This is a genomic window from Roseiflexus sp., assembly GCF_057785375.1.
Genome location: NZ_JBYNRX010000003.1, coordinates 1 through 57,671, shown reverse-complemented (window position 1 = coordinate 57,671; position 57,671 = coordinate 1). Strand labels below are relative to the sequence as shown.

Below are 57,671 nucleotides of genomic sequence, written 5' to 3'. Positions count from 1 at the left end.
TTTCTTTCCCTCTATCTGGTCAATGTGCTGGGGGTGAGCGCAACCGCTGCTGGAACGACGCTCATCCCGCTTACGCTGAGTATGGTCGTCGGGGCGATGGTCTCGTCGCAGATCGTGCAGCGCACCGGTCGTTACAAGTGGGTGATTGTCAGCGGCATGGCGATCATCGTTGCGTCGCTCTGGTGGCTGACAACTCTTACCCCCGACACCTCGATCTGGATGGTGCGTCTGCGGATGATCACGTTGGGGTTGGGGCTTGGACCGGCGCTGCCGATTCTCAATCTGGCGATGCAGAACGCGGTACCGCGCACCGATCTGGGAGCGGCGACGTCCAGCCGCCAGTTCTTCCAGCAGATCGGGCAGGTGGCGGGGTCAGCCGTTTTCGGTGCGCTGCTCACCGGTGTGTTGACCACGACCTTGAGCGCTGATCTGGCGCCAATTCAGGCTCAATTGCCGCCTGCCCTGGCGGCGCGCTTCGACAGCAGCGCGTTGCGCAACGGCATGGGTGCAGGCGAGGGGGCAAGCGGCGCGGCAATCGATCCTGCGGTGCAGATCGATCAGGCGATTGCGGGGCAGTTCGCAAACCGTCGTGATTTGATCACGCGAGCATTGCGCGACGCTGATCCGGCTGCGATTGCCGCCCTGCAAGCCGATCCGCAACTGCTGGATCAGCAGAAGGCAATGTTGGACAGGATCGAGGCATTGCCAGCGACGGTGCGTGAACAGGCGCTGACGCAGGCGCTGAGTCAGCTCGACAAGGCTGAACAGGAAGCCCGCGCCAGCGGACGATCGCTTGGCGAGCAGATTGGCGCTGCGCTGAAGGATGCGTTCACAGCCAGCGTTACAACGATCTACCGGTACGCGATCTGGCTGGCCGTCATCGGGTTGATGCTGTCCCTGTTCATTCCCGAACTGCCGTTGCAACGCAGTTATAGCCAGAGCATAGCGCCGATGATCGAGTAGGACGACAGGCAGCGGAGGAGCAGGCGATGCCGCACTCCTCCGCTTTATCTTAACAACCCATTTGCAATTTCCTATTCCATATGCTATAATCACTCCTGCTAACGCGGGAGTGGCTCAGTCGGTAGAGCGATACCTTGCCAAGGTATAGGTCGCGGGTTCGAATCCCGTCTCCCGCTCCAAAAAGCCGTTCGAAAGAGCGGCTTTTCCATTTCAGCACCTCTGAACGATGAGCGATCTGACCCACCTCGACGAATCCGGCAAAGCGCGCATGGTCGATGTCGGCGCGAAGGACGAGACGCTGCGCGAGGCGGTGGCGCGCGGCGAGGTGCGTATGCGCCTCGAAACGTTGCAGCGCCTGGCGGCTGGCGATATGCCCAAGGGCGATGTACTCGCCGCAGCGCGGATTGCCGGCATCATGGCCGCCAAACGCGCTCCTGACCTGATCCCGCTCTGCCATCCGCTGCTGCTGACGCACGTGGCGGTGGATGTGCGCCTCGATGCAGCAACCTCAACTGTGCAGATCGAAGCGACCGTGCGCACCATTGGCAAAACCGGCGTCGAGATGGAGGCGCTCACCGCCGTGAGCGTTGCAGCGTTGACAATCTACGATATGTGTAAAGCCATCGACCGCGAGATGCAGATCGGCGCTATCCGCCTGGTGCGCAAGAGCGGCGGACGCAGCGGCGAGATCGTCAGTGAAGCGATCAGTGCAGGAGATACCCCCCATCCACCGGCAGCGTAACGCCGGTCACATACCCGGCCTGCGCCAGGTAGAGCACGGAGCCCGCAATGTCGTCCGGGCTGCCGACGCGCCGCAGCAGCGTCGTTCGTGCGACCTGTTCCTGATGTTCGGCGCTCCAGTCGTCGGGGAGGAGCACCGGACCCGGCGCCACGGCGTTGACCCGCACCTCGGGCGCCAGGTCTTTCGCCAGCGCCCTCGTCAGGGCAATAACCCCGCCTTTGCTGACCAGATAGGGCGTGTGGTTGCGCCAGGGACGCTCGACGCCAACATCCGCAATGTTGACGATTGAGCCGCGTGACGCGCGCAGGGCATCGACGGCACGTTGGGCGACGAAGAACATGCTGCGCAGATTGGTGTGGAGCAACTCGTCCCACTGCTCTTCGGTCACACTCCCAACCGGCGTCGGTCCCCAGATGCCCGCGTTGTTGACCAGTAAATCGAGGCCCCCCCACTGTGCCAGCGCTTCATCTACGACACGTTCACAGTCAGCGCTGCGGCTCAGGTCGCCAGGAATGGCGATAGCGGAAGCGCCAGTTGCGCGCAATTCCGCCAGGACCTGCTCAGCCGCCGATGCTGACGCATGGTAATGAATCGCAACGCGCATGCCCGCGCGACCGAGCGCCAGGGCAATTGCCCGCCCCAATCGTCGCGCCCCGCCGGTCACCAGCGCCGTTTTGTCGTGAAGACTCATAGTGTGCATCTCTGTCGTCATACTAACGTGCGGTCAGTCAGACAAGATGTTCGCGCGCCCGATTCGCACGGCGCACCGGTCAACGCGCAGCGGCAGTCGTAGACGTTGACCGCGCCCTGGCATCAGCAGCCCCAGCGGGGCTTTCACTTGCGGTGAGCGCAGTCGAACCGCGTGCAGTGAGCGCAGTCGAGCCGCGTCCTCAGCGAGGGCTTTCGCCCGCAGCGCCCCGGCGTCCCGCTGCGCGCTCCGTCAGTATGGTACGAATAACCGCGCATGAGTATCAGTAACGGGAGTTACGCAGTCGCCTCACGGGCAAGCCGCGTGGCGGCTCCTTTTTGCCGTCGGCAGAGCGGTCCTTATTTACATACGCGCACGTGCTGCGGCGACAAACCGTCGCACTCGTTCGGCGTCCACCGGGTTTTCGATGCGACCGTCCTGTTTAATGCTCGACCCGACAATCACACCATCCGCCACGTCCATAAAGGCGCCAATGTTCCGCTCATCGGCGCCGCTGCCGATCAGGAGCGGACGATCACCGCAAAGCGCTTTTGCCTGACGCACCTTCTCCAGATCAGGCGCATCGCCGGTCATGCGCCCGGAGACGATCAGCGCATCCGCGCCGAAGAAGCGCGTCCATTCGATATGGGTCGCCAGGTCGATGCCGGGGAAGCGCACCGAGTGTTTCTTATCGACATCAGCGAAGATCTTGATATGTTCGGCGTGCAATTCCTTGCGCCGGCGCATCAGATCGGCGGCGCACCCCTCATCCCAGGCGCCCGCGTCCCACACTCCTGCACCGGTGAACATGCAGACCCGAATGAAACTGGCGCCGGCTGCCAGGGCGACTCCCAGCAACGCAACCCCGCCGTTGTGCACCAGGTTGATCCCCAGCGGCAGATCGATCGCCCGGCGAACAGCGTGCGCTGCGACGGCATGGGCGGCGATGCTCTCCGGCTGCACGTGCGGACCGGCGCGGAATGGAATGTCCCACATGTTCTCGACAATCAGACCATCGACACCGCCTTCGGCGAGCGCGTGGGCATCGGCGACTGCCTGATCGATGATCGCCTGCATCCCATACCCGGTATACCCTGGCGCACCCGGCAAGGGCCAGAGGTGGACCATGCCGATGACCGGTTTTGGTGTGCGAAATATCGCGCTGAGATCGGCGATCCGCAGCGCATCGAGATGCTGCTTCCAGGGAGGAGCCATCAGGCATGCCGGGTATAGGTAAAGGGCTTTTTACGAACGCGGCAATGATAGCAGGCGGAGAGAGGGATGTCAATCCCACGATGATGGAGTTTGAATCAATATGCCGTTATGCGCCTGCCCGCCCGGTGACTGAAGTCGCGGGGTATGGAACGCGCCGCCCGCCGTCGCGGGTTGGAAAGGACGCCTCCGCCCGCTTGCCACGGAGCGAGCGGATGCTCGTCGCCAGCCCCGCACCAGCGGGGCTTGGTGGGATACGCCCGCCACCTCTGGCGGAGCGCTGCGGTCAGCCCCGCGCCAGCGGGGCTTCGTGGCGCGTAGGAGCAAATGCGCAGAAATAAATGCGGTCACCCCCGCGCCAGCGGGGCTTTGTGAGCTCAGCGCGGGCATGTATGCCCGCGCGCGTGGGCTTTGCGCGGGATGTATGCCCGCGCGCGTGGAATGACGTTCCGGGGCAAACTGGGAGGCGGCAAAACGCCGCGTTATGCCCGCGCGCGTGAACGGCGTTCTGATGCAGCGCGTGCCGGTCAGGAGTCAATCGATAACACAGCGCAGACATGAGGAAATGCGCCGCCGAGCGGGTCCTATGCCGCCTCGCGGAAGTACTCGCCGCTGATCAGTTCGAAGATCAACTGGTCGAGGGTGACTTCCGCCTCGTGGTATGTTCGCGCAAAACCGACGAGTTCGCCATCCAGATACATGGCATAGTCGTGAGTGTCGCGGTCGTAGACGATTTCTTTCTGGTACATGCTCTTCCCTCCTGAATGTCAGTTTGTTGCTGTATTGAGTATAGCACATGTGTTCTATTCTGTCAATCATAACTTGCAGTGCGTTCCACCCTCGGGTATGATGGCGCGTCGCTGGGGCATCTGCTGACGGAAATCTGGAACGTGCGCTGGCATCGCCTTCAATCGATTCGTATCGCCTCGCCTGTTGCACTCGATGGCAGCATCCTTCTGCTGTTGCTGGCGACTCTGCCGCTGCTCCTCGGCACGCGCCTGGCTTGGCCGGATCAGCGTCTATCGGTTGAAGACCCGGAGGCGCGTCGCACGCTGGCCGGCTTCTACGATGTCGAGCGCAATCTGACCGACGTCTTTCGCTGGTCGCGCCCGGAGGCGGCGTTGTTCCTCTTTGGCTTCGACGGACGACCGGCGCGGGTGATGATGCGTCTGGCTGCACCACGCGACTCTGCCGACTCCCCGGAGTTATCGATCAGCATGCGTGGTCGTTCCGCTGGCGTCTTTGTGGTTACTTCCGGGTGGCGGCGCTACTACCTGCTTACGCCGACCGATCCGGCGGGTGATACGCCGCTGTTGCTGCGTACTGCCGCCTACCGTCCGTCCGGCGATGGTCGTGATCTGGGCGTGGCGCTGTCGGAGTTCGCGGCACTGCCGGTTGCCGGGTCCGCCTGGTTGCCGCCGCCGGTGCGCGCACTCTTTCTCGCATCCTTTCCTCTGTTGGGCTGGTTGCTGCTCGTCGCTTCGACAGGCTCAGCGCACCGCCGGCGCATACCGCATCGCACATCTGCCGAAACGCTGCTGCGCTGGGGCTGCGTTGTGGCGCTGGCGCTGCTTATCGGCGTTGCAGCCGCGTTTCCGGTGGCAGCCGGCTACGTTCTGCCGACGCTCGGCTGGCCCTGGTGGCCTGCGCTGCCGCTGGCGCTGGCTGTCGCCTGGAGACCGGCGTATCCGCTGCTGGCGCGTGCTCGTGTGTCTTTGTGTCCTATCAGGCTGTCTGTTACATGGTGTGGCGTCGCTGTTGCGCTGCTATTGGTTGTGGCGTTGCGTCTGGGAGTGCCGCCGGTATTCGGAATGATCGGGCTTATTGCGACTGTGACTCTGATGGCTGCTGCGCTGCTTCCGCAATCAGGGTTGACGATCGAGAGCGCTCAGCAGCGTTTCGACAGGCTCAACGCATCGCCAACACGACACGCCGAAATGCTGGCGCTGGCGGTCATCACCGTCGTGGCGCTCGTTCTGCGCGTCTATCGCCTCGACGACCTGCCATCCGGCATGTGGCGCGACGAGGCGCGCCATGGTTTGCTGGCGCTACGCATCTGGAATGACCCTGCTTTCCGACCGGTCTACGTGGTGGCTGGCGCAGACCTGCCGGCGCTGTTGTTCTACCTGATGGCGCCGGTGCTGGCAATGACGGGGCCAGGCGTCGGTGCGGTGCGACTGGTCAGTGCGCTGGCAGGCGCATTCATGCCGTTGGCGCTCTGGTGGGCGGTGCGTCCGATCCTTGGAGCGCGGGCTGCGCTCTACGGCGCAGCGTTCCTCGCCTGGGCATCCTGGGGACTGAGTATGAGCCGCTGGGCATTTCCTGCGACGCTCGACCATCTGCTCGAATTGACCGCCATCGGGGTCATGTGGCGTGCGCTGGAGCACCCCGTGCGCTGGCGCGCTGTCGCCGGAATGGCGCTGGCGGGTGCGCTGGCGGCGCTGGCGGCATATGCCTACCATACCGGGCGCCTGGCGCCGCTGGTGTTTGCAGCGCTGACGGTGCTGCGTCTCGGGCGTGATATGGGCGCGTGGCGGCGGGCGTTGCCTGCGCTCGGGGCAGCGGCGATTGCAGGGATCATTGTCCTGCTGCCGCTCCTTGCGTTCATTGCCGGCGATTTCGAGGGGTACAACCGCCGCACCGGAGCAGTTGCGATCAGCAATGCACAGAACCTCGAAAAACGCACCGCCGCGCTGGTGCTGGACAACATCATGCGCTATCTGGGCATGTGGCATGTCGCCGGCGATCCCAACGGGCGTCACCACGCTCCGGGCGCGCCGATGCTCGACCCGCTCGCCGGAACGTGTTTCGCGATCGGCGTCGGGCTGGCAGTTGCGGGCTGGCGATCACGGGCGTTTCCGCTGTTGCTCTGGCTGGCGCTGGCGCTTATTCCAGGCGTCTTTAGCACGAATGCGCCCCATGCTATGCGATCCCTTGGCGCTCTCGCTCCATCCTGCATGCTGGCGGGCATGGCGCTCGATACACTCATCAGAGAGACGAAAAGCGCCGGGGGGCAACGGTGGCAACGCCTTGCGCCAGCAGTCGTCGCGGGAATGCTAATGGCGAGTCTGGCGTTCAATGTCTGGCTCTACTTCATCGCTATGCCGCGCAATCCGGCAGTCTACAACGAGTTTGATCAGACGGAGACGGCGGCAGGGCGAGTTGCACGAATGGCAGCAAAAGCGAACGATCCGCGCCTGCGCGCTGTTCAGGTTTTTCTTGATCGACGGTTGATCGAGCAGGATACGGTGCGCTTTCTGACGAGCGACCTCACAGTTGGCGTCTTCGACGGCGCCCGGCTGTCGGCGACGGTCACCGGCGACGTGCTGCTGATCCTGCCGCCGGATGCGTCCGGCGAGGAGCGCCAGGCGGCGCTAGCGGCGCCTGGTCCTGCGGCGCGCGAACTGAAGCCGCCGCTCCTCCCGGACGGCGAAACGCCGCTCTTTCTGGCGTATGGCAATAGCGACGCGGCGCAGCGGTTATTGGACGAGACCTTTTCCCTGGACTCCCTGCCCGGCGGCTGATGGTTTGTGAATCATTATTCCGCTATCCGCCTACTCGCCCGGCGACCGAAGTCGCGGGCTACGAAAAGCGAAGCCCGCCTGCGCGGGCTGAACGATGCAATACCAGATTATTTTCTCAAAAATCATAAGTAGTCTGTAAAGTACGTTTTCCGGTGAGGGTCCAGGCATGCATGGTCAGGCGGCAAGCAAGCGCATCTCTGTGGCGCTGCGCCTGGGCTGGCGACTGAAGTCGCGCCGGGCAGGCGTTCCGCCGGGCGTCCACCTGCGTGGACGCCGCCGTTCCCGTCCGCGCAGGCGGACGGGCGGCCGCAGGCCCGTCAGGGGCGATGTCAATCGCTGGCCGCCGGAGCGTCGTGTCCTGACCCATTATGCCGGCGCCCTTCCGGTGATTCATCGGTTGCGTGTGGCGAAGAATCCGCCGTGTCCTGATGCACGATGCCCTTCGTTGCGCTCAGAGCCAAAAAAGTAAGAAAACGTCGTTTACTGACTAATAAGTCGCGGGCTCCTGTTGCAAAGCCCGCCTGCGCGGGCTTCACGGGGCGATAACGGATGATGCGCTCAAACTCTGTACGCCGCGGGCTACGGGGGCGAAGCCCGCCTGCGCAGGCTCGACCCAATCCCTTTCAAAATCGCAGGACTTACGCGGCGGTGCGTTTTGTATCCCCGTAGCGCCACGCTGCCGCAGGCAAAAAGAGCCGTCACGCGGCGCGTCCGCGAGTGACCGCGTAACTCCTGTCAAAATTACGGCTTCGACAGCGCCGCAAGCGCCTGTGCTGCTTCCTGCTCTAACCGGTCGATGGCGGCGCGGGTTTCCTGCTCACGGGAAAGCAGGTCGTTCAGGCGATCTTCGAGTTGATTGAGCAGCGCGACATACCGTTCGCGCAGCGCCAGTTCGCTCCCCTCGCGCCCGAGCGGTCCCAGGTTTGCCTGGATCTGCTGCTGGCGCGCCAGGATTTTCTGCTGCTCTTGTTCGATCTCCTGAAGCGTCGTCCGGCGCGCGGCGATCTGCTCGTAGAGCGACAGAATGTGTTCGAGCGCCTGGTAGGTCGCTTGATCGAGGTAGCGGTCGTGCAGAAACGCCTGAAGCCGGTGCATATCGAGTTTGCGCACCTCCTCGTAGCGTGAGGTCTTGCGCCGCTCGCTGACCGTGAAGACCGTCTCGACGCCAGGCGGACAGCGCACGGACCAGCGCGCGACATTGTGCGCCTCTTCGTCCGGCGCCGGCGTGTCGAACAGGTCGTAGCCCGCCAGTCGCTCCTGTTCGATCACGATAGTCACAGCATCAGGCAGAGTGCTGGTGATGCGGTAGCGCCTCTGACGGACATCCCATTCCTCGAAGACCGCATACTCTTTGGAGATGCTCAACCCCGCCATGGTACGCTGTGAATGGCGCTCCTCCGTGATCGTCACTCCAAGTTCGACGGCATACGCGACGATCATTTCCGCCCCGGCGCGGGTAAAGGGGAGCACAGCTTCACCGGCATAATCGCCTTGCTCAACGACTGTCACCGGTCCGCGTTCGAGCGTCAAGCCGGTTTCGTTCAGCATACGCAGGCTTGCAACCGGATGACCGGGCAGTTTGCGACCGTTGTAGAGCAATTCCTTGCGTCCATCGAGACGTCGGCTCACAATCGGAACCATAGCGGAGCGGCCGCGCGCCACACTGACCGGATGCGCCACGCGGTACTGGAACAGCGCGCCACGCTCTTCACCGGTGCTCGCCGCTTCGGTCGAACGTTCGAGACTCTCCATGTTGAATGCTGGCGCTGCTGCTGCCAGCGACTCCGGTTCAGACTCCGGTATGCTCATGGCTTCGAGTGAAAAGGGGGCAGGTGCACCGGGCAGCGGCGGCATCGCCCGTTTGGCTCGAAACTCAACCGGCGCCGCCACCGTGCGCAGATCGTCCTGCACCAGCGGGCGTTCCGGCGTGTGGGGTTCGTACAGGCGATAGCGGAACGACACCGGCATACCGGCAACCAGGGTCAATTCGACATTCTCGAGGTCTTCATCGAGTTGATTGTCGAACAGGCCCCACCCCTGAAGCAGAACCGCTATCTGCGCACCCATATCACGCCTGTCGCCATTGGCGGAGTCGCTGCCATCGGGTTTCGGCTCCGCCAGCAGGCGATAGCTGACGCGCCAGGAGGGGGCAGGGGCGATATATCCCACCAATATCTCATGGTCGCCTTCCGACAGGCGCACGATGGCAGCGCGCCGGTCTTCTTCGCTCTGCGCCGTGCGCAGGAAGTAGGTCATATCGGCAGCCGCGCGGTCGTCCAGGATCGCCAGGTGCGCGATGCGTCGCACTGGCACGATGCGCACTTCGCGCTGTTCCGCCAGGTAGAGCGAGAGCAGCGGTTTGTCGAGCGGTTCCTTTTCATCCAGATCGACGCCGATGACGGCGCCTTCGAGAACCTCCTCGGCGGCAGGCTCGTGGCGGCGCTCCGCCTCGATCCACAGGCGCACCCCGCGCCCGCGCAGATCGCGCAGCAGATCGAGCAGACTGCGCGTATCGGAAAGGTGGATGGAGCCACGCTCGATTTGTTTTGCGCGATCCTCCGGCGTTTCGATATCGATGCCCAGCACCTGACCCTCGCTCAAATCGAGGACGATCAGGCTTTTCAGAATATCGTCCATAGCGTCGCGTGGGAACATCAGGTGCAGTTCGGCGCCGGCGACCGTCCCGCGGCGCTCGAAGTAGCCAACGCCGTGTCGGTACATGAGCATACGGCGAATAGGAAGATCAGGCACGACTTTCCTCCCTTTTCCAGCGTTCAGTGCGCCGGCGCGCTTTCTCCGGCATGGGTGAGTATAGCAGCAAAGCGCTCCATCTGCGACACGCAAACGCGCTATGAATATAACGGTTCACAGTTGGGGTCAACGATGCCGCCAGTCGCCCAAAACGGGGGGTGGGGGCAGCCCCCGAAAAGGAGAAGCGGCGGCGGAATGGCCTCAGCAAGCGCCAACGCACGGCGTCCCGCCGCCCCGGGGCGCCGCATAGAACGCCTGCGCTCCCAGGAAGAGGGTAAACAGTTACGAGTGCAGGCATGATTTGTCAGGCGGCGCCTGCCGTGCCGCCCGACGCGGCGCCCGACGCTAAACCGTCGGGCTGATCGCACGAAGGGCGCTGCCGCGCCCTCGCCCCGGCGTGGACGCAGGTCCTGAGCCAGCCCCGCGTCAGCGGGGCTTCGTGCGCTCAGCGCGGGCGCCGTTTGCCAGCAACGCCGTGGCTCCTGACAAATGATGCCTGGACCCAACAGTTACCCATGAACAGCGGGAGCGTTACGCGGTATAATGGCGCCGGGTCGTTCCATGACAGAGCGCCCATACCGGCGTATCACGCTCCTTCTCGCTTCAGGTGAAATGGAGGTCGGACATGACGACGCAACCGACCGGGCATCTCTGGTGGCAGCGTGGTGTGATCTACCAGATTTACCCCCGTTCCTTTCAGGACAGCAATGGCGATGGTGTCGGCGATCTGCGCGGCATTCGCTCGCGCCTCGATTATCTGGTTGATCTGGGAATCGATGCCATCTGGCTTTCACCGATCTTCCCGTCGCCCATGGCTGATTTTGGCTACGATGTCGCCGATTACTGCGATATTCACCCGTTGTTCGGCACACTCGCCGACTTCGATGCGCTCATTGCCGATGCGCACCGGCGCAATCTGAGAGTCATCCTCGACTTCGTACCCAACCACACGTCGGATCAGCACCCCTGGTTCATCGAATCGCGCAGTTCGCGCGACAACCCCAGGCGCGACTGGTACATCTGGCGCGATCCGGCGCCCGATGGCGGCCCGCCGAACAACTGGCTGTCGTATTTTGGCGGATCGGCCTGGGAATACGACCCTGCCACCGGGCAGTATTACCTGCATCTCTTCCTCAAAGAACAGCCCGATTTGAACTGGCGCAATCCGCAGGTGCAGGCGGCGATGCTCGATGCCATGCGCTTCTGGCTCGATCGTGGCGTTGATGGGTTTCGCGTTGACGTCATGTGGCTGATGATCAAGGACGAACAGTTCCGCGACAATCCGCCCAATCCCGACTGGAAACCCGGCATGATGCCGCACATGCGCCTGCTCGAAACCTGGTCCGCCGATCAGCCAGCAGTTCACCAGATTGTCGCCATGATGCGTCGGGTGCTCGACGCATACCCTGAGCGGATGATGGTCGGCGAGATCTATCTGCCATATGACCGCCTGATGCGTTACTACGGCACGTCTGAAGCGCCCGAAGCGCACCTCCCATTCAATTTTGCGCTGGTGTTGTTGCCATGGGACGCGCACATCATTGCACAGACGATTGCCGCCTATGAAGCGCTGCTCCCGCCGCATGGCTGGCCCAACTGGGTGTTGGGGAACCACGACCAGCCGCGGATCGCCAGCCGGATCGGCGAAGCGCAGGCGCGTGTCGCCGCTATGTTGCTTCTGACATTGCGCGGCACACCGACGATTTACTACGGCGATGAGATTGGCATGCACAATGTGCCAATCCCGCCGGATCGCGTCCAGGATCCGTTCGAGAAAAATGTGCCTGGCGAAGGGCATGGGCGCGACCCGCAACGCACGCCAATGCAGTGGGATGCCGGCGAATACGCCGGGTTCAGCAAAGTTCAGCCGTGGCTGCCCCTTGCCGACGATTACCGCCAGCGCAACGTGGCGGCGCAGCGCAACGCGCCGCATTCGATGCTGTCGCTCTACCGTCGTTTGCTGGCGCTGCGCCGTTCCGAACCGGCGCTATCGGTCGGTTCGTACCAGGGGGTCAACGTCAAAGGTGATGACGCAGCACGCCAGTCGGTGCTTGCATTTGTGCGTGAAGCGAATGGCTGCCAGTTCCTGGTTGCCCTCAACTTCGCCTCGCAGCCTGCCCGTGTGAACCTTGCCGGTATCGGCGAAGGGACCATCGCACTCTCGACTCACCTTGATCGTGGCGGCAGCGCCGTGCATGGCGAACTCGAATTGCGCGCCGACGAAGGCGTGATCGTTGCGCTTGCAAAATGATCACCGCATGATCACGTTCGCTTATTGCATCCAACAGCAACATGCGCGATAATAAAACAGGAAGGTTTGGTCCCTGTTCACGCCCGACCCCGCCCCGATCTCGCGGTCCTCGGACGAATGACGCCACTTCCCTTGATACGAGACGCAACGAAGCATCACGCGCGCGGCGCCGTGCGCCGCGTGCGTTCAGGCGCTAGAGGAGATTCCGGGTGGCAGTTCAGGTCTGGATTGGAGAAAAACCAGAGCATGCCAACGAACGTCGCGCAATTATGGCGCTGGCGAGTGGGCTTGATCGTCTCGACGGCCTGTATCTGATCCTGGCCGATTTCACGGTTGGCGGGCGCAGCATCGACCTGGTCATCGTCAAGCAGGACGGGGTCTTCATTATCGAACTGAAGCATTGTGATGGCAAGGTCTTCGGCGATGTCAACGGTCCCTGGTTTGTTGAAGGCTCCAACGGCGAGCGCAAGCGGTTGAACCCCGGTCGGAAGAACCCTTACAACCAGGTCATCTCCTACTACTACAATCTGGTCAATTTTCTCAACGACCACCGTGCCGAACTGTTATCGCCCCAGAAGGCGAAGACCGTCGATTTTCGCACCTGCCGGCGTCTCGTGGTCATCGCACCAACGCTTCAGGAAGGTTCGCGCGTCGAAACCGACTGGAAGGTCGATCTGAAGGGGCTTGATGAATTGCCCGCCTACCTGGTGACTGAGCGGTCAAGCGAGATTGACCTGACCGATGAGGAGATGCTGCGCATCCCGGAACTTCTCCATCTGACCCGCTGGACAGAGATCAACACGCTGCTGGCTGGCGTCCTTCCGCGCCTCGACGAATCGCCGGTCGTGATGGAGCGCGACGTTCCGCAAAAGCAGCTCGCGATCACGGCGCCATCAGGATCGATGACCGCACCAACCACTGCGCCAACCGCGGGTGAACCTTCGGGAGCAGCCGATGCTGCTCCAAAGCCGCAAGCGCCGCCCACACCCACGCCATTCTCACAGAGTCTCCTGCGTCTGTGGCAATCCTGGACAGGACGCATCGCACTGGCGTCGAGCCTGATCATTGTCGTTCTTCTGGGCATTCTGTTCGGTCAGGGGCGGTCGCTGCCTCGTCCCGATCAACCGGCGCAGAGCATGGTGGTTTCAACCAGCCTGCCAGCCGGCGGCGCCGACGCCGGAGCGATCTCGTCGGTCAGTTCCTGCGTCTGGAGCGGCTTTCAACCGGTGGGGCGCCGTATGATGAATGGCAGGTGGGAAAATGTCGGTGTCGGCGGCAACGCTCCGGGGTTGACGCCCGATGTCGTGGTGACGCTCGAGGAAGTCGAGTTCTGCAATGGCAGGATCACGCTCAAATGGAGTCTGCGCAACAATTTGAGCGATGAGAGTGTCGCAATGCCGCTGACTGCCGAGAATATCGAAGTGCGCGACTCGGTCGGCACGCGCTATCTGGTGACGGATGACCTTTCACAACCGCGTGAACTGCGCGCCCGCTCGGGCGAACGGGTGCGGGGCAGCGCCATTATTGATCGTCCGGTCAATCTGAACGCTTCGACACTGGTGGTTGTTCTGAAGAATCTTCCCTTCGGCGAAACGACCTGGCTTGTTCCCACGCCTGGCGCAGGATAGATCCCGTTGTTCGGTGTGATTGCGAGCGAAGCGACGCCGATCACGATGTTCGCTGCCGCCGGACAGGGTGTGTTCAAACACCCGGCACAGAAGCGCCTCGCAATGACCGTCGCTCACACCCTCGGCGAGCGTCCGGTGAGCCGGGTGAACGCCTGATACCCCAACCAGCGGAACGGCTCTGGCGGTATCGGCGGGTAGCGCCCTTCATAGAACGGCAACCAGCGCCAGCGACTATCGTCCCCGCCATACAGGTCGGCAATGAACTCGCCGGCCAGATTGGCGAGCGTGACGCCATGACCGGAGTACCCCAGCGCGTAATAGACGTTCCGGTACTCGCCCCACCGTCCCCACAGCGGCTGGCGGTTCAGCGTAATGCCCAGCACTCCGCTCCAGCGGCAAGCGATCGGCAGGGTTGCGGCGGAGGGAAAATACCCCGCCAGCGTCTGCGCAATTGCCGCCTGTGACTTCCGGGCAAGCGCACTTTCCGGGGGCAGGCGGGTGCGATTGTTGAACAGGTAGGCGTATGCCTGATTGCTGCCGCCGCCGAACACCAGATGCCCCGTGCGCGTCAGCGCACCATACGAAATGCGATCCAGGTCGTCAGCGAACCCGGCGAATGCCCGCCAGCCCAGACGCTGTTGTTGCTCCGGGGTCAACGGTGCAGTGGCGAAAACGCTCGAATGAAGCGGAAACAGCGCATCGCGGAACAACCCCAGCTTACCGGTGTACCCATTGGTTGCCAGCACGACCGCTGACGCGCATACCTCTCCCTGCGGCGTTGTGAGCCGAATGATACGACCGGTCTGAATGCGCAGCACCGGCGTCTGCTCATAGATCGCAACACCGCGCTCTTCTAGAATGGGACGCAATCCGCGCACGAACTGTGCGCCGTTGATCTGCCCCGTCTCTGGTTCGAGCGTTGCGCCGTAGACGCCACACGCATCGAACTGTGAACGTAGTTCACCGGCGTGCAGGAAGCGCACCGGAATCCCCAATGCTTGAAGATATTCGGCTTCGGCGTGCGCCGCCTCGGCGCGCTCCGGGCTGGTATGCACCGTCAGTGTGCCATCGAAGCGGTGTTCCACTGGCAGGTAGTGGCGCTCGATCACGGTGCGGATGGCGACCAGCCCGGCGCTGGTCAGGTCGTAGACCTTGCGCGTCAGATCGGGATCGCTGGTGTCGATGCCATTGATCCAGTTGAGCGCCAGACTGCCGTTGCGTCCACTGGCGCCATTCGCCAGCGATGTCGCTTCGAGCAGGATAATGCGACGCTGTGGAAAACGATGCACAATATGATATGCCGTACTGACGCCGGTGAAGCCACCGCCAATGATCGCCAGATCGGCGCTGATGGCGCCTCTGAGCGGCGGACGTGGCTGATAGTCCGGTGTTCCGGCGTGCCAGAGCGACGGCGTATCGTCGAACTCCAGGCGTTCTGGCAGCAACCGCGCCGCCAGGGGCCAGGTTCTGGCAGTAAGCGCAGCAGCGCCTTCTAAAAGGCGTGTTGTGAATGATCGTCGGGTTGAAGCCATAGTGATACCAAGTGGCGTTCAGTCAGACACGATGTTCGAGCGTTCGTTGTGCAAAGCGCAACGGTCAACGCGCACCGGCAGGCATGTCGTGGACGCAGACTGCGTATTGGCAAGCAGCCCCAACGGGGCTTTCATGTCCTCAGCGAGGGCTTTAGCCCGCAGCGCCCCTGCGCTCTGCTGCACGCCCCGGCAAGAATGGTTTTTGTATACGTATTCCGCTATCCACTCGTCCGTCCGGCGGCCGAAGCCGTGGGCTACAGGCGCCAGGCCCACCTGCGCGGGCTGCACCGGGCGATACCGGATTGTGTTCTCAAAGACCATTATTGTCCAAATGACCGCGCATTCGTATAAGTAGAACGCGACATCTGAATCCAGAGCGCAAGGTAAGGGTTTCTTCCTGTCAAACGCGCTTCTCCAGCAGCGGCGCTGTCATTGTAACAGGAAACACAACGTCCCTGACAGGCGTCGCCTGCCTGGACTGCATGCCCGCGCTCACTGCCCCAAAACCTCGCCGGCGCGTAATGTCCGCTCCCCACGTCGCCCGCACGTTCAGTCAGATGCCCGCACCTCCAGGGCGCCGCCCGCGTGCTGTGAGGGCGGGCGCGCCGCCCGCGTGTCCCGCCGCTGCCCGCGTGCTGTGGGGGCGGGCGCGCTGCCTGCGCTCCTGGTGTTACATGTGTTCCCAGGAGCAGCGTGTATCCCTGAACGGTTGGTAATACCCTGGTGATATTCGTTCTATATACTCACAACAAGTCGCGTGTATGCGACCATGATCTGAGAAAGAACACAAAGAACCTGCGTTGTTGTCGAGTCGCAGGCGCATTTTCGTCAATCAGCCCTGTACGCTCTCAGGAGGAAACAAACGTGTCGTGGAGTCTGACCCGCAAAACTGCCATGATTGCAGTCGCGTATCTCGTTATTCTGAGCATCCTGGCGACCGATCTGACATTCACCGTGATTGAAATTCAGAAAATCGCCAACGATGTGAATCAGTCAATTGTAGAGGATGTGCAGACTGTCGGAGAAGTCAGTCTCACCCTTCAGCAAATCCTGACCGAAGCAGTTTCATATGTGCAAACCGGCGATCCCGGAGAGTATGAGGAGAGCGCCGAATTCCTGCAGAAGTTGGAGGAGACGGTGGCAAGATTGCGCGGATCTGAAGCCGTGTATCGCGATGTCCTCGATAATGCCGCTCAACACGACGGTCTGATCGCACAGGAGGCAGTGGCGATTCTGAATGCAGCGCAGCGCCTTCACGGCCGGCTGCCGGTCGACCTGGAGGGGCTGACCGACGAACAGCGCGAAGCGATCTACGCAGAGATCGAGACGATCGAAGAGCAGCGCGAGTCGTTTACAGAGCACGCAAATGCACATTTTGCAGACATACGCAACGTTGCCCGGCAGTATATAGCCGATGATGTCGCGCTCACCTTCGGCGGCATTGCGCTCGCTCTGGCTGCCATGGTCGCGTTGACCGCAGGTGTGCTATGGCTGATCGAGCGACATATTGTTCGCCCTCTGCGATCACTTACAAATGCTGCGGGCAGTCTCGCAGAAGGGCGTCTGGAAGGTGAATTGCCGGTCACGAGCAATGATGAAATCGGCGCCCTGCAACAGACGTTCAGCCGCATGGCGGCGACGATCCGGCAGCAAACCGGCGATCTCGAGGCGCACTATCAGGAGATCAAACAGGCGCGCGATGCACTCGACGCGGCGCATCAACAGGCGCTCGAACAACTGGCGGTCATTCAGCGCCAGCAAGAAGCCATTCGTGAACTCAGCCTCCCTGTGCTGCCGGTCAGCCACGATACGCTGGTGATGCCGCTGGTCGGCGCGCTCGACAGCGCCCGGTTGCTCCAGGTGCAGGAGCAGACGCTGGAACGGCTCGCGGCGACCCGCGCCCGACGCCTGCTGCTCGACATTACTGGCGTGCCGATTGTAGACAGTCATGTCGCGCAGGGGTTGATCCGCGTCGTGCAGGCGGCGCGACTCCTTGGCGCAGAGGTGACGCTGATCGGCGTGCGCCCCGAAGTGGCACAGTCCATCGTCGGGCTGGGCATCAATCAGAGTCATATTCGTACTTGCCGTGACCTGCAAAGTGGATTGAGTCGAAACGGAGGACGCGCGTGATCCGCCTGACGCAACAACAGATTAACCATGGGACGTTTGGATTGCTCAATAGCATGACTGCCGTCGCGCTGCTGATCTCGTTCTTTTTGGAGGTAGACCAGGCTACGATCCTCTCAATCCTCGCAGGTCTGGGGATCAGCGGCAGTTTGTGGTTCGCCTATTGGCGCGGTTGGGAGCCTGCTCGTCCGCTGCTCATTGTCTTTCTCACTCTGGTGATCGTCTTCGGTACGAGTGATCAGTTTCTCGCGTCTCACTTCAACCATGTCATCTATGTCATCCCGGCGCTGGCGCTGGTGCTGACCGATCCGGTCTGGATTGTCGGTAGTGCGCTGGCGCTCCTGACTGTTTTTGCCATCCGCGCGGACGGCGGTCCCTACGTCAACCCTTTTGAACTGGCAACATTCCTGTTGATTATCGGCGGCATGGTCTTCAGCCGACTGGCAATCGACAATGTGCAGCGTCTGGAAGCGGCAAAGCGTGAAGCGGAAGAGGCGCGCGCGCGCGCCGAGCAGCGCGAACGCGACCTTGCGGCGCAGGCGGAAGAACTGGCGCAGCGCAACGCCGAACAGCAACGCCTCCTCGAACTCGTCTCGGCACTGGAGACGCCAACCATTTCGCTTTCGGAAGGGGTTCTGCTGGCGCCGATCGTCGGTGCAATCGACACCCGTCGCGCGCAGGCGCTGACCGCGCGCCTGCTCAAAGACGTCAGCGCCCAACGTGCGCAACGAGTCATCCTTGATATCAGCGGTGTGACGGCGGTCGATACGCAGGTGGCGCAGGCGCTCATTCAGACCGCGCGGGCGCTGAATCTGCTCGGCTGCCAGGTGACGCTTACCGGCATCTCGGCGACCGTGGCCATGACCCTGACCCATCTGGGAGTGGCGTTGGAGAACATTCACGTTGTCCGTTCGCCGCAGGAGGCGTTGATGGAGCGTGCCAGATAATCAGAGCGCAGTGTTCAGGTTTGTCCAGGAGGCACTGATCTATGTCCCTGTTGTGCGGGTTATCATACCGGCTCACGGATCTATTCACCGTCCGATTGGCAGCGCCGAGGGATGCGTACCGGCGCACGATCATGTGGGGAGTCGCCGGTATTCTTGCTGGACTGGTGTTTCTCAGCAGGTATCTTCCCAATCTACTGGTGCAAACAATGCCCGTGCAACTGGCCGATTGGGCATTCATCGTGCGTGCTATCCAGGTGATGGCGCTCGGCGGATGGATCGCCTGGCGACAACCCTGGCGCGTTGCTACACCATCACAGCAACGGCAAGGGCGCTTCATCATGCTCATCAGCGCAATTCTGCTCTTCCCGGGAATGGCAACGGTGTTGCTCGAGCCGGATCCGCTCACATCGCTCCCATACTATGTGGTGCTGGCGGTCTGTCTGGTGCAGGTCTTCTGGTTGAGCCGCCGCAGTCTCGTGAGCCTCGCGGCAATTCTGCTGACAGCCAATCTCATCTTGCAGCAGGTCGCGTTAAGCGATCTGGTCAGAGGTCCTGGAACAGTGGGCGCGCCGCTGGTCTACGACCTGATCATTCTGGTTGGGAGTTTTACTGTTACCTGGTGGTTCGGATTGCTGATAGCCCTGATCTTGCCATCCGCTATCACGGCGCTTTCCGTTGCCGGCATTCTTGCCACGCCGCTCGATTGGGGAACGGCAGCGCTCTACAGCATCTTGCTCAGCACGTATGCCGGTCTCACGTCGCTCTATACGCGCAGCCTGAATAGTGCGCTGCGGGAGGCGGCACACCGCGCAGACGAGCTTGCTGCCGCCCGGCAGACGCTGGAGGAAACCAATAGCCAGCTGGAGCAGCGCATCGCCGAACGCACCGCTGCGCTCGAGCAGGCGCTCGCCGCGCAGGCTGCTCAGGCGCAGGCGCTCGCCGCAAGTCTGGCGGAACAGCAGCGGCTCAACCAGACTATCAACGATCTCTCGTTTCCGATTATTCCCGTGCGCAATGATACTCTGATCCTCCCGCTGATCGGCGTGCTGTCGACGCCACGGGCAAGCGCATTGATCGGAGCGGCCCTCAAACGCATCGAGCAGACGCGGGCGCGGCGGCTCTTCATCGATGTGACGGGCGTCGCCGTTATGGATACGCTGGTGGCGCAGGCGCTGCTGCAACTGGCGGCAGCCGTGCGCCTGCTCGGCGCCACGATGACGCTGGTCGGCATTCGCCCGGAAGTCGCCCAGACGCTCGTATCGCTCGGCGCCGATTTCAAAGAAGTGCGGACGGCCGCAACCCTGCAAGAAGGCCTGGCTGGCATCGACAAGATTGGTGCGTCATAGATGTGTTGTGCGCCGTAGCGCCGTTGCAAGGCAACGGCGCTACGGCGCGTTTCGCCCCTCTGCTGGTCGCTCACACGTGTGTTTTTTTGGGCAAGCCCTCACGTTGAACGGCTTGGCCGCTGCAACAATGATTGCGAAAGCTTAACCCCAGTTGGCCGGATTCTTGATAGGATGGTGACAGCAGAGCCTTTCACAGTTGAGGTGAGGGTGTCCAGTGTGCGCGAGATACTGATGCCAGGCGCTCCAGTGAAAGCGAGGAACCATGGTTGGGCGCACTATCCTCCTCCTCACCGTGCTTCTCGCGCTAGTTATCCTGCTCGTCGGCAGCGTATCGACCATCTCGCCGTTCGCTTCGTTTATGTACGTTCCGAGGCTGCTCCAGCCGACGAGTACGTCGCCAGTGGACATGACCAACGCCCTCCAATCCCACCAACTGCAGGTGAGTGCAGGAGGCCAGCATACATGCGTCATCAATAGCGCCGGGCAACTCTACTGTTGGGGCGCCAACTCCGATATACCGGACGGTTTGTACCACGTCGTACAGGTCAGCGCCGGAGGAAGCTACACCTGCGCCATAAATGCCGCTGGCGCGCTATGGTGCTGGGGAATAAACCGCGATTGGCAGGCGATTGTGCCAACCGAATCTGGGCAGCGTTACGCAGGTCAGTGATGGCGAATACCACGTCTGTGCCATAACCGCCGATGGCACGCTCCGTTGCTGGGGAAGTGACGAGGATGGTCAGGCGACCGTCCCCGCTGACGTGGGCAGCGTTGCACAGGTCAGTGCGGGCGGCTTCCACACCTGTGCCGTAACCAGCGCTGGCACGCTCCGCTGCTGGGGGGATGACGCGTATGGCCAGGCGACCATCCCCGCTGACCTGGGCAGCGTGACGCAGGTCAGTGCGGGCGACTCGCACATCTGCGCCGTGACCGCCGACGGAACGCTCCGCTGCTGGGGGGACGGGAACGATTATGGCCAGGCGACCGTCCCTGCCGATCTGGGCAGCGTGACGCAGGTCAGTGCGGGAGGCTCCTTCACCTGCGCCATAACCGTGGATGGCGCTTTGCGCTGCTGGGGGGCAAACTTCTCTGGCCAGGCGATGGTGCCCGCCGATCTCACCAACGTCATCCAGGTCAGTGCAGCAGTCAGCAATGCCTGCGCCGTAACCGCCGCCGGCACACTGCACTGCTGGGGGAATGATGCATCTGGCGAAGCGACAACACCCGCTGATCTGGAAAACGTCACGCAGGTGAGCGTGGGATTGCACCACGCCTGCGCGTTGACCGCCGACGGCGTGGTACATTGTTGGGGAGAGAACATGTTCGGTCAGGCGACAGTACCGTGCGATCTGGAAGCGGTCAGAGAGATCAGTGCAGGACACTTCCATACCTGTGCTGTGATCACCGACGGCACGGTGCGTTGCTGGGGCGCAGACATCTTTGGTCAGACAACCGTGCCGCGTAATCCGCTTGGCGTGCTGACCATGCCGAATGACAGCGCCTGCCCCGTCAACGATGATTGCATTCCCCCTTACCCGGTAGAACCAGGGCAGCCTCCGCTGTTGCCCATCTTCCTGCCCCTGGTCCAACGTTGAGGCGTCTTGGCGCGATCACCGCCGCCTCGCGCTAATCATCAGCGGCCCTGGGCATTTCTGCACTGGCGATCGCGCAGATGGTGCGCGCAATAGCGATGTCACCACTCGACCAGCGGGTTCATCACGATCAGAAAACACTGGCGAAGCGAAGAGTAGAGCGTCGAAGCGATCGAGCACCCCTCCCTGGGCGCCCAGAAGGGCGCTGAAGTCTTTGATCCCCAGTGCACGCTTCCAGCTCGATTCGACCCGGTCGCCGATCTGCCCTGCGATCCCGATCACAGCACCCATGCAGGCGCCGGTCTCGAACGACCAGCCGATCGTCGGACTCAGCACCCCGCCCAGCACGACGGCGCAGATGAGTCCGCCGATAGCGCCGGCGATGGTCTTGCCCGGGCTGATCTGCGGCGCAAGTAAGCGCCCGCCAGACAACTGCCTGGTCAGCTGGGCAAAGGCGTCATTCCCGGCAATGATCAAATACAAAAAGACGACCCGGAAGCCGCCATCCTCACCATGCCAGAGCCAGAGGAGCGGCGTCAGGCAGAGCGGAAGGTACACTATCGCGCCTGCTATGCCGATCAACCGTGGACCGAGCCGGCCACGCACGTCGATCAGTGCGCTGGCAGCCGCGGCGATCAGCAGCATTCCCAGCCAGAGCGACAGATATGCTGGGGGGTCCAGCCATTCGGCGGCGAACACCAGACTGATGGTGGCGGCTGGCAGACCGGTGCGCTCGAGTTTGCTCAACCGCAGCACCTGGGCGATCTCCCAACCGGCGCCGCCGCCGATCAGCGTGAGCAGGAGCGCCAGACCATGCCAGGACGCTGGCAGCCAGGCGGCTGCCAGGAAGATCAGGTTGAGTGCAATGTAGGTCGGGTATTTGCGCCACACACCCGGACCATGGTCGGCGGTCCGACACTAGCGCCGCGCCAGAGACAGCCCGATGCTCAGCGCCAGAAACACGCCGTAGATCAGCAACACCTGAAGATGCCGGGCGCTCATCGCAATCGACCCATCGACCAGCAGTAGCAGCACAGGCGCTGTGGGAGAACGCATGCGTGCAACTCGCGAACTTCCTCCCAGATCTCGCCATCCAGCATGAGGCGGTACGGCGTCGCAGATCGAAGGCGTACCGTCCGTGCACGGAACTCGTACCCGCGTCGATACATAGAGATGTGTGACAGCACGGCCAGGTTTTGAAGAATCTGCTGCCAGAGTCTGTTTTCGGCGATCAGCAGTTCACACCGACCATCCAGCAGGCTTGCGTTGCGAAAGGCGTAGAAATTGCCTGCATGCCTGTGTTATTGATCATCAAATTGGTGAGGCGCACCTTCAGCGGCGTCCCGTCGATTTCGACGTCCAGGGTCAGTCCTGGCATCCGCGCGGTCTGCACAATCGAGGCGCTCACATAACGGAATGAGGTGAGCGCACGCGGCAGCCGTCCAGCCAGCACAACGGTGTCGGCGGCATACCCCAGTGACAGGGTGCTGACCATCAGACGACAGATGCGTTCAGATGGCGTATCGAACGTGACCTAGAGCAGATCGATGGTTTGTCGCCTGTCTGCACGGCGGGCAGCCAGTGCGTGATCGATGGATGCAATCCCAAGATCACGGGCCAGCCCGTTGCCGGTTCCTCCAGGCAACACCAGAAGATGCTGGCGATCAAGACGCATATGGTTGACCGCCTCGGCAATCGTGCCATCTCCGCCACACACGGCTATTCCATCTGCGTGTGCGGACTCCCTGAGAGCTTCGGCGATCTGTTCGTAGTTGCGGGTGATGGCTACATTGCTTCCCAGTTCGCGTTGCATACGGCGGCCCACCTTCCGCAGCCATCCATTCGTGTGATGGCCGGCGGATGAATTGATGATCGTCAGCCAGCGTTGTGGCGGAGACCGTGTGTCGGGCGCATCGAGCCGCTCCATGCTCTGCTGATTGGCGCGGGCATCAATGACTGTGTGCATGCTCCTCCCCATTGACCGGAGTTACGCGGTCGCCTCGCGGACGAGCCGCGTGACGGCTCCTTCCGCCTTTGGCAGAGTGGCGCCTGCTGTCTCTTGTAGTGCGGTGCGGCGGCAACGCCGCGACGCACCGCCACAATCGGGAGCGCCACGCTGTAAGTCCTGCCCATTGAGCGCTATCGTGCTCACCTCGAGGTCCGGCGCCGGAGAACGAAGAGAATCGACCCCATATGTTCATTGACCTGCGAGCAGATCAACTGGAGCTGCAGTCCTTCAGTCGAAGAGAGAACAAACATGCCCATCGCAAGGTAGAACAGCGGCAAACTGTACTGGTCGGCAATAAAGGCATGCGACACGAAGAAGTACATGAGAACCGAGCCATAGCGCTTGGAATGCAGATGCAGATTGGCAAAGCGCCGAAACTTAATGGCGCCGACCAGGAGCGATGCACCATAGAGCGCAATGCTGACGATCCAGATCAGACCATGATCGCGGTAGACTTCGGGCTTCAGCATCCAGAGCCACACCAGGCCCGATGGAATGAGCAGGTTGTCAGCCAGCGAGTCGAGTTTGCTGCCGAACGCCGAGACCTGGCCGAGACGCCGGGCGGCATAGCCATCCAGCACATCGGTCGCAAAGGAGATGATCAGGCCGATGCCCAGTACGACCGGCAGCTTCAGGAATGCGAAGGCCCACAGGATTGGCAAGAGAACGATTCGCGCCGCCGTTAGCTGATTGGGGAGCAGCTTCATCTGCTCGGCGAGAAACCTCAACCGTTCACGCATAGCGGCATCGCTTTCTAATAGGTTTTGTACGTATACCCCTCCTGCGAGACTCTGCGCGCAGCACCGCGAATCCAGTACGCCAGCGTCCGTACAAAGCCGTGATGCTCGAAGCCGCGTGGCGAATTCCACAGGATCATGCCCGCACAGAAGCGCCCCCGATAGACCGATTGTCGCCAGAACCTGCGGCTGAACCAGAGACCTTCGCCAATGACCGGCTCGTAGCCGCCCAACCGCAGAAACAGGTCGCGCCGGATCGCCAGATTGTTGCCCATAAAGATCATGCGCCGGAAGAACAACTGTGATACCACGACTGAAACGATGACGCCAACCACATACAGGTTGTACCAGAGTCGTTTCCACAGACGCGGATGGACATAGATGCTCAGCCCTGACGCCGCGCCGATGTCTGATCGCGCAAAAACAGCGCCGCGCGCTGCGCAGCCACCCCTTCGCCAGCCTGCAGTCGGCGTCAATAAAACAGACAATATCTCCGCTTGCCGCCAGCGCACCCCGATTGCGGGCATGGCTGAGGCCGCGTTGTTCCTCATGAACAACGATACATCCCAGTTGCCAGGCGAGCGGCGCCGTCTGATCAGTGCAGCCATTATCAACCACGATGATCTCGCAGGGCTGCTCCTGCTGCGCCTGGATCGATCGAACGCAGTCTTCGATGAGCGCTTCTTCATCGAGCGCCGGGATCACAAACGAAAAGCGAAGGGGACATGGGCGTGCGGGCGTAGGGCGCTGATGGACATGTGTCCCGAGCATCCGGCGGAGCGGCCAGCCATGTCCGTGGGTGTTGCACGATGGCATGCGCCTGTTCATAGGGCGTGATCGATTCACACATACGGATGCTGTTACTATACATAAAGACCTGGTGATCGGTCAAGCCGCTTCCGGCTCACGCGTTGCCTCCAGGTCATGCCAATCCCAACAACGCCAGACTGTCGCGGTGGATGATGGCTTCAATCTGATCGTCCGGCACTTTCGGCAACCGCGTCCCATCGACGATCTGATTGACATTGCGCAGCGCCGTGATGGTTTCATCGGGGGTGGCGATCGGAAAATCGGAAGCCAACAGCAACTTGTGCATCGCACCCCATTCTGAGCATTTCAGCAGACACTCATAGAATGAAAAGGGGCGGTAGAAGAGACCTGAAATGTCGGCATAGACGTGGGGATGTTTTCGTATGACCGCAATCGTGTCAACCTGCCAGGGATGCCCCATATGCGCCATGATGATCCGTAATTCGGGATAACGGATGGCAATCTGGTCCATGATCAGCGGGTGAGCCAGCCGTATGGGCGCGGTGCGCACGGGTGATGTGCCCTGATGAAACAGGACTGGCAGGCCGAGCGACTGGGCGCGTTCGTAGATCGCCAGGGCGCGATCCTCGAGCGGATCGAAGTTCTGGTAGTTTGCCGCCAGCTTGATGCCGCGCAGTCCCAGATCGCGTACACAGGAGTCAATTCTGGCGAGCGCCTTTGGGTCATACGGATGGATCGACATAAACCCGATCAACTTGTCGGGATGGGCGCGGACGAATTCCGCCGTCGCTTCGTTCGGGTCGATAGGCGCCGGCGAATCCAGAGCGAGCGGCGTGCCGGTGACGCCGCCGTCATTCGAGCCAGGCGACCAGGCGATGGGAAACACAATAGCGCGATCCACCGGTGTCATCGCCGCCAGGTGATCTTCCCAGTTGTACACAGCCCGCACAGGCCGGTCGGGGCGCCATTTATCATACGTTTCCTCGCGATCCGGCGGCACAGGGCCACGGTACTGCGGGGTGTGGGTATGAACGTCGATAATCATTGGAAAGCCTTCTTTTACGCCACGCGATAGCGTGCGATCACCTCTTCGTCGAGCGTAATGCCCAGCCCCGGTTCTTGCGGCACGCTCACCCACCCATCCACCACCGGAAAGGTTTCGCGGGTCAGTGTCTGCCGCAACGGTCCCTGCTCGACGCAATACTCCAGGAGCGAAGCGTTTGGCAGCGCCGCCAGGAAATGCAGCGAAGCGGCGATGCTGATGCCGGTTTTGTAGGAGTGATTGACGCACAGACGATGACGCTGCGCCGCCATTCGCCCGATCTGGATCGCCTGGGATAACCCGCCGACTCGCGCCACGTCTGGCTGCACTACTGCCAGACCGGCATCCAGCAGCGCCTGAAACCCGCCAAGGGTGGTCTCCTGTTCCCCGGCGGCGATACGGATGGGCGAGACGGCGGTCAGGCGCGTATACCCTTCGAGATTGTCGGGATGCAGCGGCTCTTCGAGCCAAAACGGATTGTATTCAGCAAACTGATGCGCACGCCGGATCGCCGTCGCCGTGTCGTAGCAGATTCCTGCGTCGATCATCAGGTCGGTGCGATCCCCCAGCCCGCGCCGCGCCATCCGCACCAGGGCGAGATCCATCTCCTCGCTCGTTCCGATCGGTCCCCAGCCGAACTTGACCGCCGTGAACCCCTGGTCGACGAGGCGGCGGGCAAGATCATACGTTTCTGCGGGCGTCTCCTGGAACAGGATCGACGCATAGGCGCGCAAACGGTTGCGGAAGCCGCCGCCGAGCAGCCGATAGACCGGTTGCCCCATCACCTTGCCGGCAATGTCCCACAAGGCGATGTCGATGCCACTGATCGCCTGCTGCGCCGCGCCGCCGCGCCCGAAGAAAATCGACCCCTGGTACATGGCATGCCACAGGCGCGCAATATCGAGCGGATTTTCGCCGAGCACGCACAGCCGTAATCCGCGCGCAATCTGATGGGACATCGGCGCTTCGATGATGGCTTTCGCCGCCATCGGCGACGAGTCGACCTCGCCAACGCCGATGATCCCTTCATCGGTGTGAACTTTGACCACCAGCGTGTCCTGCGTGCCGTCGGCGCGGTCATCTACGATTGGAAGTTGCAACCAGATGGCTTCGACATCGGTAATTTTCACAAACCTCTCCTTCTACTATGGCAGGTGAAATGGTCGTGCCAGCGTTGCGAGGCAGTCGCCCTGGCGCACGAGAGGGAACGCGCGCCGACTGATCAGCAAGCCTTCCGTTCTGGCCTGCACGAGCGTCGGCGGCTCGAAGGGCTGCTCGATTGAATGGATCTGACCAAGCGCCTGACCTGTGATGATCCACGCGCCCATTTCGACGAAAGGCTCGAAGATGCCGCTCACCGGCGCCATGATGTAATCGTCGTACTGATCGGCGGCTATGATCTGCGCAGGCGCGGGCGGCGGTTCGGGCGCCTGATCGGTCAGGATGCCTGCCTGACGCAGCACATTGCGTACCCCCTGCTCCGTCATGCTGAGCATCTCGGCGCCAAACTGCGCAGCGCTGCCCATTTCTGTGCCAAGCGTCAGCTTTCCCAGACGTTCGGCTTCGCCAGGCAGCAGACCCGTGCCGCCCACATCGCAATAGAGCAGGACGTAGGGCGCGCCCCACGCCAGCGCCAGATCGATCATGGCGCGCAACTGGTCGTGGTTGGGAACCTTGTGCATGCTGACCAGCGGCAGAAAGTGCGCCGACCGTCCGCCGGAGTGAATGTCGATCACCAGATCAGCCAGCGGAAAGAGCGCCGTCGTGACGTAATGCGCGATCATCTCGGTAATCGTTCCGTCGGCGCGTCCGGGGAACACGCGATTCATGTTTTTGCCATCAAGCGGTGACAGTCGGGCGCCGGCGGCGAGCGCCGGTCGGTTCAACAGGGGGAGGATGATGATCCGCCCACGGATACTGTCTGGTGCGAGGGTGCGCGCCAGGTTCAGCAGCGTCACCGGTCCTTCATACTCATCGCCGTGGTTGCCGCCGAACAGCAGCGCCGTCGGTCCGGGCGCGCCATTAATCACAGCAATCGGCAGATATTCGGTCGCCCATCCGGAGGTATTGGTCGATTGCGGAATAGCCAGTTGGCCCAGTTGTTTGCCAGGCCGCTCGAAATCGATCGTGGTTACGATCTGCGTTGAACTCATAGACGCTCCAGTCCGCTGATGGCGGCTGCAATGGTTTGCTCCAGGCAACCGGGAAGGAAAGGAGATTGCTGTTCCTGATACAGACCGCTGCCATACGCATCGCGGGGCGGGAGATAGCCCAGTGTGCCATTGGTGCAACCAAGAACCAACACAGGTTGGCGATGAAATCGGGTGCGGAGTTCGACCTGCATCCGGGCATACGCTTCGTTGGGACAGGCGACGAGGAGCGCATCACCTAACCGCCAGAACCAGAGCGTCATCGGATACACCGGCTCATCGCCAAGGGCCGCCTGGAGCATGCGGCGCCGCAGCGCTTTCTCCGCCTCAGCGATGGCATCGCTGCGGTCAGCCCCTGGAGGATCGACCGGCGTGAGGTCGGGCTTGCGTTGCAGCGGCACGAGCGTACTGTGATGCCGGAGAGTCGCACAGCGTCTTTGGGCAGAGTCATCAATCGGCTGATAATCCCAGGTAGCGAGGTTGGCGCCCGAAGCCACCACTCCGGTGTAGACGAAATGTGATGCAGGCGGTGGTAATGCCTCGAACGCCGCAGCGGCGGCATACGCCAGTTGGCGGCCATTCCGATCGGCGACTGCGGGATCGCCCACGAATCCTTCACGTGGACCGAGATCGCCCGCAGCGCCATACAGGAACAGGCAGGGTGCGCCGTAGATTGATTCGAGCGTTTCCCGCAGAGCGCCGACGTAATCCGGCGAGAGCAACCGATTCTGCCAGGCAAGGGTCGTCGGGTGGCAGGCGTAGTTGACCAGTGTGGCCATGATTGTGCCATCCTCTGCGGTCACGCGACCGACGAGCACCGTATCGTCGGCGGGCGCCGCCGGATTATAGCCGCAGGCATATCTGCCGATATCCGGCGCCCAGAAATCGCGATTTGCCGCCAGTGCACAGCGCCCATACCCGTAGGTGATCCACGCCGGGCGCAGCGCGGCTCTGGCTTCAATTATCGCCTCGATGAGCGCATTGGTCAGAGCATCGATGTATAGTTCGATCAAGTGCGCGCCGGGTTTATCGGTGATCTGGCTATTAATGCACGCGCCAGCGTGGGTATGCGAGAAATTGATCAGCAACGCATCTTCGTCCAGCCCGATTGCGCGCAGGACGGCGTCTCGGATGCGGCGCTCATCGGGAAGGTACGGAAACCAGCCCACATCGAGGGCCACGAGCGCCAGCACCGGAGCATCCGCGTGAATATGGCGCATCACCAGCGCCGTCGCCGTGAGCGGCCGATGCACCCCCTCGGCGACATCGTGGCGCGCAGCCGCCCAGGAGCGTGCATAGATGCCAACCGGCGGCGTCACATCGCGGCGCGCGACGCCAACCGCACAATGGGTAAAACCATGGATCTGCGTCAGGTTCATGGATTGCCTCGCTTCTGATGACCACTGTGTCGGCCGGCGCTTCCTCGATGATAGAGTTTGTGCCAGGATGCTTCGCGGGTGCTTTGTTTCCTCTACATCCGTGATTGCAGAGCGTTGATCCGCACCGTTTCCTCCAGGCGGCGACGTAAAAAATCGATCGACTGCTGATCAATGGTGAATACCACGGTAATGATGGGAAGCACGGGGTTCAAGGCAAGCAGGCGTTCACGGCACGAGCGCGTGACCACAAGCGCGTCGACTTGCTCGATCATTTCGTGGAGGCGGGTCCGATCATCGATCAGCGCAGAGACAACCACCGAGGTCGGGTGATAGGTGCGAATGATATGGGACAGACTCTCAACTGTTCCCGGCGAGTCGCACACAAGACCGAACGTCGGCACATGCAGGCGTGCCAGCGCAAGCAGCGATTCATGGGATGGCGTCGCCAGGACGCCAACCACCCGCTGACGCGCTGAAGCCGGTACAGCCTGGCGAATCTGCCCAAGATGCTGAAACGTGGTCACAATCAGATCGTAGCGGTGTGCCGGAGTGACCGGATCGCGCAGGACATCATCGAGCAACGCCCGATCCATTGGCGCATCGGCAATACTTTCGATCTCGTCGCCGAGCGTTTCAACATCGCGCCGGTTGCATTCGACGAACAACACGCGAGGCGCCTCAGACCCATACGACTGTTGCACAGCGTTGTGGATCAGGTCGAGCAACTGGCTGCGGCTTAACCCTGCCTGCTGAGCAGCCTGAACGAAGCGCTCGATCTGCTGCTGTAACGTTGGTTGATTGTCCTCTGATCTGGCGCAAACAAATGCGCCTCGACCGCGTGATACTTCGATCAACCCGCGTTGTTCCAGTATCTGGTAAGCGCGTGCAGCGGTATTCTTATTCACCTGATACTGTTCTGCAAGTTCACGGACAGTTGGCAGGCGCATGCCGAACCGGTACACGCCGGCGCGGATCTGTTGCTCCAGAACATGCACAATTTCACTTGCGCGCAGTGAGCGTTGTGCGGTTTCGCCGTGCGAATCAGAATCGGTTGTGTCTTTCATACAGTTTTGGACGCCTGACAAAAATATTCAGACATAATTAAGACAATAGAGGACAGTTTGCATACAATATGGCTGCTGCCCCTAAGAACATAGCAGAACCTGTCCAAAAAGTCAAGCATGCCGTCAGACAGGGGTGCAGTCATGATGCGTCAGGAACCACGGTGTTGTATCTTCCGCTCTGTGTCGCCAATCCCGACCAGGGGCATCAGCGTGGATGTGAGCGCCCACACTGAACGAATGCAGCCCCGTGCAGCGGAGCTGGCTCAGGGGCGCGCTGCTGCACAGCGTGTGTGCATACCCTGAGCCGGTCGAAGGGGGCGCGCCGCGGTCGCGCAGTGTGCTGAAAATGCTTAGAGCCTATTCGGAAAAGCTCGTTGGGTAGGCGAAGGCATTGCCTTCGCCTACCCAACGAGCTTCATTCAGCGATTTTTCGGGCAGGCTCTTAGTGATTTATTTAGCCCGCAGCATCAGAATGCCGCCTGACAATCCATGCCCGCTTCCAGACAGCCGGATGCGGTTATGAAGTCGGCAGCGCCTGGGGTTCGGTGGCAGTCGCGGGGATGGCACATCGTCGTCTAACCCAGGAAGCGATGAATGACATTTGAGGTGATACGTGATACGTGCGGATCAACCAGCAGTGCAAGCGGCCAGGTGATTGATCCGACCGAGAAGACGCTGCCGCCGCTGCTGGTTGTGTAGGACGCCGTCTCAGCGCCGCCATTGTCTGGATTCAGCCCTTTCGCAAGCAGATCCGTTCCCGCCGGCGACGACGCGCTCATTTTATCCGTTTCGTGGCCGGAGGCGCCTCCAGGGCAGCGTTCGTGCAGACTCTCCGCGCCAAAGATATCGCCGTTTTGTAAGCCTGTGCCTTCAAGCACCCAGTGATCCGCCTTCACTACCCGGTATGGAGCGGCAGTCATAATCCCGGCGTCGGTCGTGACAACGCCGAGCAGGCTGGCTTCCGGCGCAACAGTGGCGTGGAACCTGCTCTCGAAATAGACACCCGGGCGCTGCGGGTCGCGCATGCCCAGGCTGCCGTCGCTGCTGAGCAGCTGCGTCTTGCAGCGCATTGTCGCACTATCCAGGAACTCGACTTCACAGTTGAGACCGTTCCCTCCCAGATACATCAGTTTGCCGCCGCGCTCATCAACCCATGATTTCACTCGCTCGAACATGGTGCGCGACCAGTACTCCGGGTGAACACTGAGGATCAGGACGGCGTAGGCGTCGAGGTCGAGCGTGCCATCGTGGAGGTGAGCGTCGGCGTACAGGTCGTAGGCGAACCCTTCGCGCTCCAGCCATCCGAGCAGGCGCCACTCTGCTGGCGCCAGGCTGCTGGCCAGTCGCCCGGGAACCGGATCGAGAACGTGGGCATTTCCGGGTACACTATTCCCAATTTCGGGTCTGTCGAACGACAACGGCGCGTAGGCGTCATTGGGCGCGTGCCATTCGGACAATCCGCTTCCTGCATAGCGCGGCAGATCGAGCCGCGCGTTCACCGTTGGAGTCGGCGGGAGCCGGGTTGCGTTGATGTAATTGCTGCGCCCGCCAAAGTTGTTGTAGGCGTTCCAGGTATTGGTGGAAGCAAGCACAGCAATGGTGTGCGCCGGTTTCGCGGGAGCGACGACCCACGGAAACGCAAAGAATTCGCTGGCTTCATTCTCGGCGTGCAGGTAGTACAACCCTGATCGCTCAGGCGCCGTGACATATTGGGTGTGGTGCAGACTGCCGTACCCCTGGGTATTCCAGCGCACCCCCGTCTGGGTATAGTCGCCGTCGGGCGTGACCTGCATCACCGCGCGCGGACCATGTTCGTCGAACCAGCCAAGCGGGCGCACCCGGACTTTCTCCCACCCGTAGCGCCAGAGACTCAGGTGATACGGGGTCGTCGAGTGGACGCGGAATTCGCTGCGTTCGCCGGAGCGCACCCATTTGGGCCACATATAGCCGAGCAGGCGGTCGGAAAGCAGGCGAAAATGGTACGGGCGTTCGGCGGATACCGTGACATTCACTCGTTTGGCGCCATATCCCGGCTTGTGCAGAATCACCTGATACATGCCGGGAGCGATGTCGGCATGGACAGCGCCGCTCGGCGTTGATCGCACAACCGCGACGGTCTGCCCGTTCGCCGTGAACTCTAACGCCACGTCGCACAGCGCCATATATCGTTCATCGCTGACATATCCGATCAGCACGGCATGCCTCCTTGACATATTCCGCTCTCCGCTCGTCCGCCCGGCGGCTGATAGAATTTGAATAATTATTCCGCTATCCGCCTACCCGCCCGGCGACTGAAGTCGCGGGCTATGGAAAGCGAAGCCCGCCTGCGCGGGCTTAATCGGGCGATGTCGAATTATGTTCTCACAAACCATTAGCCCGCAGCGAGACGGCAGATCCTGACACATCATGCCCGCACCCCTCGCGCCTCACCCCTCGCGCCTCGCGCCCCTCTCGCCTCGCGCCCCTCGCGCCTCGCGCCCCTCGCGCCTCGCGCCCCGCGCCTCGCGCCCCTCTCGCCTCACGCCTCACGCCTCACGCCTCTCGCCTCACGCCTCACGCCTCACGCCTCTCGCCTCTCCCCTCTCCCTCTCAATCCGTGCGATACCGCTCGACCTTTCGCTCGTCCAGCGCCACGCCCAATCCCGGTCCCGACGGCGCTCTGACGATGCCGGCCTGAATCGGCAGCGGTTCAGCCAGGATGTCGGACTCATAGAAGAACGGACCGATGATGTCGCAGGGGAACGTTTCAGCGTCAATGGCTGGAGTCGCGAGCGCCAGGTGGATCATGGCGGCGCTGCCGATGCCGAGTTCCAGGTTGCTGCCGACCGTGCAGACGATCCCCGCTGCTTCGGCAATCGCAGCAATCTTTCGTGCAACGCCCAGGCCGCCTTTGCCGACGTAGACCGACAGGACATCGGCAGCCGACGCTCGCACGAGCGCCATCGCGTCATGGGGCGCGGCAACGCTTTCATCCGCCATAATCGGTATTTCGACCTGTCGCCGCACCTCGGCCATCCATGCCACATCGAACGGCGCGACCGGTTGTTCGGCGAAGATGAGATCGTGATCGGCGAGCCGCCGGATGGTTTGAATGGCTGTGCGCGGCGACCATCCGCCGTTTGCATCGATTGCCAGCCGAATGTCGGGGCCAACCGCAGCGCGCACGGCGCGCACCCGCGCAATATCCTGCTCAGGTTCGATGCCAACTTTGATTTTCAGGGTGCGGAAGCCCTGTTCAACCGCCCATACCGCAATCTGCGCTGCTTGATCCGGTTCACGCTCGGAGATGGAAAACTTCGTCGGCACGGCGTCGCGCACCGGACCGCCAAACAGACGGTAGAGCGGCAAGCCGGCGATCTTGCCCAGCACATCCCAGAGCGCAATCTCAACACCGGCTTTGGTGAAGGGGTGCCCGGCTATCCCGCGATGCATACGCAGCGTGAGACGTTCGATCGCCGTCGGGTCTTCGCCAATCAGAAGCGGCGCAAGGTAGGCAGTGATGCAGTGAACAGCGGTCGTCTGGTCTTCCCCGCTCCAGATGGGCGTGCACGACACCTCGCCCAACCCGATCACTCCTTCGTCCATGTGGACCCTGACCAGCACGAAGGGAGACTCCGTATGGCTGCCGCGACCGCCCTGGATTGCGAGTTGCTGATTGATTGGCACGCGCACCGGAATGGTCTCGATGTGCGAAATCTTCATTGGGTCACCTTATCGAACTCCAGAAAAGCATGAGTCACGGCGTCAACGATGGCATCGAGATACATGCGCCCGTCCTCTGCCGTCGCCTGTGCCGGGTTATCGCGGTACCCATCGATTGCCTGCCAGAACCCGTGCGTTTCCAGGCGAAACGGCGCCGCTTCCGGCGGCTCGTTCTCCTCCGTCCAGGCGCGGGATGGCAATGGCAGACGCACAAGTTCGGGGCGCAGCGCAAGCATCAGCGCACTCTCGAAGCCGCCAGCGTGCCCGGGCAGGCGTTGACCATGATGGGCACGCAGAGCGATCAGTCGCGCGCGCGCGCTCTCCCAATAACTGGCGGCGCCGATCCGCAGCGGATGCCGGAGCGCCATATCACGCGCTACGAGTTGCATGATTTCCTGGTTGCCGCCATGCCCGTTCAACATGAACATGCGCCGAAAGCCGCAGGCGCTCAGCGACGTCACGATGTCAACGAGCAACTGATAGTAAACGGTTGTGCTGAACGAGATCGTACCGCCGAAGGGGAGGTGATGATCCGATGATCCGAACGGCAGCGTTGGCGCAACAACCATTGGAATGTGTTGTGCTGCCGCTGCTGCGGCGGCGCGTGCCACATACTCAACAATGATCCAGTCGGCGCCGACGGGAAGATGGGGTCCATGCTGCTCCACTGCGGCAATCGGCAGGATGAGCAGCGCACTCACGCTGGCGACGCGCAGATCGTCACGCGTCAGTTCATGAAAGAGGTGAACTGACGAACGTTGACCGGTCATAGCAAACCTCGTGCGATTCGATGCCGGATACGCGGCTCATCGAAACGGACGCGGCAGCGGCGGATGCCCAATCGTCCAGCCGCCGTCGACTGCCAGATTCTGACCGGTGATATACGATGCCTCATCGGAAGCCAGAAAGAGTGCTGCGGCTGCGACTTCGTCGGGGCGCCCCATGCGGTCGAGCACCGTCATCTCGCGCCAGAAGCGCGAGATGTCTGGATCGTGTTTCAGGCGCTCGATATCGGGCCGGCCAGAATCGATGATGCCGGGGCTGATGGCATTGACGCGAACACCGTGCTTGCCGAAGTCGATCGCCATAGAACGCGTCAATCCAAACAGGGCGCTCTTTCCTGTCACATACGCGGCGTGATTGGCGGCGCCCGTCATGCCTTCCACTGAGGCAATGGTAACAATCGATCCACCGCCGGTTTTGAGCATCTCCTGAACAGCATACTTCGAGCAGTAAAAGACGCCGTCCAGGGTCACAGCAAGCACGGCGCGCCACTCTTCGGGCGTCATGGCTGCGGCATCGAAGTAACCGCCCAGGTGCGCGGCGGCATTGATCAGAATGTCGAGGCGTCCATAGCAGGCGACGGTTTCTGCAACCGCTGCGCGACACTGTTCGGCGATCGCGACATCGCAGAAGATGAACTGTCCGCTCATAGATTCCGCTGTGCGCCTCCCGTCGTTTTGGTTGATGTCGGCAATTGCGACGCGCGCGCCCTCCTGGGCGAAGCGCCGGGCGCATGCTGCTCCAATTCCGGTTGCGCCGCCGGTGATCAGCGCCACTTTGTCGAGTAGCCGCATATGGTTGCTCCTTGTATCGTTTCGCTTGCAGTGATGCCAGGCGTGATCGCGCGTATGTTCATCTGTGCTGCTCCAGTGATACATCTCGCAACAGCGCCAGGCTTGCATCAACCAGAATATCGGCGGCTTCGGGAGCAAACGGCGTGATCTCGATTTCGTATCCGCCCAACGGATAGGCATCGGCGGTGGGGATGTACGCCCAGCCGATATTCGCGTAACCGGTGAAGAGCGTATATGGAAAGGGTGAGCCGGCCTTTACACGTCTGCCAATGTTGCAGAACGGTTCGCCTGGCACGGCTGGCAGGGCGATCTGGTCGCCAATCGCAAAGGTTTGCAGGGTCACGGTGCGATAGGTGTGACCCGCATTGCGGCGCGCAAGATCGGCGCGCATGCCGGCGCGCTTTGCCAGCATCGTCTCGGTGCGGATCGCCTCGAGATCGCCGCCTTCGGCGCGCAGATGGTTGAGCCGTGCGATATGCTGCGCTGCCGCCGCAGCCAGTTCGGCAGCCGGGGCGAACTGTTTCAGCGGCAATTGCGCCTCGCGCACACCAACCCGGAGCGTGGCATCGAGGTCGGGCAGGCGCTCATCTTGGTAGATCGCCAGTGGCGCGCCGGACTCCAGCGTTCCGGCGTAGCGCTCACGCCGCCGCCACGGTTCGAGTTCCCACCAGATCCGGCTCACTTCGTGGCCCAGGATGCTCCCCAACCGCCGATACTCAGCCAGACCATTGCGGGCGACGCCCCGGATCGGTCCGAGATCGCCGGCTGCTCCCTGAAGGAACAGGCATGTCGCGCCGGTGGACTGTTCGACGACGCGCTTCATCACCCCTGGATAGTCGGGCGTAATCAGGTCGCAATCAGGACCGACCGTAATCGGGTGGCAGGCATAGTTCACGATCACCGCCAGTGGCGCCCCATCCAGATCGTCGAGCCGCACGACCTGCACCTGATGATCAACCGGACCAGCCCAATTGCGCCCACAAACGACCACGCCATCTTCAGGTCGCTGAAATCGCCGATTAACGTTGATCCGCGCCTCGCCGGAACCGGCAGCAATGCGCACCGGGCGCATCCGTTGCAGGGCCTGCCGGGCGACACCGGCGATATGATGTTCTAGAATTGCGTCGTAGGCTGGTGTAATCTCGGCGCCTTCCTTCACCCACGAACTCCAGGTTGCGCCGTTAACTGGCCCGGAGTGGGTATGGGTGTAGGCGAGACGGATATGCGAAGACGGCAGACCGGTCGCATGCTCCACCGCCTGCATGACGCCGGGCGCCTCCGTATCCCAGAGGTAGACCAGATCAATATCAACGATCACAACCGTCTCGATCCCATCAGAGAGCGCCAGCGCCGTCGCCCAGAGCGGCAGATCGACGCCAGCGGCCCGCTGATGGGTCTGCGCGCCCCACCCGGCATGGGCAATTCCGGGGGGCGGCGTGATATCTGTTCGAGCGACTCCAGCGTGTAGTCGTCGCGCCATGGTTATTCCTCTTGTTGCAAGATCGCCGGCACAAGTCCGGTATACGCCATGACAATCGGGTCATCGGCGTGGGCCTGTTCATATGCGGCGCGCAGTCGCATCGTCTCGCGCTCGATTTGACGGAAAGCCGCTTCATCATTGTTGAGCAGCCAGCGTAGCCAGCGCCCGTTCTTCACGTGCGGCACCTCATCGGCGTGGACAAAATCGTTGAGCAGGGCATACGGGAAATCGCCGCGCGCACGGGCGGTTTCGCGGTAGCGGATCAGATCCGGCATGCCTAGTTTTTCACCGCGCAGATGCAGATCATAGAGCCGATGCGGGAAGTCGAGGCTTATCCGATAGGCGTAGTTGCCGGGGATGACCGGAAAATCGCCCAGTTTGCCGCCCAGATGCTCCAGGTGCCGCTGATAGAGCACGGCGTGGCGCACTTCATCCCAAAGCTGGCGCGCCATATCAACGTGGTATTCCCAGGGCATCTCTGGATGCTCATAGAGGTTGCGACCGAGCAGTTCGGCGGCGTGCATCTCATTATCGGCATCGCGGTGCGCCATCATCAGCGCCATTTCGTGTTCATTGGCGGGTGGATGATCGGCGGCCCGCTCGCCGAAGCGGAAGCGCGCATCACGGGCGGCAATCGGCGGCGCCGGTCGCACCGTTTGGTCCTCGAAGGAACCGCTGGCTTCGCGCTCAGCCGCAGTTGCCGGGTCGGCGAAACTGCCGATCCCATCGCATGCCTCAGCCACAGCGGATTCGTAGTTCTGCGCAACGGCACGCGCCGCAGGCGAGAACGACTCGATCAGCGCCATGCCCTGGCTTATCTGTTCTTCTTCGTCGGCGTGGATTCGCGCAAGCAGATCCCAGGTTGGCTCATCAGCCAGTGATGCGCACGCCTGGTGATGAGCAGCATACGCTGCCGCAAGGCGCGGCTTCACCTGGCGATAGACCGCAGCAACGAATGCAGCGCTGTCGGGTGCATCATCGAGCAACCGCAACATCCGGCAGGTCGCCTCGCCAGGGTTGAGCGGCGCGCGGCGTGGCCAGCGCAGATCGATCAGACGGGACAGCCATGCATCGGCGTGCTGCGAATCCTGCCAGAGATGCCGTCCCAGCAGACATTTCAATTCCCACTCAGGCAGTTCGGCCATTCGTCCTGCCGCAATACGCATCAATTGCGCCTCAATATAGTGATAACGCGCTACCAGACGGGCCGTCTGGGCCACATCGAACCCGCTATCAAGCCGGTAACCGGCGTAGATGTCGTACATGGCTTGATCCTTCCTGGGAAAGCGGGTGAACGCGCATAGCCGTTCGTGCACCTATCTACCAATCAGCCACGGAACCGTCGGGATGGAAATAGCGTTGCACCAGTTCCGGTTGCCACGGGTGACGCGCCGCCTCGCGCTCATTCACCTCGATGCCTAATCCGGGGCGTGAGGGCGCCGCAACATACCCATCCCGCACCTCATGCTCCGAGTCGACCACATCGTATCGCCAGGGGACATCGTTGCTGATCGCTTCCTGAATCACCCAGTTTGGCGTTGCAGCGGCAAAATGAATGGCAGCCGCAGTTGCAATCGGCCCATTCGGGTTATGCGGCGCGACGGCCATCGAGTATGCTTCGGCGAGAGCGGCGATCTTGCGCGCTTCCCACAGACCGCCGCAGTGCGAAAGATCGGGCTGAATGATGTGGCAGGCGCGCCGCTCGAACACTTCGCGGAATTGATGTCGCCCCACCAGGCGTTCACCGGTGGCGATCGGGATGTTCGAGGCGCGGGTGACCTGAGCGGTGGCTTCGATATCCTCGCTGGGGCAAGGCTCCTCGAAAAAGAGCAGTCCATATGGCTCGAATGCGCGGCAGTAGTGCAACGCCATCGCCGGGGAAGCGCACCGTGCGTGGAGATCGACCATCAGATCGACACTGTCGCCGACCGCATCGCGCACGGCGTGCACCAGACGCTCGGCGTAGCGCACCGGACGCATGCCTTCGATAGGCTCAGTCCGCGGCACGGCCATGAACTTGATCGCCGTATACCCCTGCTCCTGGACTGCCAGCGCGCGTTCGGTAAACATTTGCGGATTGGTAGTTTCGTACATCTGTTCCATCTCGCCGCCGCCGAGATGGTTGTACACCCGAATGCGATCACGTACCCGACCACCAAGCAACTCATAGACCGGCACGTTCAACCATTTGCCTTTGATGTCCCACAGCGCCTGCTCGATGCCGCTGATGGCCGTCATACCCTCGATACCGGCGCGCCAGAAGTACTGACGGGTCATCATCTGATACAGGTGTTCGATACGCCGGGGGTCTTCACCGATGATCAGGCGACTGACATCGTCGACGGCGCCCACCACGCCTTTCGTTTTCCATTCGAGTGTCGCCTCGCCCCAGCCGTAGAGACCGTCCTGATCGGTTTCGACCTTCACAAAGATCCAGTTGCGCATCCGTGCGTGCACAACGAGTGTCGAGACGCGGGTAATTTTCATGCAGTTGCTCCATGGATATCATCTGTGCGGTCGCACGCGATAGTTGCCTTGAATCAGAGTTTCATGCGGGGATCGAGCCAGTCGCGCAATCCATCGCCAAGCAGATTCGCGCCCAGAACGGTGAGCGCAATCGCCGCACCCGGAAAGAAGCCGATCCACCACGCAAGACGAATGAATTGTCGTCCATCGGCAAGAATCAAGCCCCATTCCGGCGTCGGCGCCTGCGGTCCCATGCCAATGAAACTGAGGGCAGCGCCGGTGAGAATCGCGCCGGCGACGCCCATCGAAGACATCACGATCAACGGCGCGATCGTATTCGGCAGAATATGCCGCATCAGGATGCGGCGGTCGCTCAATCCGAGCACACGCGCCGCTTCGACGAAGCTATACTCGCGGAGCGACAGCGTGATGCTGCGAACCATCCGGGTGTAGTAGGGAATCCATGCGACGCCAATCGCAATCATAATGTTGATCAAACCGGGACCAAGCGCCGTGACGATCGCCAGCGCCAGCAGGATGATCGGCAGTGCGATCCAGACATCCATGATGCGCATCAGAAGCGCATCCAGCCAGCGCCCATAGTACCCGGCGATGAGTCCGAGCATTGCGCCGACGCCGGCAGCGATCAAGATGGGAACGACTCCCATCACGAGCGAGGTGCGCCCGCCATACAACACGCGCGCCAGCATATCGCGCCCATACTGGTCGGTACCGAAGGGATAGGTCGGATTCGGCGGTTGGAGCCGTTCCCAGATGTTCATCACAACCGGGCTGCGATTGGTGAACAGCGAAGGAAATGCGACGCCAAAGAGGATGACGGCGAGAAGCGCAGAACCAACCAGCAGTGAGCGATGGCGCCAGAAGGCGTGTTGCCAGCGTCGCGCTCGCAGCGCAATGGAAGTGGACGTATCACCGGTACGCAGCGGTTGTTGTACTGCCTGGCTCATGATGCACAGCGCCTCAGGAATAGCGAATCCGGGGATCGACAACGACATAGAAGATATCGACCGCCAGATTCACCAACACATACATGGTTGCCGCCACCAGGACACATCCCTGGACAACCGGGAAATCGCGGTTGATGACCGCCTGCGTCACCAGCGTGCCCAGTCCCTGTCGGGCGAAGACGTTTTCGATCACAACCGCGCCTCCCAGCAACGTACCAAACTGCATCCCGATCATGGTGATGATCGGAAGGAGGCCATTGCGCAGCGCGTGGCGCCAGAGCACGATATGATCGAGCAATCCCTTCGCGCGCGCGGTGCGCACATAGTCGGCATTCAGGATTTCGCCCATGGTCGCGCGCGTCAGGCGCACGATGATCGCTGCTTCCGCCAGCCCCAGCGCCATGGCCGGCATAATCAATCCGCGTGCGCTACGATCCTCGATAATCGGCAGCCATCCCAGCGTAACAGCAAACAACTGGATCATCATGAGACCAAGCCAGAATGACGGGATCGAAACGCCGAGCATAGCAAGAACGACTGCCGTCACATCCCAGAGGGTTCCGCGTTTGACAGCCGCCAGAATCCCCAGCGGCACGCCAATGACGATTGCCACTGCCATAGCCGCAATGGTCAATTGAACAGTTGCGCCAATGTTGGAGGCGATCAACACTGCGACCGGTTGACCGCCGAAGAGCGACCGCCCCAGATCGCCTTGAGCCAGTTTTGCCAGATACCGTCCCAACTGAACGTGGAGCGGGTCATTCAATCCAAGCGCCTCTCGCATCTGTTCCATCTGCTGGGCGCTCATCTTCAACTGTCCCTGCATGGCGGACACAGCGTCCCCCGGGATCAGGTGCACCAGGAAAAACGTGAGGATGACGATTCCGAACAGGATCGGAATCGTCAGCAGCATCCGCTGTGCCAGATACGCGCTCATTCGTTTATCCGCAGCGAGTCACTCGAAGTATGCCGGCGCAAAATACTTGTAGAAGCCGGTGCCATCGACGATGAATCCTTTCAGATTGTTTGCGTGGGCGACATAGAAGTACAGCTCGAAGATCGGAACCATCAGCGCATTTTCCATGATGAATCGCTGAATGTCACGATACTTTTCCTTGCGCTTCTCTGGATCGATCTCCGTCTCGGCATCGTTCAGCATCGCGTCCAATCTGGCGCCTTCTTCCCCCTTCAGGAAATGGCCCGAAGGAAAGGTTCCATACCCCTCTGAGTGCCAGTCACGCGTCATCTGGCTTGCAGAAGCGAAGACGTCCCCCATTGCCGGAACATGGTGCTTGCCGCTGGCAATCGCCTCGGTGTTCGATGGACCCTGGGTTGTGATGACTTTCGCGTCAAAACCGACCGCCTGAAGATTGGCTTGCAGCACGTAGACCCAGTCGTTCCAACCCTTGTTCTCCACAATGGTCACGGCAAGACGCTGACCGGCCTTGACACGAACGCCATCAGGTCCGGGAAGCCAGCCGGCTTCTTCGAGCAATTGCGCGGCTTTCTCAGGATTATACTCGTACATCTGCTCCAGCGCCGGTTCGTACTCCGGGAAGACGCGCGACAGCGGTCCGTATGCCGGTTCGACCATGTTGAAATAAACGCTCTCGATGATGCCCTGCTTATCAGTCGCGTAGATGATCGCTTTGCGCACATTCAGGTCATCGGTCGGCGCGAGGCTGGTATTGAGATAGTTCATCTGCGGCATGCCGGGCAGCAGGACGCCCGTCACGGTAAAGCGCGGATCGGTGCGGACACGCACGACGTCCTGGAATGGCAGGAGATCGACGAAATCGACCTCGCCGGCTTCCAGCGCCGCCAATCGGGTTTGCGCCTCGGAAGAAAAGCGAAAGATCACCTCTTCAATCAAGGGAGGTCCGCTCATCTGGAACATAGGCGAACCCCACGTCCACTCCGGATTGCGCACCAGGACAATCTGGCTGCCGCGCACCCATTCCTTGAACTTGAACGGACCGGTGCCAATTGGATTGAAACCGGCGTCGGCGCCGACCCGTTTCACATGGGCGGCATTACCAATTCCCAATCCCGGGTCGGCAAGCTCGATCAGAAGATCGGGACGCGGTGCGGTCAGCGTGAGTTCCACCGTGGTTTCATCGATTGCTCTGGCGCTATCAATCACCGCTTTGAGCGAGCCGGGTCCGCTACCGACCGGGTTATCACGCACGTACTCAAAATAGTCCACCACTGATTGAGCGGTAAACGGTGCGCCATCGTGCCATTTCACCCCCGGAACCAGTTTGAACGTCCATGTTTTCGCATCGTCTGAACGACTCCATTCGCGCGCCAGACCGGGGTAGATCTGCTGACTCTGGTCCATGTACACCAGGGTCTCGAAGATCTGGGCGGCGATCTGACGCTCGTTCACATTACCCGACATGGTGATGACGTCGATACTGGCCGGTTCGAGGTTGCCGAAGAACACCAGGCGTGACCGGCTGGTCGTTTGCGGCCTGGTCTCGGCAGGCGCCGCAGGGACGGAGGTGGGGGGCGGCGCCGCGCCTCCGGCTGATGTGGGCGTCGGAGCGCTCGGTTGGGGTGCGCCGCCGCACGCAAAGAGAATCTGCGAGCATAAGACCAGCAAAACCATGATCGTCAGGCGGGAACGTGCGGATGAGAGGTGGAGCATCATAGCAGTCTCCTTGCTACCGGATGAGGAATCCCGAATCGTTGCCAACACAGCCGCAACGCTCTACGGCTGGCGGAGAGGTCTGGCTGATATGTAATTGTATACAAGTATACGATTGCCTATTATAGAAGAAAATTAAGAAAAGTCAAGTAGCCGCGGGTCTGAGACCCGCGGCGGGTCTCAGACCCGCCGCCCGTTGTCCCGCCGGGGCGCCCCTGCCGCCCGTTGCCCGTTGTCCTGGCGGGGCGCCGGAGACCCGTCGCCGCCATACATCGGCCTCGTGGGAAGACGACGATCTTGACATTGTTCCCAATCGCGGTATGATTGCATACGAACAATAGTCTGATTCGTCCTATTATCAGTTTATGGTATACACAATGCTCACACCTATCGATCAATTTGCCCTGGAGAGAGCGCCCACGTTCCGCGAAGCGGCATACCATGCCATCAAGCAGGCGATCCTGAACGGTTCGCTGGAGTCGGGGCAGCCATTGGTTGAAGAGCGCCTGGCGGAGATGCTTCAGATCAGTCGCACGCCGGTGCGCGAGGCGCTGGCCATCCTGGAGCACGAAGGTCTGATCGCGCCGGTGTACCGGCGCGGATTGTTTGTATGCAAACTCACGCGCGAGCAGGTGATCGAACTCTTCATTGCCAATGAAGCGGTTGAGCCGTTTCTGGCGCGCCGCGCGGCGCACTATGCCAGCCCCGAGCAGACGGTGGCGCTTGAGTCTGCCATTCGCGACGGCGAAGCATGTGCGGAACGCAACGACATTGCCGGGTTTTTGCGTGCTGGGCGCATCTTCCACGCCGGTATCGGTCGCGCCGCCGGAAATCTGACGCTTGCCCGGTTCGTTGAGCGCAACGAAGAGCGCGTCGATCTCTTTCTCATGGGGTATCGCAAAGCCGTTGATGTTGAGATGATGCGCACATCCAATCGTGAGCACCGGGCCATCTACCGCGCCATCGTCCAGCGCGACCCCGATGCCGCTGCACGTCTGTCGATTTACCACCTGCAATCGGTGCGTGAGCGCTTTGCAGCGCTCGTTGGCGATGATGATCGCGACGATGCTCTACCTCTCGATAATCAGACGAAGGAGCCAATCGAATGACTATCACGAAAACGAACTCGATGCTGGTCGAGCGTGCCCGCCAGGTCATTCCGGGCGGGGTGAACTCTGGCAATCGTGCGCTTCCCTGGCCCATCGCGTTTGTGCGCGCCGAAGGCGCGTATCTGTTCGATGCTGATGAGCGCCGGTATCTTGATTATCATGCCGCCTTTGGTCCTATCATTTTGGGTCATAACCATCCGCAGGTGAACGCTGCCGTCGCCGAAACCATGAGCCGCATCGACATCGTTGGTGCAGGAGTCACCGATCTGGAAGTCGAACTTGCCGATCGGCTCAACTGCCATATTCCCTGCGCTGAGCGCGTCCTGCTGACGAACTCCGGTTCGGAAGCGACGTATGCCGCGCTCCGTCTGGCGCGTGCTGTCACCGGGCGCAACAAGATCATCAAATTCCAGGGGACGTACCACGGCTGGCACGATGCGGTGCTCATGAATGTCATCAGCCCGCCGGAGAAAATTGGTCAGCACGATCCGCTCTCGCTCGGCATGCTCCCCGACGTTATTCGTCAGACGATTGTGCTGCCGTTCAACGATACCGAAGCGGTTGCCGAAACGCTGCAACGCCAGGGCGAGGAGATTGCCGCCATTATCGTGGAGGTGATCCCGCACAATATCGGGTGTGTGTTGCCGCGACCGGAGTTTCTGCGAGCGCTGCGCGACCTGACACATCAGTACGGCGTCGTGTTGATCTTCGATGAGGTGATTACCGGGTTTCGCCACGCCCTTGGCGGATACCAGTCGATTGTCGGCGTGACGCCCGACCTGGCGACATTCGCCAAAGCCATGGCGAATGGGTTCCCGATTGCCGCGCTTGCGGGTCGTGCGGCATTGATGGATCGCTTCGCGCCAGGAGGAGGCGTGCTCTTTGCCGGAACCTACAATGGGCACAGTGTCGGTGTGGCGGCGGCGCTGGCAACCATTGCGGAACTGGAGAGCGGCGCTGTCCATGCCCACTGCTTTGCGCTGGCGCAGATCGCCGCCGATGGGCTGACGCAGATCGGCGCGGAACTGGGCATTCCGCTCACCGTGGCACGCTTCGGGTCGGTCTTCGTTCCCTACTTTATGGAACCCGGTCCAATTGAAAACTATACCGATCTGTTCCGCAACAACACGGCGCGGGACGTGTGGTTCCGCAAGACAATGTGTGAGCACGGCATCTTTATGATACCAACGGCGCTCAAGCGCAATCACGTGAGTGCGGCGCACACCCGCGCCGATATTGATCGCACGCTGGAAATCGCCCGTCAGGTGCTGCGCGCAATGCCGGCCGATCTCTAACGGGAGTGTATCTGGAAACTCGAAGCACTGGTTGGGTGAGCGAAGGCACTGCCTTCGCCCACCTAATCTTATGTGCTGCCGCGCAATCGCGGATCGAGGGCGTCGCGCAAGCCATCGCCCAGCAGATTGAACCCCAGCACCGTGATCACAATCGCAATGCCAGGAGCGATGGCAACCCATGGCGTCAGCTCCATGAAGCGACGTCCGCTGCCGAGCATCGCCCCCCACGACGGATCGGGCGGCTGCGCCCCAAGCCCCAGGAAACTGAGCGCCGCCTCTGCCAGAATGGCAGTGGAAAGAAGCAGCGATGTTTGAACAATCAGCGGCGCAGCGATGTTCGGCAGGAAATGGCGAACGATCAATCCAACCGGACGAACCCCAACCGCACGCGCGGCTTCAATATAGGCATAGTTGCGCACCGCCAGCATCTCACCGCGCACCAGGCGCGCATAGATCGGCGCGTAAACGATGCCAATCGCAATCATCGCATTGGTCAGGCTTGGACCGAGCAAGCCGGCGATAACAATCGCCAGCACCAGGCTCGGAATGGCGAACAGCATATCCACCAGACGCATGAGCAGGGTATCGACTCGCCCGCCGACATACCCGGCAATCAACCCCAGCGCACCGCCAAACACGAGCGCCAGGCTGACCGACACGGCTCCAACGTACAGCGAAATGCGCGAGCCATAGATCACGCGTGAGAAGATATCGCGGCCAAACTCGTCGGTGCCAAGCAGGTACTGCGCCCCCGGTTCGAGCAGGCGCCGCGATACCTGCGCCGTCGGGCTGTATGGGCTGATCACCGGCGCCAGCAACGCAGCCAGCACAACCAGCGCAATAATCGCCATACCAACAAGACCAGGGACATTCCGCCGCAATGCTGCGATCAGCGGCGAAGTGCGGCGACGCATAAGTGGCAGACCGCCAGCCCGTGCATCGGTGATGGCTGATGGACTAGTCATAGCGAATCCGTGGATCAACGGCGCTGTAGAGAAGATCGACCGCCAGATTGACAAGCACGAAGATCAACGACAGGAGCAGCACCGTACTTTGTACAACCGGATAATCACGATTATAAAGCCCGTTGATCAACAAAAATGCGATTCCAGGCAGCGAAAAGATCTGCTCGATGATCACCGAACCGCCCATCAACACGCCAAATTGGACGCCGATGACGGTCAGGACCGGAATGAACGCATTTTGCAGCGCATGACGCAGCAAAACCGCGCGATCGCGCAGACCTTTGGCATATGCCGTTCGGATATAGTCCTGGCGCAGCACTTCCAGCAGCGAGGCGCGGGTCATGCGCATGATGATCGCCATTGGTTGGAGCGCCAGCAAGAGCGCCGGCGCCAGCATGATCTGCATATTACGCCCAAAATCGACGAACGGCGACACCCAGCCCAGCGGCGGCGTCCAGCGAAACATCGTCGAACTGATGAGCAGAAACATCGTTGCCAGCCAGAACGCCGGAAACGAGAGACCGATCAACCCAACGATGCGCGTCAGCATGTCGGTGACCCCGTTGCGGCGCACCGCCGCGACAATCCCCAGCGGAATGGCAAACAGGCATGCAAACACGATCGCCATCACCGCCAGTTGGAGCGTAACCGGCATCCCCTGAGCGATGCTCTCCGCCACAGGGATGCCGGTGCGCATCGAGACGCCGAAATTGCCGCTCAGAAACCCGCCGATCCACTCCAGATACTGCACCGCCAGCGGGCGGTTAAGACCCAGGTTCTCACGAATCTGATCGAGTGTTCGCTGATCGGCCTGCGTATCGCCGCCGAAGAGAATATCAACCACATCCCCTGGCAACAGCCGCATCAGCGTGAAAATAATGAGCGACACCCCCGCCAGTGTCGGGATGACCAGCATCAGGCGTTGAAGCAGATAGCGGTTCATCGTCCTGCCAGGCTCACGCGGTCACGAAGATTTCGCGCAGCGCGGGGCGAAATGTCGTAAAAGCGACGTAGTAATTCTGCACCCGCTTTCGAACCGCCGAAAAACGATAGTCCTGGTAGAGATAGAGGTGCGGCGCTTCATCGAGCACAATCCGCTGAACTTTCTGCATCAACTCGCGGCGTTTTGCCTGATCGAGCGTCGCCATCGCCGCGTCATACGCCTCATTGAGTTCGGCGTTCTCCCACGCGGGGAACCAGTTGGTTTCCGCAATGCCCAGGCGACGAAAATCGTTGAGGTATCCGCTCACGTCGGCGCGCATGCCGCGCGCTGTAAAACACCACTCGAACTCGCCATTGGTCACGCGCTGCGCAAAGGCGCCGAACTCGATCTGCTCAATTTGCATCTCGATGTTCAACTGACGCAGTTGCTCCTGAACAATAATCGCGTTGTCGTTGGAATAGTTGGCAAAGGTCATCGCCGTCACCTTGAAACCATCAGCGTATCTGGCCTGCGCCATCAGTTGGCGCGCCTTCTCGACATCGACCTGATACGCGGCGCGCAACTCATCCTGGCTGAGGGGCCAGTCGCCATAGCCGGGCACGACCGGCCCGGTCAGTTCCGCTTCGCCCTCCATCACCTTGTCGATCAGTTCCTGACGGTCGATGGTCAGACTGATCGCCTGGCGCACCTCTTTGATGTCCCACGGCTTCCCGCCCTTTAGCGTGAACTGAAGCACCTTGGGTTGAGAGAAAAGACCTTTCAGAATGGTGATGTCCGCATCGTTCTGAAGTCGCCGCGCACCTAACGGTGTGACGTCCGTTCCGTCGATGTCGCCGGAGCGCAGCGCCGCAATACGAGCGTCTTCCTCCGGAATGACACGATAAATCAGTTGATCGACCTTCGGCTGTTCCGGGTTCCAGTGGTCGGCAAAGCGCTCATAGACGATTTCGGCGTTGGGCGTGTAACTGACCAGGCGGAAAGGACCGGTGCCGATCGCCTGGATCACAGGATTGATCTGCTGTGGCATATCGGCAGGAAAGATGTTCGTATAGCGCGACCAGGCGAACAGCCCTGGGATGGTCGGGTCGAGCTTTTTCAGATTGATGCGAATGGTCAACGGATCCACCACCTCGACCGTATCGAAGTTGGCGAAGAACGCTGCGCCTGGATTGCGACCATCGGGCGGATTGATGATGGTATCGAGCGAGAACTTGACATCCTCGGCGGTGAGTTCCTTGCCGTTGTGGAATTTCGCGCCCGAACGCAGTTTGAAGATATAGGTCGTATCATCCGGCGTCTCGAATGACTCGGCTAGCGATGGCTGCACCTTCAGATCGCGATCCCATACGAGCAGTGAGTCATATATTGGCTCACGCGCTTCGTAATTGTACTGCCCGGTAATGTTGATCCCGTATGGCTCCAGCGACACCGGATCGCCAAGCATTGCCCATGTGACCTTCCCGCCAGGAGCAGCCTGCGCGGCGGGTGCGGTCGTCGGCGCAGCGGGTGCGGTCGTCGGCGCAGCGGGCGCGGCGCCGCCACAGGCCTGTAGCGCCAGAGCGCCCCCGCCTGCCGCAACGAGGCGTAGAAACGCGCGTCGGTTCAGCATGCGTTCAGTCGGTCCTGTGGGATCAGAGCGTTGGTCGTCCATGAGTGTTCACTCCTTAGATGTTCAAACAGAGAACCTTTGCTGCTAGCGGCTGTATGTCTCAGTCTTGCATACAGTCAACGTCGAGGAACGCTCCTTGCGGTCGCTCTATGAGGTATGGTTAATGCAATTGTCTGGAAAATACCGGACAATTTCGGACAATTGGGATGGGATATATCCTAACATGGAGACAAGATGGTGTCAATAGTCGAGGTTATTGGGACAAAACGTGAATTGTCCGGCGTCTTCGCTTATGTCTGAGCGCACACAAAGGCACGGAGATTTTTGCTGGCGCGAATAATCCCCGGGTCAACTGACGGTCCGGGTGCGCGGGCGTCCCGCCCGTATGCGAGCTAGAGACCATACCCGAGTTGCCCCGAGGATTCTTCGCACGAACCGGATGTTTTAGAGGCTATCCGAGAAAATGCCACGAGAAGTAAGACCGGGCGGGCGAAGGCAATGCCTTCGCCTAACCAGACGGATAGACTCTTACTCAGCAGGAGTCGCGTACCACCGTCAATCGTTGAAGCCGCCATTGTCATCCGCCGCTGAGTCAGGAGCCAGAAATCAAGAACCCGATCCGCTGCGTTCAACCGCGCACCTGCAACCTTGCAATCCTTATTACATTGCATGCGCCCGCTCAACAAACTTCGCACCACGCTATGACTCTGGTACTACCCGGTATCACTCCTCTCTGTCGGTTAGGTGCGGGACACAAATCCCCCTTTGATTAAAGAGAGGTTAATTCTATACTACTCACCATAGTGCGGGCTCCAAGGGCCACGCCATCGCCGCAACACAGGGAGGCTGTGATCGCCTCGGCGTTGTGCTGTACGTCGGGTCGGACCCGAGGCATCACCGGACGCTCTGTGTGTAAAAGTAAGGAGAAGTCCAGATGAATCTTCACTCCGCTCAGCAGGTCTCTGTTACGGCTCCCATCGGCAATCCGGCGAGTTCTGGCATCCCCCCTGTTCCCGATGAAAAAATCCCGGTTTCGCGTCAGCATCTCGAGCAACTTCAGCGCCACATTCGCCTTGGATACGAACGCTTCCCTACCCGTCATCTGCGTCAGTCGCTCCTGATCATCGAGCATATACTCAAGCATCGTTAGGAAAACAGGATCTTTCTATGATCACCCGCTGATTGTCGCGGACGGCTGTGGAGGAGGTGCAGGTTTTTTCGGTGGGATGTCTGCGGCGTGTCCCTACGTCGCATCGTCCGTTTCGGTTATCGGGATAACCCTCGTTCCTCTGCTTCCACGAGGCGAGCAGAGGGACGGGGGATATGCGCCTTACAGAGGTGATTTTTTTTGAGCACGTCCTCGCATTGCTCCATTCGTTTGGGTCGTCAGGGTGTTCTCCACCTCCAACCTTTTTCAAGAGCGGATTTTCAGGCAAGCCCTGCGTCGTATCACTCGTTTCAGGCATCAGAATGCGCCGGTACGGGTGCAGTGCCACCGCGCCCCAATGCCCCCTGCTCGCACGCGACGTGTCAGCGGTCAACCGTCGGGAAGTCTCGTAAGGACGTGGCGCCTCGCCCCGGCGCCTCTTCCCCCTGTGGGCGCAGGAGAGCGGGGAATGAGGGAAAAACGGACACTATACTAACTTGTGGTCAGTCAAACAAGATGTTCGCGCGTTCATTGTGCATTGACTTCACTGCAAAAAGCTGCAACCACGAAGATTACCAAGGGACACACAGGAAATGCGCTTCATTTTTACGAACCTTCGTGCGTTTCGTGTCCTTGGTGGTTGAGCCTTCCATGACTTCACGGCACAAAGCGAACCACGAAGGTCACCAAGGGACACGAAGGACATGCGCTTCATTATTTTTATGAACCTTCGTGCGCTTCATATCCTTGGTGGTTGAGCCTTCCATGACTTCACGGCACAAAGCGAACCACGAAGGTCACCAAGGGACACGAAGGACATGCGCTTCATTATTTTTATGAACCTTCGTGCGCTTCATATCCTTGGTGGTTCAGCCGGTGTGCAGTGGACTCAATATTGTCCAAAGTATCAGGACGCCAGTAGGGGCAAGGCGCCGCCGTCCCCTGCTCGCGCGACATGCTGGCGCGCTTGAAAACGTCGCTCTTGAGAGACGAGGGAATGGAAGGGAGCAGTGCGGATGGCGAGAAGAGCAGCGGCAAGCGCCAGCGCATCCTTGCACAGGTATGGTGAGCGGTACTATAATTGTATGGGACAAGGTCACGACAGATGCGCCTTGCGCGGCGATCGAATGAAGGAGCAACCGCTGTGCCCTGGTCAACGATCTCTGCTGCAGCGCCAGACACGCCGCCTGCTGAGGACTCCTTCCGCTACGGCTGGCGTTACGTGCCGCGCCCAACTCCCGACGCCCCGCACCATCTGGAACAGGTTCCGCTGACGCTGGAAGACGTCCTGCATCCAGAGGAAGGTGACCAGGTGCTGTGCAACTACGACCATCAGCGGCGCGTGCGTTATCTGGCGGATGTCTTCCTTACCCGCGTTGCCGACCATCCTGACGCGGTCGTGCTCAGTGACGTGCGCATCGCCTGGGATGTGCCCGGCTTGAAGGCGCACGGACCGGATGTGATGGTCATCTTCGGCGTGCAGGTCATCCGCAACTGGAGCATGTTCGATGGAGCGGTGGAAAGAGTGCGTCCGACGCTGATCGTCGAGGTGACCTCGCCGGAGACGCATGCGCTCGACCTGGAGGTGAAGACAGCGCACTATGCGTTGGCGGGTGTGCCGCTCTACGTGATTGTGGACGCCTATGAGCAGCGTGGTGAGGCGCTGGTGCGCGTACTCGGCTACGATCTGGCGGATGCGACGTATCGCCGGCTGGTTCCGAATGAGCAGGGATGGCTGTGGCTGGAGCCGTTACGGGTTTGGATCGGGGTAGAGGGACGTCAGGTGTATTGTTTCGACGAGCAGCAGCGGCGGATCGGCGATTACGCTACGTGACGACGATCGTGAGCGAGTCAGAGGAGCAGGTGGCAGCGGCCTGGGCAGCGGCGAAAGCCGAAGCGCGGGCGCGCCTGGAAGCCGAAGAACAGGCGCGGCGCGAAACCGCAGCCCGTGAAGCCGAAGCGCGGGCGCGCCGCGAAGCGGAGGAACGGGCGCAGCAAGAAGCCGAACGGGCGCAGCAGGAAACCGAAGTGCGCGAGGCCGAAGCCCGCGCCCGCGCCGCAGCCGAAGAACAGGCGCGCCGCGAAGCCGCAGCCCGCGCCGCAGCCGAAGCGCGCCTGCACGCGCTCGAGACGGAACTGCGCCGGTTGCGCGGCGAGGGGTAGCGGCGCCCTGCACGGGATAGAGCGAGGCGCCTGCCCGGCGGTTGATGGACATTAAGCGGGCTGACGAATGAATTCGCGCCTGCGGGCCTCCGGCCGGCCACCCGCCTGCGCGCGGGACAGCGTCGGCGCAGGCCGATGCCCGGCGCGCACGCGCCCCGAGGCGCGGTTTCAACCGCCAGTCAGGGTATGCCGATCTTAATTAGAGCGTAATTAGAGCGTAAGAACAGCCACACAATCTGCTACTTTGTATCGATATGCTTTGTAGTACAGATCAACGTTCAACCTTCCAACCTTCAACTTTCAACCTCCCCGCCCGCCTGATTCATGGCGGCTTTGTATGTGAATCGATGCGATTTTGCGACACACGCTCCAGCGTAAGAAGGCTATACTGGCAGCGTGAATCGTGACAAAGGCCCTGGATTGCGAGGCAGCGAATGAGCCATAAGCGCCTGTTACGCTCCACTGACGTGCGAGATGTCTATCATCAGGAGTATTTCCTTCAGCGTGTCGATGGGTATGACCAGTTTGCCCACTTTGATGGGACGCCGCAGACACTGTTTGACCGAGCGCGTCGCAATCTTGAACTTCTCGACGTTCATCCGGGAGAATACGTTCTGGATCTGGGATGTGGTCGCGGTGAAGTGACAATTGCTGCTGGTTTCCTCGGAGCAATTGCGATTGGGTGTGATTTCTCCCATGATGCGGTCGTGCTGGCACGGCAGAAGTTAAAGACCATTATGCAAAATAGCGGTAGAGAAATTCAGGCATCTTTTCTGTGCGCAATTGCCACGGATGGTATTTTTCGTTCCAATATATTTGATAAGGTTCTGATGTCTGAGTTTATAGAGCATGTTTCATCGCTTGAAAGAGGAATTATTCTCAAGAACGTTAGAAAATGGCTGAAACCTGGTGGCAGGTTGCTTGTTTATACATTTCCTAATCGGTGGTCACGACATACACACCCCCTGATGCGATGGTACGTGCGCTGGAGAAATGGAATCGATATTGGTGAGCGTCCTGATGACACCCTCCATCCTGATTACACTAAACTCCATCTCAATGAACAGAGTTACCTGTCGCTCTATGTTGCGCTCTGGCGCGCAGGATTTCGAGGGGTCCGCGTCTGGTTCGATAGCCCGGCTCCTACCGGGCGATTGAGCATAGTCAAACGCTCACTTCTGTACAACATGCTGTTTGGCGGAAACCTCACAGCTGTGGGGATAAAGTGAAGAATATTCCGAGTTTTATGCGTGTCACGGCCGTGCGTGATACGTCGCACAAGCCATCATCACTGCTGTACAGCAGCATACACTCATTCGCCACCAGTATTCTCTCGGTTGTGATCGGTCTGGTGAGCAGTATTGTGATTGCACGGGGGTTCGGTCCGACGGCGAAAGGAAGCGCCGACCTGATCGTAGCGACCGGCGCGTTACTGGCGATGTTCTTCGGATTGTCGCTTCCGTCCGGGGTTGTCTATGTCGTAGCACGTGGACGTGCGATCATTAATGGGTTACTGGTGCGTCTGGCGCTGATTGCATTGGTTCAGACATTGCTGGCAACGGTTACATTGGCAGGACTTGTGCAAACGACGCTGGCGCCAGCCCTTGTACCGCCAGGAAGTGAGCGCTGGGGAGTGATTGCCGTTGCGCTCCTTGTCCTTGGAAGCCTGCTGGCGGGACATTACCGGAATGTGCTGATCGGTTTGCAGGAAATCCCGCGCGTTAATCTCATCAATTTGTACGGGCAGATCGTGACGTTGATCGCGATTCTGATCTTCATCTGTGTGGCATGGCTCCGGGGTCGACAACTGACGGCAGAAGCACTGGTGTGGTTGCAGGTCGGTGGCGCCATAGGGATCGCGTTCCTCTTCCTGTGGTCGCTCCGACCGTGGCTGATCGGTTCGATCCGGCAGGAAAGCGGCTTATCCGAAGTCATACGATACTCGCTCCCATCGTATCTGGCGAATATGGCGCAATTTCTGAATTATCGCCTCGATATCTTCTTTGTCGGTTACTTTGTGGGGGTCAAAGGCGTAGGGCTGTACTCGCTGGCAGTGGGCAGTGCACAGTTGTTGTGGCTGATTTCTGGAGCTACATCACAGGTATTGCTGCCCAATGTCGCTTCTTCTGAAGATCGCGTAAGCACTCAGCAGCGAACAGCGCGCGTGTCTCGTCTCTCGTTGTGGTTGAGCATCGTGCTGGCGGGGGGCTTGGCGTTGGGAGGAGAAATGCTGTTGCCGCTGGTGTTTGGCGCTGCATTTCGAGAGAGCGTCCCGGCACTGATGTGGTTGTTGCCGGGCGTTACGATCTTTAGCGTCGCCAATGTCATCGGCTCGTACCTTGCTGGCATCGGCAAGCCACATCTGAACCTCGCTGTCGCCCTGGTTGGTCTGGTTGTCACAGTAGCGCTGGATTTCGTGCTCATTCCGTGGCTGGGAATCATCGGAGCAGCGATTGCCAGCAGCATGTCGTATCTGGCGACAACCCTGGCGATTGTTGCCATTTTCATGCACGAAACGAGGATACCTGCAGCACAGGTGCTGCTCATAACCGGAGATGATTTGAGCCTGATCGCTGCAATGATACGACGAAAAGCGGGAGAGCAGAGTGCGACGTAGAATCCTCATTCTGGCCGACTGGTACCCGAACGCAACGGCGCCGGTAAGTGGTGCGTTTATTAGGGATCAGGCGCAACTGCTGGCAGAACGCTTTGAGGTGACAGTTCTGGCAGTGCAGGCCATAGGTTTGCGTGCTGCGTTTTGCAATCGTTCTCGCAGTGGCGTCGAATGCGACGGAAATCTTGCCGTGTATCGTTTGTATGCGCCAACGCCGCCATACATTCCACACCTGCATCTCTTGAGCAGCGCTCATTATGCCTGGCGAGCACTACAACGATACATTCGCTTTCACGGCCGTCCCGACCTCATTCACGCACATGTTGTTCTGCCGTGTGGATGGGTAGCAGCGCGAGCATCGCAGGCATGGAATATTCCGACAGTGCTGACTGAACACACCGGTCCTTTCAGTGTACACCTTTACACTTTCCTCCAAAGGCGGTTGGTGCGCGAAACGATGAGCAGCATCCCGGTGCTAGCAGTAAGTCCGGCGCTTAAGCAGCGTATTCTTGAATTTGTGCCAACAGCTGATGTGCGTGTGCTGGGAAATGTGATTGGAACGCGCTTTTTTACGCCTGATGAGATGCCGCCAGAACGAATACCATCAAAAAAGAGATTCCTCACGATCAGCCTTTTGACGTATCAGAAAGGGCTCGATTATCTGCTGCATGCTGCTGCATTGCTTCGTACACGAGTTGGACTCCTTTTTGAGCTGGTAATCGGTGGCGATGGACCAGAGCGCCAGCGGTTAGAACAACTGGCTCAGCAGCTTGGCTTAACCGACATCTGTCGCTTCGTCGGTCTTCTGGATCGGACGCAGGTGCGAGACTGGATGCGCTGGTGCGATGTGTTTGTTCTGCCAAGCATTCACGAAACGTTCGGTGTTGTGCTGGGTGAAGCGATGGCATGCGGGAAACCGGTGATCGCCACACGCTGCGGCGGTCCTGAATACGTCGTCGAGGAAGGGTGTGGTCTTCTCGTTCCGATAGCCGATGCTCAGGCGCTTGCTGATGCTATGGCGCAGTTTCTGTTGGATCAGGTTCAGTACGATCCGGCGTTTATTCGAGAAAGCGTTTGTCGTCGTTTTGGCGAGGAAGCATTTTTACGGAACATTGAGACAATCTACAACGAAATCTGGTCAGCCAATGAGTAGAATGTCAGCATCCCGCCCAACCATCTGCATTATCTCTTTTTCCCCCATTGCCCGCGATGCGTGGGTGCTGCGGCAAATCCACTACCTGGCGCCGCACTACGATCTGGTTGTGCTGGGGTACGGCGCGCCGCCGCAGCGCTGGCGGAATGTCGAGGGCGCGCGCTGGTTCTCCGTCGATTCGCCGCGCTGGCGTGATTTGCAACACTTCAAAGCGCTGCTGGTGGCGGGGAGGGTGTGGCGACCTTCCACCTGCTACGAACTCTGGTACTGGCTGCAACGCCTTTATCGCCAGGCGTTTGAGCGGCTTCGGCACATCCGCGCTGATCTGGTTTTCGCCAATGATTGGTCGGCGTTGCCGCTGGGGTGGCGGCTGGCGGCGCGCTGGAATGCGCCAATGATCCTCGACCTGCACGAGTATGCGCCGCTCGAATGGGAAGAACAGTGGACATGGCGAGTGTTCGCCGCGCCGATGATTGTCGCCTTTTTGCGTCGATATGCGGTTCACGCCGCTGCAACGCTGACCGTCGCGCCGGATATTGCCCGGCGCTATCACAAAGAGTTTGGCTTTCTGCCGACTGTCGTGCTGAACGCACCAGAATACGCTCCGGTTGAGGATCACACGGTCAATCCGCATACAGTGCGCCTGATCCACCATGGCGGCGCCATCCGCGCGCGCGCGCTGGAGTTGATGATCGATACTATTCGGCTCTGCGATCGGCGCTACCATCTCTCGTTCATGCTCGTCGGCGATGAGGGGTATATCCGGTATTTGCAGATCTACGCCGACCGGGTTGCGCCGGGACGGGTCACGTTTCTCGATCCGGTTGCGCCAGATAAGATCGTGTCGCAGATTGCACCATTTGAGATGGGTTTCTATTTACTCCAACCGACAAATTATAACCATAGCGTTGCTCTGCCGAATAAGGTATTTGATTTCATCCACGCCGGTCTTGCAGTCTGCGTGGGTCCCTCCCCCGGCATGGCGGCGTTCGTGCGCGAATGGCAGTGCGGCGTGGTCGCGCCGTCGTTCGAGCCGGCGGAGGTCGCTGCGACGCTGAACCGCCTTGGAGTCGAGGAGATCCGGGCGATGCGCCAGGCTGCGCGCGTCGCTGCCGCCGCGATCAATGCGTCCACCGAAATGACGAAGGTTGTGGAATTGTGCAACCGGTTACTCCGGCGCGTGCAGGCGGCGAGGTGAGGGTAAGGCGAGAGGTGAGAGGTGAGAGGTGAGAGGCGAGAGGTGAGAGGCGAGAGGTGAGAGGTGAGAGGTGAGAGGCGAGAGGTGAGAGGCGAGAGGCGAGAGGTGAGAGGTGAGAGGTGAGAGGCGAGAGGTGAGAGGCGAGAGGTTCAAGAGCCTCTTAACCTTCAACCTTCAA

Annotated in this window: 48 protein-coding genes, 1 tRNA gene and 1 pseudogene (1 of these 50 running past the window's edge); 20 read left to right on the top strand and 30 right to left on the bottom strand. The window is 60.7% G+C overall.

All coding sequences use genetic code 11. From position 1 onward, the window contains the following. From AC3EA7_RS00360 to moaC, 3 genes are all read left to right on the top strand, one after another. Positions 1–963, top strand: the 3' portion of a protein-coding gene (locus AC3EA7_RS00360; RefSeq protein WP_488612031.1) for an MFS transporter. Its footprint begins 30 nt before the window's first position; 963 of the gene's 993 nt are visible here — the last part of the coding sequence; its start codon lies beyond the left edge, outside the window; its stop codon occupies positions 961–963. A gap of 103 nt (positions 964–1,066) precedes the next feature. Further along, positions 1,067–1,142, top strand: a tRNA-Gly gene (locus AC3EA7_RS00355). 47 nt (positions 1,143–1,189) lie between these two features. Beyond that, entirely contained in the window at positions 1,190–1,705 is a 516-nt protein-coding gene (gene moaC / locus AC3EA7_RS00350) for a cyclic pyranopterin monophosphate synthase MoaC (protein WP_488612030.1), read from the top strand. Here moaC and AC3EA7_RS00345 read toward each other — a convergent pair. The 3 genes from AC3EA7_RS00345 to AC3EA7_RS00335 form a co-directional block, all read right to left on the bottom strand. Continuing rightward, positions 1,668–2,396 carry an SDR family oxidoreductase gene (locus AC3EA7_RS00345; RefSeq protein WP_488612029.1) on the bottom strand — a complete coding sequence of 243 codons (729 nt, stop codon included), beginning with the start codon at positions 2,394–2,396 and terminating at the stop codon, positions 1,668–1,670. The genes moaC and AC3EA7_RS00345 overlap by 38 nt on opposite strands. A 360-nt stretch (positions 2,397–2,756) precedes the next feature. Then, complete coding sequence (locus AC3EA7_RS00340) at positions 2,757–3,608, bottom strand: BtpA/SgcQ family protein (RefSeq protein ID WP_488612028.1); 852 nt, start codon at positions 3,606–3,608, stop codon at positions 2,757–2,759. Positions 3,609–4,189: 581 nt separating this feature from the next. Then, a complete protein-coding gene (locus tag AC3EA7_RS00335) occupies positions 4,190–4,354 on the bottom strand; it encodes a hypothetical protein (protein WP_488612027.1) in 165 nt (54 codons plus the stop codon). A gap of 78 nt (positions 4,355–4,432) precedes the next feature. On the opposite strand from AC3EA7_RS00335, the gene AC3EA7_RS00330 reads away from it, so the two are divergent. Continuing rightward, on the top strand, positions 4,433–7,129 hold the full coding sequence (locus AC3EA7_RS00330; RefSeq protein ID WP_488612026.1) for a hypothetical protein: 2,697 nt from the start codon (positions 4,433–4,435) through the stop codon (positions 7,127–7,129). Between the two features lie 741 nt (positions 7,130–7,870). On the opposite strand, the gene AC3EA7_RS00325 is transcribed toward AC3EA7_RS00330, so the two are convergent. After that, positions 7,871–9,880: a hypothetical protein gene (locus AC3EA7_RS00325; RefSeq protein WP_488612025.1), complete on the bottom strand. Its 2,010-nt coding sequence runs from the start codon at positions 9,878–9,880 to the stop codon at positions 7,871–7,873. Between the two features lie 625 nt (positions 9,881–10,505). Here AC3EA7_RS00325 and AC3EA7_RS00320 point away from each other — a divergent pair. Together AC3EA7_RS00320 and AC3EA7_RS00315 are read left to right on the top strand one after the other, a co-directional pair. After that, positions 10,506–12,131 (top strand): alpha-amylase family glycosyl hydrolase, encoded by a 1,626-nt coding sequence (locus tag AC3EA7_RS00320; RefSeq protein WP_488612024.1) that lies wholly within the window; start codon positions 10,506–10,508, stop codon positions 12,129–12,131. Between the two features lie 209 nt (positions 12,132–12,340). After that, entirely contained in the window at positions 12,341–13,759 is a 1,419-nt protein-coding gene (locus AC3EA7_RS00315) for a nuclease-related domain-containing protein (protein ID WP_488612023.1), read from the top strand. 113 nt (positions 13,760–13,872) lie between these two features. Here the strand turns inward: AC3EA7_RS00315 and AC3EA7_RS00310 are convergent, their stop codons facing one another. Continuing rightward, a complete protein-coding gene (locus AC3EA7_RS00310; protein ID WP_488612022.1) occupies positions 13,873–15,291 on the bottom strand; it encodes an NAD(P)/FAD-dependent oxidoreductase in 1,419 nt (472 codons plus the stop codon). Between the two features lie 864 nt (positions 15,292–16,155). Here AC3EA7_RS00310 and AC3EA7_RS00305 point away from each other — a divergent pair. The 5 genes from AC3EA7_RS00305 to AC3EA7_RS00285 all read left to right on the top strand — a co-directional run bounded on the left by AC3EA7_RS00305 (position 16,156) and on the right by AC3EA7_RS00285 (position 21,306). After that, complete coding sequence (locus AC3EA7_RS00305) at positions 16,156–17,421, top strand: HAMP domain-containing protein (protein ID WP_488612021.1); 1,266 nt, start codon at positions 16,156–16,158, stop codon at positions 17,419–17,421. Beyond that, entirely contained in the window at positions 17,418–18,365 is a 948-nt protein-coding gene (locus AC3EA7_RS00300) for an STAS domain-containing protein (RefSeq protein WP_488612020.1), read from the top strand. The genes AC3EA7_RS00305 and AC3EA7_RS00300 overlap by 4 nt, the downstream gene beginning before the upstream one ends. Before the next feature lie 41 nt (positions 18,366–18,406). Then, positions 18,407–19,711 (top strand): STAS domain-containing protein, encoded by a 1,305-nt coding sequence (locus tag AC3EA7_RS00295; RefSeq protein ID WP_488612019.1) that lies wholly within the window; start codon positions 18,407–18,409, stop codon positions 19,709–19,711. A gap of 262 nt (positions 19,712–19,973) precedes the next feature. Further along, the gene (locus AC3EA7_RS00290) at positions 19,974–20,381 is read left to right on the top strand and encodes a hypothetical protein (RefSeq protein ID WP_488612018.1); all 408 of its coding nucleotides are present in this window, start codon (positions 19,974–19,976) and stop codon (positions 20,379–20,381) included. Beyond that, positions 20,341–21,306, top strand: coding sequence for an RCC1 domain-containing protein (locus AC3EA7_RS00285; protein WP_488612017.1), 966 nt, complete (start codon positions 20,341–20,343; stop codon positions 21,304–21,306). The genes AC3EA7_RS00290 and AC3EA7_RS00285 overlap by 41 nt, the downstream gene beginning before the upstream one ends. Positions 21,307–21,321: 15 nt before the next feature. Here AC3EA7_RS00285 and AC3EA7_RS00280 read toward each other — a convergent pair whose 3' ends face one another. From AC3EA7_RS00280 to AC3EA7_RS00175, 22 genes and pseudogenes are all read right to left on the bottom strand, one after another. Then, a complete protein-coding gene (locus AC3EA7_RS00280; protein ID WP_488612016.1) occupies positions 21,322–22,194 on the bottom strand; it encodes a phosphatidate cytidylyltransferase in 873 nt (290 codons plus the stop codon). A 27-nt stretch (positions 22,195–22,221) separates the two neighbouring features. Further along, positions 22,222–22,359: a hypothetical protein gene (locus AC3EA7_RS00275; protein WP_488612015.1), complete on the bottom strand. Its 138-nt coding sequence runs from the start codon at positions 22,357–22,359 to the stop codon at positions 22,222–22,224. Between the two features lie 175 nt (positions 22,360–22,534). After that, entirely contained in the window at positions 22,535–22,798 is a 264-nt protein-coding gene (locus AC3EA7_RS00270) for a hypothetical protein (protein WP_488612014.1), read from the bottom strand. 39 nt (positions 22,799–22,837) lie between these two features. Further along, on the bottom strand, positions 22,838–23,269 hold the full coding sequence (locus AC3EA7_RS00265; protein WP_488612013.1) for a diacylglycerol/lipid kinase family protein: 432 nt from the start codon (positions 23,267–23,269) through the stop codon (positions 22,838–22,840). A gap of 182 nt (positions 23,270–23,451) precedes the next feature. Continuing rightward, positions 23,452–24,051: a CDP-alcohol phosphatidyltransferase family protein gene (locus AC3EA7_RS00260; RefSeq protein ID WP_488612109.1), complete on the bottom strand. Its 600-nt coding sequence runs from the start codon at positions 24,049–24,051 to the stop codon at positions 23,452–23,454. A 14-nt stretch (positions 24,052–24,065) separates the two neighbouring features. After that, complete coding sequence (locus AC3EA7_RS00255) at positions 24,066–24,536, bottom strand: hypothetical protein (protein WP_488612113.1); 471 nt, start codon at positions 24,534–24,536, stop codon at positions 24,066–24,068. Beyond that, positions 24,529–24,819: pseudogene (locus tag AC3EA7_RS00250) on the bottom strand (glycosyltransferase family 2 protein); the annotation flags it as partial. The gene AC3EA7_RS00255 and the pseudogene AC3EA7_RS00250, both read right to left, overlap by 8 nt. 151 nt (positions 24,820–24,970) lie before the next feature. Further along, entirely contained in the window at positions 24,971–25,864 is an 894-nt protein-coding gene (locus AC3EA7_RS00245) for an amidohydrolase family protein (RefSeq protein ID WP_424835465.1), read from the bottom strand. A 14-nt stretch (positions 25,865–25,878) separates the two neighbouring features. Further along, positions 25,879–26,991, bottom strand: a complete 1,113-nt coding sequence (locus tag AC3EA7_RS00240) for a mandelate racemase/muconate lactonizing enzyme family protein (protein ID WP_488612012.1) — start codon at positions 26,989–26,991, stop codon at positions 25,879–25,881. Positions 26,992–27,006: 15 nt separating this feature from the next. Continuing rightward, positions 27,007–28,014, bottom strand: a complete 1,008-nt coding sequence (locus AC3EA7_RS00235; RefSeq protein ID WP_488612011.1) for a succinylglutamate desuccinylase/aspartoacylase family protein — start codon at positions 28,012–28,014, stop codon at positions 27,007–27,009. Then, a complete protein-coding gene (locus tag AC3EA7_RS00230; RefSeq protein ID WP_488612010.1) occupies positions 28,011–29,390 on the bottom strand; it encodes a neutral/alkaline non-lysosomal ceramidase N-terminal domain-containing protein in 1,380 nt (459 codons plus the stop codon). The genes AC3EA7_RS00235 and AC3EA7_RS00230 overlap by 4 nt, the downstream gene beginning before the upstream one ends. 92 nt (positions 29,391–29,482) lie before the next feature. Continuing rightward, positions 29,483–30,454 carry a GntR family transcriptional regulator gene (locus AC3EA7_RS00225; RefSeq protein ID WP_488612009.1) on the bottom strand — a complete coding sequence of 324 codons (972 nt, stop codon included), beginning with the start codon at positions 30,452–30,454 and terminating at the stop codon, positions 29,483–29,485. A 575-nt stretch (positions 30,455–31,029) separates the two neighbouring features. Next, positions 31,030–32,649, bottom strand: coding sequence for a N,N-dimethylformamidase beta subunit family domain-containing protein (locus AC3EA7_RS00220; RefSeq protein WP_488612008.1), 1,620 nt, complete (start codon positions 32,647–32,649; stop codon positions 31,030–31,032). A 394-nt stretch (positions 32,650–33,043) separates the two neighbouring features. Continuing rightward, a complete protein-coding gene (locus AC3EA7_RS00215) occupies positions 33,044–34,156 on the bottom strand; it encodes a mandelate racemase/muconate lactonizing enzyme family protein (protein WP_488612007.1) in 1,113 nt (370 codons plus the stop codon). Beyond that, positions 34,153–34,926, bottom strand: coding sequence for a creatininase family protein (locus AC3EA7_RS00210; protein WP_488612006.1), 774 nt, complete (start codon positions 34,924–34,926; stop codon positions 34,153–34,155). The genes AC3EA7_RS00215 and AC3EA7_RS00210 overlap by 4 nt, the downstream gene beginning before the upstream one ends. A 36-nt stretch (positions 34,927–34,962) precedes the next feature. Further along, a complete protein-coding gene (locus AC3EA7_RS00205) occupies positions 34,963–35,733 on the bottom strand; it encodes an SDR family NAD(P)-dependent oxidoreductase (protein WP_488612005.1) in 771 nt (256 codons plus the stop codon). Between the two features lie 58 nt (positions 35,734–35,791). Continuing rightward, entirely contained in the window at positions 35,792–37,213 is a 1,422-nt protein-coding gene (locus AC3EA7_RS00200) for a neutral/alkaline non-lysosomal ceramidase N-terminal domain-containing protein (protein ID WP_488612004.1), read from the bottom strand. Between the two features lie 2 nt (positions 37,214–37,215). Continuing rightward, positions 37,216–38,478 carry a DUF455 family protein gene (locus tag AC3EA7_RS00195; RefSeq protein WP_488612003.1) on the bottom strand — a complete coding sequence of 421 codons (1,263 nt, stop codon included), beginning with the start codon at positions 38,476–38,478 and terminating at the stop codon, positions 37,216–37,218. Between the two features lie 55 nt (positions 38,479–38,533). Continuing rightward, the gene (dgoD, locus tag AC3EA7_RS00190; RefSeq protein ID WP_488612002.1) at positions 38,534–39,700 is read right to left on the bottom strand and encodes a galactonate dehydratase; all 1,167 of its coding nucleotides are present in this window, start codon (positions 39,698–39,700) and stop codon (positions 38,534–38,536) included. A gap of 53 nt (positions 39,701–39,753) precedes the next feature. Beyond that, on the bottom strand, positions 39,754–40,695 hold the full coding sequence (locus tag AC3EA7_RS00185) for an ABC transporter permease (RefSeq protein WP_488612001.1): 942 nt from the start codon (positions 40,693–40,695) through the stop codon (positions 39,754–39,756). Next, positions 40,661–41,584, bottom strand: coding sequence for an ABC transporter permease (locus AC3EA7_RS00180; RefSeq protein WP_488612000.1), 924 nt, complete (start codon positions 41,582–41,584; stop codon positions 40,661–40,663). The genes AC3EA7_RS00185 and AC3EA7_RS00180 overlap by 35 nt, the downstream gene beginning before the upstream one ends. 18 nt (positions 41,585–41,602) lie before the next feature. Continuing rightward, positions 41,603–43,300, bottom strand: coding sequence for an ABC transporter substrate-binding protein (locus AC3EA7_RS00175; RefSeq protein WP_488611999.1), 1,698 nt, complete (start codon positions 43,298–43,300; stop codon positions 41,603–41,605). 374 nt (positions 43,301–43,674) lie between these two features. On the opposite strand from AC3EA7_RS00175, the gene AC3EA7_RS00170 reads away from it, so the two are divergent. Further along, positions 43,675–44,406, top strand: coding sequence for a GntR family transcriptional regulator (locus AC3EA7_RS00170; protein ID WP_488611998.1), 732 nt, complete (start codon positions 43,675–43,677; stop codon positions 44,404–44,406). Next, positions 44,403–45,701 (top strand): aspartate aminotransferase family protein, encoded by a 1,299-nt coding sequence (locus AC3EA7_RS00165; protein WP_488611997.1) that lies wholly within the window; start codon positions 44,403–44,405, stop codon positions 45,699–45,701. Before AC3EA7_RS00170 ends, AC3EA7_RS00165 begins: the two co-directional genes overlap by 4 nt. A gap of 68 nt (positions 45,702–45,769) precedes the next feature. On the opposite strand, the gene AC3EA7_RS00160 is transcribed toward AC3EA7_RS00165, so the two are convergent. Genes AC3EA7_RS00160 through AC3EA7_RS00150 form a run of 3 tightly spaced genes read right to left on the bottom strand, consistent with a single transcriptional unit; the run spans position 45,770 to position 49,260 of the window. Beyond that, on the bottom strand, positions 45,770–46,666 hold the full coding sequence (locus tag AC3EA7_RS00160; protein ID WP_488611996.1) for an ABC transporter permease: 897 nt from the start codon (positions 46,664–46,666) through the stop codon (positions 45,770–45,772). Further along, positions 46,659–47,609 carry an ABC transporter permease gene (locus AC3EA7_RS00155; protein ID WP_488611995.1) on the bottom strand — a complete coding sequence of 317 codons (951 nt, stop codon included), beginning with the start codon at positions 47,607–47,609 and terminating at the stop codon, positions 46,659–46,661. The genes AC3EA7_RS00160 and AC3EA7_RS00155 overlap by 8 nt, the downstream gene beginning before the upstream one ends. A gap of 13 nt (positions 47,610–47,622) precedes the next feature. After that, complete coding sequence (locus AC3EA7_RS00150; protein WP_488611994.1) at positions 47,623–49,260, bottom strand: ABC transporter substrate-binding protein; 1,638 nt, start codon at positions 49,258–49,260, stop codon at positions 47,623–47,625. A gap of 892 nt (positions 49,261–50,152) precedes the next feature. Between AC3EA7_RS00150 and AC3EA7_RS00145 the strand changes: the two genes are divergently transcribed. From AC3EA7_RS00145 to AC3EA7_RS00115, 7 genes are all read left to right on the top strand, one after another. Further along, complete coding sequence (locus AC3EA7_RS00145; RefSeq protein WP_488611993.1) at positions 50,153–50,368, top strand: hypothetical protein; 216 nt, start codon at positions 50,153–50,155, stop codon at positions 50,366–50,368. A 1,141-nt stretch (positions 50,369–51,509) separates the two neighbouring features. Beyond that, on the top strand, positions 51,510–52,199 hold the full coding sequence (locus AC3EA7_RS00140) for a Uma2 family endonuclease (protein WP_488611992.1): 690 nt from the start codon (positions 51,510–51,512) through the stop codon (positions 52,197–52,199). Then, entirely contained in the window at positions 52,154–52,528 is a 375-nt protein-coding gene (locus tag AC3EA7_RS00135) for a hypothetical protein (RefSeq protein ID WP_488611991.1), read from the top strand. Before AC3EA7_RS00140 ends, AC3EA7_RS00135 begins: the two co-directional genes overlap by 46 nt. Before the next feature lie 434 nt (positions 52,529–52,962). Next, a complete protein-coding gene (locus AC3EA7_RS00130; protein WP_488611990.1) occupies positions 52,963–53,757 on the top strand; it encodes a class I SAM-dependent methyltransferase in 795 nt (264 codons plus the stop codon). A 17-nt stretch (positions 53,758–53,774) separates the two neighbouring features. Beyond that, a complete protein-coding gene (locus AC3EA7_RS00125) occupies positions 53,775–55,145 on the top strand; it encodes a flippase (RefSeq protein WP_488611989.1) in 1,371 nt (456 codons plus the stop codon). Next, entirely contained in the window at positions 55,135–56,295 is a 1,161-nt protein-coding gene (locus AC3EA7_RS00120) for a glycosyltransferase (protein ID WP_488611988.1), read from the top strand. The genes AC3EA7_RS00125 and AC3EA7_RS00120 overlap by 11 nt, the downstream gene beginning before the upstream one ends. A gap of 1 nt (position 56,296) precedes the next feature. Beyond that, positions 56,297–57,493 carry a glycosyltransferase gene (locus AC3EA7_RS00115; protein WP_488611987.1) on the top strand — a complete coding sequence of 399 codons (1,197 nt, stop codon included), beginning with the start codon at positions 56,297–56,299 and terminating at the stop codon, positions 57,491–57,493. The last annotated feature ends 178 nt before the right edge of the window (positions 57,494–57,671 follow it).

Excerpts from the sequence above, each read along its gene's own strand:
- AC3EA7_RS00165 (WP_488611997.1), top strand. The coding sequence starts at position 44,403 with ATGACTATCACGAAAACGAACTCGATGCTGGTCGAGCGTGCCCGCCAG.
- AC3EA7_RS00310 (WP_488612022.1), bottom strand. The coding sequence starts at position 15,291 with ATGGCTTCAACCCGACGATCATTCACAACACGCCTTTTAGAAGGCGCT.
- AC3EA7_RS00115 (WP_488611987.1), top strand. The coding sequence starts at position 56,297 with ATGTCAGCATCCCGCCCAACCATCTGCATTATCTCTTTTTCCCCCATT.
- AC3EA7_RS00245 (WP_424835465.1), bottom strand. The coding sequence starts at position 25,864 with ATGATTATCGACGTTCATACCCACACCCCGCAGTACCGTGGCCCTGTG.
- AC3EA7_RS00145 (WP_488611993.1), top strand. The coding sequence starts at position 50,153 with ATGAATCTTCACTCCGCTCAGCAGGTCTCTGTTACGGCTCCCATCGGC.
- dgoD (WP_488612002.1), bottom strand. The coding sequence starts at position 39,700 with ATGAAAATTACCCGCGTCTCGACACTCGTTGTGCACGCACGGATGCGC.
- AC3EA7_RS00160 (WP_488611996.1), bottom strand. The coding sequence starts at position 46,666 with ATGACTAGTCCATCAGCCATCACCGATGCACGGGCTGGCGGTCTGCCA.
- AC3EA7_RS00180 (WP_488612000.1), bottom strand. The coding sequence starts at position 41,584 with ATGAGCGCGTATCTGGCACAGCGGATGCTGCTGACGATTCCGATCCTG.
- AC3EA7_RS00340 (WP_488612028.1), bottom strand. The coding sequence starts at position 3,608 with ATGGCTCCTCCCTGGAAGCAGCATCTCGATGCGCTGCGGATCGCCGAT.
- AC3EA7_RS00210 (WP_488612006.1), bottom strand. The coding sequence starts at position 34,926 with ATGACCGGTCAACGTTCGTCAGTTCACCTCTTTCATGAACTGACGCGT.
- AC3EA7_RS00175 (WP_488611999.1), bottom strand. The coding sequence starts at position 43,300 with ATGATGCTCCACCTCTCATCCGCACGTTCCCGCCTGACGATCATGGTT.
- AC3EA7_RS00155 (WP_488611995.1), bottom strand. The coding sequence starts at position 47,609 with ATGAACCGCTATCTGCTTCAACGCCTGATGCTGGTCATCCCGACACTG.
- AC3EA7_RS00260 (WP_488612109.1), bottom strand. The coding sequence starts at position 24,051 with ATGCGTGAACGGTTGAGGTTTCTCGCCGAGCAGATGAAGCTGCTCCCC.
- AC3EA7_RS00225 (WP_488612009.1), bottom strand. The coding sequence starts at position 30,454 with ATGAAAGACACAACCGATTCTGATTCGCACGGCGAAACCGCACAACGC.
- AC3EA7_RS00200 (WP_488612004.1), bottom strand. The coding sequence starts at position 37,213 with ATGGCGCGACGACTACACGCTGGAGTCGCTCGAACAGATATCACGCCG.
- AC3EA7_RS00195 (WP_488612003.1), bottom strand. The coding sequence starts at position 38,478 with ATGTACGACATCTACGCCGGTTACCGGCTTGATAGCGGGTTCGATGTG.
- AC3EA7_RS00270 (WP_488612014.1), bottom strand. The coding sequence starts at position 22,798 with ATGGTCAGCACCCTGTCACTGGGGTATGCCGCCGACACCGTTGTGCTG.
- AC3EA7_RS00205 (WP_488612005.1), bottom strand. The coding sequence starts at position 35,733 with ATGCGGCTACTCGACAAAGTGGCGCTGATCACCGGCGGCGCAACCGGA.
- AC3EA7_RS00185 (WP_488612001.1), bottom strand. The coding sequence starts at position 40,695 with ATGTCGTTGTCGATCCCCGGATTCGCTATTCCTGAGGCGCTGTGCATC.
- AC3EA7_RS00335 (WP_488612027.1), bottom strand. The coding sequence starts at position 4,354 with ATGTACCAGAAAGAAATCGTCTACGACCGCGACACTCACGACTATGCC.
- AC3EA7_RS00230 (WP_488612010.1), bottom strand. The coding sequence starts at position 29,390 with ATGAACCTGACGCAGATCCATGGTTTTACCCATTGTGCGGTTGGCGTC.
- AC3EA7_RS00215 (WP_488612007.1), bottom strand. The coding sequence starts at position 34,156 with ATGAAGATTTCGCACATCGAGACCATTCCGGTGCGCGTGCCAATCAAT.
- AC3EA7_RS00275 (WP_488612015.1), bottom strand. The coding sequence starts at position 22,359 with ATGCGTTCTCCCACAGCGCCTGTGCTGCTACTGCTGGTCGATGGGTCG.
- AC3EA7_RS00125 (WP_488611989.1), top strand. The coding sequence starts at position 53,775 with ATGCGTGTCACGGCCGTGCGTGATACGTCGCACAAGCCATCATCACTG.
- AC3EA7_RS00170 (WP_488611998.1), top strand. The coding sequence starts at position 43,675 with ATGCTCACACCTATCGATCAATTTGCCCTGGAGAGAGCGCCCACGTTC.
- AC3EA7_RS00265 (WP_488612013.1), bottom strand. The coding sequence starts at position 23,269 with ATGCACACAGTCATTGATGCCCGCGCCAATCAGCAGAGCATGGAGCGG.
- AC3EA7_RS00320 (WP_488612024.1), top strand. The coding sequence starts at position 10,506 with ATGACGACGCAACCGACCGGGCATCTCTGGTGGCAGCGTGGTGTGATC.
- AC3EA7_RS00235 (WP_488612011.1), bottom strand. The coding sequence starts at position 28,014 with ATGAGTTCAACGCAGATCGTAACCACGATCGATTTCGAGCGGCCTGGC.
- AC3EA7_RS00150 (WP_488611994.1), bottom strand. The coding sequence starts at position 49,260 with ATGGACGACCAACGCTCTGATCCCACAGGACCGACTGAACGCATGCTG.
- AC3EA7_RS00290 (WP_488612018.1), top strand. The coding sequence starts at position 19,974 with ATGGTTGGGCGCACTATCCTCCTCCTCACCGTGCTTCTCGCGCTAGTT.
- moaC (WP_488612030.1), top strand. The coding sequence starts at position 1,190 with ATGAGCGATCTGACCCACCTCGACGAATCCGGCAAAGCGCGCATGGTC.
- AC3EA7_RS00345 (WP_488612029.1), bottom strand. The coding sequence starts at position 2,396 with ATGAGTCTTCACGACAAAACGGCGCTGGTGACCGGCGGGGCGCGACGA.
- AC3EA7_RS00130 (WP_488611990.1), top strand. The coding sequence starts at position 52,963 with ATGAGCCATAAGCGCCTGTTACGCTCCACTGACGTGCGAGATGTCTAT.
- AC3EA7_RS00295 (WP_488612019.1), top strand. The coding sequence starts at position 18,407 with ATGTCCCTGTTGTGCGGGTTATCATACCGGCTCACGGATCTATTCACC.